At 58.5% G+C, this 56,479-nt stretch carries 54 protein-coding genes, 2 tRNA genes and 1 other RNA gene (2 of these 57 only partly in view); 42 read left to right on the forward strand and 15 right to left on the reverse strand.

The genetic code is table 11. The features are described 5' to 3' along the window. Positions 1–20 carry the final stretch of a DUF3325 domain-containing protein gene (locus GRI91_RS00840; RefSeq protein WP_160734751.1) on the forward strand. It extends 256 nt beyond the left edge of the window, so 20 of the gene's 276 nt are visible here — the last part of the coding sequence; the start codon falls outside the window, past its left edge; it ends in the stop codon at positions 18–20. Between the two features lie 190 nt (positions 21–210). On the opposite strand, the gene GRI91_RS00845 is transcribed toward GRI91_RS00840, so the two are convergent. Beyond that, the gene (locus GRI91_RS00845) at positions 211–360 is read right to left on the reverse strand and encodes a hypothetical protein (RefSeq protein WP_160734752.1); all 150 of its coding nucleotides are present in this window, start codon (positions 358–360) and stop codon (positions 211–213) included. Here GRI91_RS00845 and GRI91_RS00850 point away from each other — a divergent pair. From GRI91_RS00850 to GRI91_RS00875, 6 genes are all read left to right on the forward strand, one after another. Then, the gene (locus GRI91_RS00850; RefSeq protein WP_160734753.1) at positions 359–1,240 is read left to right on the forward strand and encodes a glycerophosphodiester phosphodiesterase family protein; all 882 of its coding nucleotides are present in this window, start codon (positions 359–361) and stop codon (positions 1,238–1,240) included. The two genes, GRI91_RS00845 and GRI91_RS00850, sit on opposite strands and share 2 nt — an antisense overlap. A 76-nt stretch (positions 1,241–1,316) precedes the next feature. Further along, on the forward strand, positions 1,317–4,046 hold the full coding sequence (locus GRI91_RS00855) for a TonB-dependent receptor (protein ID WP_160734754.1): 2,730 nt from the start codon (positions 1,317–1,319) through the stop codon (positions 4,044–4,046). Between the two features lie 90 nt (positions 4,047–4,136). Beyond that, positions 4,137–5,021 (forward strand): glycerophosphodiester phosphodiesterase family protein, encoded by an 885-nt coding sequence (locus GRI91_RS00860; protein ID WP_160734755.1) that lies wholly within the window; start codon positions 4,137–4,139, stop codon positions 5,019–5,021. Between the two features lie 102 nt (positions 5,022–5,123). Next, on the forward strand, positions 5,124–5,633 hold the full coding sequence (locus GRI91_RS00865; RefSeq protein WP_160734756.1) for an RNA polymerase sigma factor: 510 nt from the start codon (positions 5,124–5,126) through the stop codon (positions 5,631–5,633). Then, positions 5,630–6,604 carry a FecR family protein gene (locus GRI91_RS00870; RefSeq protein ID WP_160734757.1) on the forward strand — a complete coding sequence of 325 codons (975 nt, stop codon included), beginning with the start codon at positions 5,630–5,632 and terminating at the stop codon, positions 6,602–6,604. The genes GRI91_RS00865 and GRI91_RS00870 overlap by 4 nt, the downstream gene beginning before the upstream one ends. Positions 6,605–6,619: 15 nt before the next feature. After that, positions 6,620–9,682, forward strand: a complete 3,063-nt coding sequence (locus GRI91_RS00875; RefSeq protein ID WP_160734758.1) for a TonB-dependent receptor — start codon at positions 6,620–6,622, stop codon at positions 9,680–9,682. Positions 9,683–9,835: 153 nt separating this feature from the next. Here the strand turns inward: GRI91_RS00875 and GRI91_RS00880 are convergent. After that, a tRNA-Pro gene (locus tag GRI91_RS00880) sits at positions 9,836–9,912 on the reverse strand. A gap of 174 nt (positions 9,913–10,086) precedes the next feature. On the opposite strand from GRI91_RS00880, the gene yajC reads away from it, so the two are divergent. Genes yajC through secF form a run of 3 tightly spaced genes read left to right on the forward strand, consistent with a single transcriptional unit; the run spans position 10,087 to position 13,026 of the window. Further along, positions 10,087–10,407: a preprotein translocase subunit YajC gene (gene yajC, locus GRI91_RS00885; protein WP_160734759.1), complete on the forward strand. Its 321-nt coding sequence runs from the start codon at positions 10,087–10,089 to the stop codon at positions 10,405–10,407. A gap of 28 nt (positions 10,408–10,435) precedes the next feature. Then, positions 10,436–12,037 carry a protein translocase subunit SecD gene (secD, locus tag GRI91_RS00890; RefSeq protein WP_160734760.1) on the forward strand — a complete coding sequence of 534 codons (1,602 nt, stop codon included), beginning with the start codon at positions 10,436–10,438 and terminating at the stop codon, positions 12,035–12,037. Positions 12,038–12,048: 11 nt separating this feature from the next. Further along, positions 12,049–13,026 carry a protein translocase subunit SecF gene (secF, locus tag GRI91_RS00895; RefSeq protein WP_160734761.1) on the forward strand — a complete coding sequence of 326 codons (978 nt, stop codon included), beginning with the start codon at positions 12,049–12,051 and terminating at the stop codon, positions 13,024–13,026. A 33-nt stretch (positions 13,027–13,059) separates the two neighbouring features. Here secF and GRI91_RS00900 read toward each other — a convergent pair whose 3' ends face one another. Continuing rightward, positions 13,060–14,247 carry a glycosyltransferase gene (locus tag GRI91_RS00900; protein ID WP_160734762.1) on the reverse strand — a complete coding sequence of 396 codons (1,188 nt, stop codon included), beginning with the start codon at positions 14,245–14,247 and terminating at the stop codon, positions 13,060–13,062. Beyond that, complete coding sequence (locus GRI91_RS00905) at positions 14,244–14,816, reverse strand: helix-turn-helix domain-containing protein (protein ID WP_160734763.1); 573 nt, start codon at positions 14,814–14,816, stop codon at positions 14,244–14,246. The genes GRI91_RS00900 and GRI91_RS00905 overlap by 4 nt, the downstream gene beginning before the upstream one ends. An 85-nt stretch (positions 14,817–14,901) precedes the next feature. On the opposite strand from GRI91_RS00905, the gene GRI91_RS00910 reads away from it, so the two are divergent. Beyond that, positions 14,902–15,384 (forward strand): DUF6456 domain-containing protein, encoded by a 483-nt coding sequence (locus GRI91_RS00910; protein ID WP_160734764.1) that lies wholly within the window; start codon positions 14,902–14,904, stop codon positions 15,382–15,384. Positions 15,385–15,405: 21 nt separating this feature from the next. Here GRI91_RS00910 and GRI91_RS00915 read toward each other — a convergent pair whose 3' ends face one another. Beyond that, entirely contained in the window at positions 15,406–17,202 is a 1,797-nt protein-coding gene (locus tag GRI91_RS00915) for an ABC-F family ATP-binding cassette domain-containing protein (protein WP_160734765.1), read from the reverse strand. Positions 17,203–17,307: 105 nt separating this feature from the next. On the opposite strand from GRI91_RS00915, the gene GRI91_RS00920 reads away from it, so the two are divergent. The 4 genes from GRI91_RS00920 to GRI91_RS00935 all read left to right on the forward strand — a co-directional run bounded on the left by GRI91_RS00920 (position 17,308) and on the right by GRI91_RS00935 (position 20,603). Beyond that, on the forward strand, positions 17,308–18,033 hold the full coding sequence (locus GRI91_RS00920; RefSeq protein WP_160734766.1) for an SIMPL domain-containing protein: 726 nt from the start codon (positions 17,308–17,310) through the stop codon (positions 18,031–18,033). Between the two features lie 68 nt (positions 18,034–18,101). Continuing rightward, positions 18,102–18,413 (forward strand): PepSY domain-containing protein, encoded by a 312-nt coding sequence (locus GRI91_RS00925; RefSeq protein ID WP_160734767.1) that lies wholly within the window; start codon positions 18,102–18,104, stop codon positions 18,411–18,413. Positions 18,414–18,499: 86 nt separating this feature from the next. Next, the gene (locus tag GRI91_RS00930; protein WP_160734768.1) at positions 18,500–19,177 is read left to right on the forward strand and encodes a response regulator transcription factor; all 678 of its coding nucleotides are present in this window, start codon (positions 18,500–18,502) and stop codon (positions 19,175–19,177) included. Next, the gene (locus tag GRI91_RS00935; RefSeq protein WP_419866819.1) at positions 19,128–20,603 is read left to right on the forward strand and encodes a sensor histidine kinase; all 1,476 of its coding nucleotides are present in this window, start codon (positions 19,128–19,130) and stop codon (positions 20,601–20,603) included. Before GRI91_RS00930 ends, GRI91_RS00935 begins: the two co-directional genes overlap by 50 nt. A gap of 43 nt (positions 20,604–20,646) precedes the next feature. Here the strand turns inward: GRI91_RS00935 and GRI91_RS00940 are convergent, their stop codons facing one another. After that, positions 20,647–20,949: a chorismate mutase gene (locus GRI91_RS00940; RefSeq protein WP_160734769.1), complete on the reverse strand. Its 303-nt coding sequence runs from the start codon at positions 20,947–20,949 to the stop codon at positions 20,647–20,649. A 107-nt stretch (positions 20,950–21,056) separates the two neighbouring features. Here GRI91_RS00940 and GRI91_RS00945 point away from each other — a divergent pair, with 107 nt between their 5' ends. From GRI91_RS00945 to GRI91_RS00985, 9 genes are all read left to right on the forward strand, one after another. Continuing rightward, positions 21,057–22,079, forward strand: coding sequence for a polyprenyl synthetase family protein (locus tag GRI91_RS00945; protein WP_160734770.1), 1,023 nt, complete (start codon positions 21,057–21,059; stop codon positions 22,077–22,079). A 50-nt stretch (positions 22,080–22,129) separates the two neighbouring features. Beyond that, complete coding sequence (gene hrpB / locus GRI91_RS00950; protein WP_160734771.1) at positions 22,130–24,556, forward strand: ATP-dependent helicase HrpB; 2,427 nt, start codon at positions 22,130–22,132, stop codon at positions 24,554–24,556. A gap of 32 nt (positions 24,557–24,588) precedes the next feature. Then, on the forward strand, positions 24,589–24,867 hold the full coding sequence (locus GRI91_RS00955) for an ETC complex I subunit (RefSeq protein ID WP_160734772.1): 279 nt from the start codon (positions 24,589–24,591) through the stop codon (positions 24,865–24,867). A gap of 19 nt (positions 24,868–24,886) precedes the next feature. After that, the gene (gene bla, locus GRI91_RS00960; protein WP_160734773.1) at positions 24,887–25,774 is read left to right on the forward strand and encodes a class A beta-lactamase; all 888 of its coding nucleotides are present in this window, start codon (positions 24,887–24,889) and stop codon (positions 25,772–25,774) included. A gap of 36 nt (positions 25,775–25,810) precedes the next feature. Further along, positions 25,811–25,905, forward strand: an RNA gene (gene ffs, locus GRI91_RS00965) — signal recognition particle sRNA small type. 58 nt (positions 25,906–25,963) lie between these two features. After that, positions 25,964–27,877, forward strand: coding sequence for a DNA polymerase III subunit gamma/tau (locus GRI91_RS00970; protein WP_160734774.1), 1,914 nt, complete (start codon positions 25,964–25,966; stop codon positions 27,875–27,877). Continuing rightward, positions 27,874–28,215, forward strand: coding sequence for a YbaB/EbfC family nucleoid-associated protein (locus tag GRI91_RS00975; protein ID WP_160734775.1), 342 nt, complete (start codon positions 27,874–27,876; stop codon positions 28,213–28,215). Before GRI91_RS00970 ends, GRI91_RS00975 begins: the two co-directional genes overlap by 4 nt. 160 nt (positions 28,216–28,375) lie before the next feature. Then, a complete protein-coding gene (lon, locus tag GRI91_RS00980; protein WP_160734776.1) occupies positions 28,376–30,766 on the forward strand; it encodes an endopeptidase La in 2,391 nt (796 codons plus the stop codon). Positions 30,767–30,985: 219 nt separating this feature from the next. Further along, entirely contained in the window at positions 30,986–31,258 is a 273-nt protein-coding gene (locus GRI91_RS00985; protein WP_160734777.1) for an HU family DNA-binding protein, read from the forward strand. 120 nt (positions 31,259–31,378) lie between these two features. Here the strand turns inward: GRI91_RS00985 and GRI91_RS00990 are convergent, their stop codons facing one another. Further along, entirely contained in the window at positions 31,379–32,257 is an 879-nt protein-coding gene (locus GRI91_RS00990) for a hypothetical protein (protein WP_237437582.1), read from the reverse strand. 28 nt (positions 32,258–32,285) lie between these two features. Beyond that, positions 32,286–33,077 (reverse strand): 23S rRNA (guanosine(2251)-2'-O)-methyltransferase RlmB, encoded by a 792-nt coding sequence (rlmB, locus tag GRI91_RS00995; protein ID WP_160734778.1) that lies wholly within the window; start codon positions 33,075–33,077, stop codon positions 32,286–32,288. Between the two features lie 146 nt (positions 33,078–33,223). On the opposite strand from rlmB, the gene GRI91_RS01000 reads away from it, so the two are divergent. The 15 genes from GRI91_RS01000 (at position 33,224) to rpmE (ending at position 47,402) form a co-directional block, all read left to right on the forward strand. Further along, a tRNA-Tyr gene (locus tag GRI91_RS01000) sits at positions 33,224–33,309 on the forward strand. 211 nt (positions 33,310–33,520) lie between these two features. After that, positions 33,521–34,273: a phosphatidylserine decarboxylase gene (locus GRI91_RS01005; RefSeq protein ID WP_160734779.1), complete on the forward strand. Its 753-nt coding sequence runs from the start codon at positions 33,521–33,523 to the stop codon at positions 34,271–34,273. Further along, complete coding sequence (locus tag GRI91_RS01010) at positions 34,270–35,103, forward strand: CDP-alcohol phosphatidyltransferase family protein (protein ID WP_160734780.1); 834 nt, start codon at positions 34,270–34,272, stop codon at positions 35,101–35,103. The genes GRI91_RS01005 and GRI91_RS01010 overlap by 4 nt, the downstream gene beginning before the upstream one ends. 617 nt (positions 35,104–35,720) lie before the next feature. Continuing rightward, positions 35,721–36,494: a 30S ribosomal protein S2 gene (gene rpsB / locus GRI91_RS01015; protein ID WP_160734781.1), complete on the forward strand. Its 774-nt coding sequence runs from the start codon at positions 35,721–35,723 to the stop codon at positions 36,492–36,494. A 103-nt stretch (positions 36,495–36,597) separates the two neighbouring features. After that, positions 36,598–37,524: a translation elongation factor Ts gene (tsf, locus tag GRI91_RS01020; protein ID WP_160734782.1), complete on the forward strand. Its 927-nt coding sequence runs from the start codon at positions 36,598–36,600 to the stop codon at positions 37,522–37,524. Between the two features lie 524 nt (positions 37,525–38,048). After that, positions 38,049–38,771 carry a UMP kinase gene (pyrH, locus tag GRI91_RS01025; protein WP_160734783.1) on the forward strand — a complete coding sequence of 241 codons (723 nt, stop codon included), beginning with the start codon at positions 38,049–38,051 and terminating at the stop codon, positions 38,769–38,771. Between the two features lie 3 nt (positions 38,772–38,774). After that, the gene (frr, locus tag GRI91_RS01030; RefSeq protein ID WP_160734784.1) at positions 38,775–39,332 is read left to right on the forward strand and encodes a ribosome recycling factor; all 558 of its coding nucleotides are present in this window, start codon (positions 38,775–38,777) and stop codon (positions 39,330–39,332) included. Positions 39,333–39,388: 56 nt separating this feature from the next. Then, the gene (gene uppS / locus GRI91_RS01035) at positions 39,389–40,075 is read left to right on the forward strand and encodes a polyprenyl diphosphate synthase (RefSeq protein ID WP_160735315.1); all 687 of its coding nucleotides are present in this window, start codon (positions 39,389–39,391) and stop codon (positions 40,073–40,075) included. Further along, entirely contained in the window at positions 40,065–40,820 is a 756-nt protein-coding gene (locus tag GRI91_RS01040) for a phosphatidate cytidylyltransferase (protein WP_337190293.1), read from the forward strand. Before uppS ends, GRI91_RS01040 begins: the two co-directional genes overlap by 11 nt. Then, the gene (locus GRI91_RS01045; protein WP_160734786.1) at positions 40,820–41,977 is read left to right on the forward strand and encodes a 1-deoxy-D-xylulose-5-phosphate reductoisomerase; all 1,158 of its coding nucleotides are present in this window, start codon (positions 40,820–40,822) and stop codon (positions 41,975–41,977) included. The genes GRI91_RS01040 and GRI91_RS01045 overlap by 1 nt, the downstream gene beginning before the upstream one ends. A gap of 2 nt (positions 41,978–41,979) precedes the next feature. Continuing rightward, complete coding sequence (gene rseP / locus GRI91_RS01050; RefSeq protein ID WP_202385387.1) at positions 41,980–43,095, forward strand: RIP metalloprotease RseP; 1,116 nt, start codon at positions 41,980–41,982, stop codon at positions 43,093–43,095. A 172-nt stretch (positions 43,096–43,267) separates the two neighbouring features. Further along, positions 43,268–45,913 carry an outer membrane protein assembly factor BamA gene (gene bamA / locus GRI91_RS01055; RefSeq protein WP_160734787.1) on the forward strand — a complete coding sequence of 882 codons (2,646 nt, stop codon included), beginning with the start codon at positions 43,268–43,270 and terminating at the stop codon, positions 45,911–45,913. Beyond that, a complete protein-coding gene (locus GRI91_RS01060) occupies positions 45,913–46,578 on the forward strand; it encodes an OmpH family outer membrane protein (RefSeq protein WP_160734788.1) in 666 nt (221 codons plus the stop codon). The genes bamA and GRI91_RS01060 overlap by 1 nt, the downstream gene beginning before the upstream one ends. A gap of 30 nt (positions 46,579–46,608) precedes the next feature. After that, entirely contained in the window at positions 46,609–47,079 is a 471-nt protein-coding gene (fabZ, locus tag GRI91_RS01065) for a 3-hydroxyacyl-ACP dehydratase FabZ (protein WP_160734789.1), read from the forward strand. A 95-nt stretch (positions 47,080–47,174) separates the two neighbouring features. Further along, positions 47,175–47,402, forward strand: a complete 228-nt coding sequence (rpmE, locus tag GRI91_RS01070; protein WP_160734790.1) for a 50S ribosomal protein L31 — start codon at positions 47,175–47,177, stop codon at positions 47,400–47,402. Between the two features lie 92 nt (positions 47,403–47,494). On the opposite strand, the gene GRI91_RS01075 is transcribed toward rpmE, so the two are convergent. Next, a complete protein-coding gene (locus GRI91_RS01075) occupies positions 47,495–48,697 on the reverse strand; it encodes an amidohydrolase family protein (RefSeq protein WP_337190294.1) in 1,203 nt (400 codons plus the stop codon). Between the two features lie 135 nt (positions 48,698–48,832). Continuing rightward, the gene (locus GRI91_RS01080) at positions 48,833–49,429 is read right to left on the reverse strand and encodes an FMN-dependent NADH-azoreductase (RefSeq protein ID WP_160734791.1); all 597 of its coding nucleotides are present in this window, start codon (positions 49,427–49,429) and stop codon (positions 48,833–48,835) included. Positions 49,430–49,466: 37 nt separating this feature from the next. Between GRI91_RS01080 and GRI91_RS01085 the strand changes: the two genes are divergently transcribed. Then, the gene (locus tag GRI91_RS01085; RefSeq protein WP_237437583.1) at positions 49,467–49,892 is read left to right on the forward strand and encodes a winged helix-turn-helix transcriptional regulator; all 426 of its coding nucleotides are present in this window, start codon (positions 49,467–49,469) and stop codon (positions 49,890–49,892) included. A 4-nt stretch (positions 49,893–49,896) separates the two neighbouring features. Here GRI91_RS01085 and GRI91_RS01090 read toward each other — a convergent pair whose 3' ends face one another. Further along, positions 49,897–50,625, reverse strand: a complete 729-nt coding sequence (locus GRI91_RS01090) for a DUF4136 domain-containing protein (RefSeq protein ID WP_160734792.1) — start codon at positions 50,623–50,625, stop codon at positions 49,897–49,899. A gap of 98 nt (positions 50,626–50,723) precedes the next feature. After that, complete coding sequence (rlmN, locus tag GRI91_RS01095; protein ID WP_160734793.1) at positions 50,724–51,968, reverse strand: dual-specificity RNA methyltransferase RlmN; 1,245 nt, start codon at positions 51,966–51,968, stop codon at positions 50,724–50,726. 245 nt (positions 51,969–52,213) lie between these two features. Between rlmN and GRI91_RS01100 the strand changes: the two genes are divergently transcribed. Further along, entirely contained in the window at positions 52,214–52,870 is a 657-nt protein-coding gene (locus GRI91_RS01100) for an outer membrane protein (protein WP_160734794.1), read from the forward strand. A 74-nt stretch (positions 52,871–52,944) separates the two neighbouring features. Here the strand turns inward: GRI91_RS01100 and GRI91_RS01105 are convergent, their stop codons facing one another. The 3 genes from GRI91_RS01105 to GRI91_RS01115 all read right to left on the reverse strand — a co-directional run bounded on the left by GRI91_RS01105 (position 52,945) and on the right by GRI91_RS01115 (position 55,992). Further along, complete coding sequence (locus GRI91_RS01105) at positions 52,945–53,454, reverse strand: invasion associated locus B family protein (RefSeq protein WP_160734795.1); 510 nt, start codon at positions 53,452–53,454, stop codon at positions 52,945–52,947. Beyond that, positions 53,454–53,960: a transcription elongation factor GreB gene (gene greB, locus GRI91_RS01110; RefSeq protein WP_160734796.1), complete on the reverse strand. Its 507-nt coding sequence runs from the start codon at positions 53,958–53,960 to the stop codon at positions 53,454–53,456. The genes GRI91_RS01105 and greB overlap by 1 nt, the downstream gene beginning before the upstream one ends. A gap of 82 nt (positions 53,961–54,042) precedes the next feature. After that, positions 54,043–55,992, reverse strand: a complete 1,950-nt coding sequence (locus GRI91_RS01115) for a lytic transglycosylase domain-containing protein (RefSeq protein WP_160734797.1) — start codon at positions 55,990–55,992, stop codon at positions 54,043–54,045. Positions 55,993–56,094: 102 nt separating this feature from the next. Here GRI91_RS01115 and dapA point away from each other — a divergent pair, with 102 nt between their 5' ends. After that, on the forward strand, positions 56,095–56,479 hold the 5' portion of the coding sequence (gene dapA / locus GRI91_RS01120) for a 4-hydroxy-tetrahydrodipicolinate synthase (RefSeq protein WP_160734798.1). 497 nt of this gene lie beyond the right edge of the window; 385 of the gene's 882 nt are visible here — the first part of the coding sequence; it begins with the start codon at positions 56,095–56,097; the stop codon falls past the right edge of the window.

Here is a 56,479-nt window from a genome sequence, read left to right on the forward strand (position 1 = left end):
TCAAGGCACATGCGCAATAGACTTTTGAATAAATCGTATTGAAGCTGCGGGCAGGCGCTTGGGTGCGCCTCCTGCCAGATGTTGAAGCCGGCACGGCTGGATTGCTCGATCTCGGCATTCTGATTGAAAATAATATCGCATAATTTCAATCATATATCTTGTTTCTCCAAAATAACTGGCCGTTCTTGTCAGATTTGCCCGCGGGTGTCGTCAAGGGGGTGAGGCCGAAGGGATCACGGTCTTCACCACGGGGATCAAGATGAACCAGTTCCAGCATTTTTGCGCGCGCATCTTGCGCGTCTGCAGCCGCACGCCTGCGCTTTTCGCACTGATAATGTGCATGGCGCTTTCCGCCTGCATGCAGCCTGCTTCCGGTTTTTCGGCGGTTTCCGCTCGCCCGGCGGAGCTCGAGCGCCGTCTTGCCGGGCCGGATGGCTCGGTGATGGTTGTCGCGCACCGCGGTTGCTGGCGGGGCACCTCCGAGAACAGTGTCGACGCGATTGAGGCGTGCATTGCGGCAGGGGTCGACATGGTCGAACTCGATGTGCGCGCGACGCGCGACGGGCAGCTTGTCTTGCTGCACGATACCACCCTTGATCGCACCACCAATGGTTCCGGCCCGCTCGACCAGATGGACTGGGCCGAGGTGAGGCAGCTTCATTTGCGCGAAGGAAAGGGAGGAGACGCGGCGATCACGCAGCGGCGCGTGCCCACTTTGGCGCAGGCGCTGGCGGTCGCCAGGGACCGTATCCTGATCAATCTCGATGCCAAGGTCGAGCTGACCGACGCGGTGCTCGCGCTGATCGCGGAACATGGTGATATGGATCAGATCCTGTTCAAGGCCGAGGCACCGCTGGCCGAGGTGCTCAACAAAGCGCCGTGGGTTGGCGAGGTGAACTTCCAGCCGATCCTGCGTGAGCCTTATCTTGCGGATGATCCCGACGGTTATATCGCGTCATACGATCCGATCCGGCCGGTCAGCTTCGAAATCGATGTAAAGACACGCGCTTTCACGCCGGTTGTCACGCCGCTGATCCGCCAGCGCTGTGCCCGTTACTGGGTGAACAGTCTGGCGGGCCGCATCTACGATGACGAAGAGGCTGTGACAGATCCCGATCGGGTGTGGGGTGCGCTCGTCGCCCAGGGCGTCGATGCCATCCAGACCGACTATCCGCTGCGGCTGCGCGCCTATCTCGATGGTGTGGAGCCACCTGGTTTCCGCTGCTCTCAGGGCGGCTGACCTGCGGTCCGTCGTGGCCGCCAACAATCCAAAATTGCCGAATTTGAATGACCTCAAGCAACAGGACTTGTTACCGATGAAACGCATCTCCCGTCTTTCTTGCGCTATCGCCACTTCGGCGCTCGCGCTTACCCTCGGCCATACGTCTGCAATGGCTCAGAGCACCCAGAATGATGCCGACGAACGTGCCAGTGACAACAGTGATGACAAGGATGCGATCCTTGTGCAGGGCTATCGTCTCTCCAACGTCGCGGCTGTTGAAGCGAAGCGCAACGCCACCGGCATTACGGATTCGATTGCGCAGGACCAGGCCGGCCTGCTCCCCGATCTCACCATCGCGCAGGTTGCCCAGCGCATTCCCGGCCTCGCGCTGGTGCCCGATTTCGGTACTGCAAATGATCGTTCGCCCGACCTTGCCGAAAGCGTGATGATCCGCGGTATTGGCTCCGCCTATAATCAGGTGACGATTGACGGCATGCCGCTGGCCACCACCTCCAATTCCAGCCGCGGCGCGCGCATCGAATTGCTGCCGCCGTCCTTCGTCAGCCGGATCGACGCGATCAAGACGATCACCGCCAATCTCGATCCGCACGCACTGAGCGGCCAGCTCGACCTTATCACCGCCAGCGCCTTCGACACCGACCGCACCTCGCTTGCGGCCCGCGCCTCGATCGGTGACAATTCCACGGCGGGCGCCGCCGACATGGATCAGGGGCAGAATGTGCGCGCCGACGCTACCTTCTCGACCCCCTTCGGCGCCAATCATGATTGGGGTATTGTGGTATCGGGGTCATTCTCCCGTTATTATTCAAGCAATTACGACCAGAAGCCCGGCGCGGTCGACAGCAGTTACCGCATCTATCGCACCGGTTCGAACGAGCAGGTCGACTATGCGGACATCACCGATACCAATGGCTACTCGGCTGCCTCACGCAACCAGATCTTCGTCTATGATGACAAAGTCACGCGCGCCTCGGGTGTGATGAAGCTGGAATATGATCCTTCCGACAACACCTATGCCTCGATCTATACCGGTTATTTCTATCAGAAAGAGGACGAGATCCGGAACGAATATCTCGCCACGGCAAATGCTGACATTGCCCCTGCCAATCAGACAGAGACCTCTGGCGAATGGGCAGAGGGCCGCACCGCGCTGGGCTATTCGCACCAGCCGCAAAAGCGTGAGACCTTTGTGGTTTCGGGCCTCGTTGACCAGACGCTGAGCGATGAATTCAGCCTGCAGCTTCGCGGCACCCACTCGCGTGCGCGCCTCAATACCATCCGCGACCGCTCGAAGTTCAGCACCGCCAAGAACCTCCCTGAAAGTGCCTTTTCCTATGATCTGGGGGCCGGTTTCCCCACGCTCGATATGTATGACCCCGCATTCGTGAACGATGCCGCGAATTACGAGGAAGGTTATATCCAGCACATCACCCAGCGTGCGGCGCAGAACCTCACCTTCGGCTCGGCTGATCTGTCGTATAATTTCGACACTGACGATCGCGGCCTCGGCTTCAACGCCGGTGTGAGCTACTCAAACACCGATCAGTCCTTCGACCAGGGGCGTCAATCCGGCCTCCTCAACGCGGATAATCCGGTGGATATGGCGAATTTCGTCCGCGACGTGCGTTTGCCCACGACCGATAGTGATGTCGATTTCCTGTTCATCGACGACGCTGGCTATCGCGCCGCATGGCACGCGGCAGGCACGCCAATCACTTCGGACGACAGCGATTACGAAATCTCCAGCGATTACGATATTAACGAGCAGATCTTCGCTGGTTACGTCGAAGCCAATTTCCGTACTGACGACTTCAATATTCGCGCGGGTGTGCGCTATGACAATACGGTCAACAATGTGGATCTGTGGTTGCAGAACAAAAATCTGCCCAAAGAGCCCAACGATGCCGCACAATATGAACCCAGCCATCGCCGTGCGAGCTACGACTATTTTCTGCCTTCGGTCATTACCAGCTACCAGTTTGGTGACGGTTTCGTCCTGCGCGCCGGCTATTCCAAGACTATCGGTCGGCCCGACTTCAACTATTACGCCATCGGTGAGAGCATCAGCCTGCCGGAGGATAGCGAAGACAATTACATTTCGATCAAGCGCGGCAATGCTGACCTCAAGCCACGCACGTCGAACAATTTCGACCTGTCGCTGGAATGGTATGCGGGGCGCGGCAGCCTGCTTTCGGTCGCTGCCTTCTACAAGGATATCAAGGACCTGATTTTCACCCAGAACATCACGCTTGATGGCTTTGAGTATGAAGGCGAGATCTACACCGCACGTGTGACCACACCGATGAACTCGCAGGCCGCCAAGCTGAAGGGCCTCGAACTTTCGGCCCGACAGGACTTTCAGGATTATACGGACAGTTTCCTGGGCAATTTCGTGCTCTCGGCCAATGCCACCTTCATCGACGGCGAACAGACCGTGGTTCAGGCCGATGAATCTTTGCGTGACGTGGACGGGCTGGAAGGTCAGCCAGAGTTTCTCGCCAATGCGACATTGTCCTACGAAACGGACCGTTTCGGTGCTTCGATCGCCTACAATTATGTTGGCGACTATCTGAAGTCGATTAATGAGGATGCCGAGGTGTTCGACATTTTCTCCCGCAGTCGCGGCGAGTTCTCGGCACAGGTCCGCTATAGTGTGAGCGACAATTTCACGCTGATCCTGGAAGGTCAGAACCTCACCAAATCGGAAATCGAATATTACCGCGAAATGCCGACCGGCCAGCTGGTGGCCGAACGCAGTCAGAAGGGCCGCGTGCTCTGGGTGGGTGTGTCCGGCCAGTTCTGATCACGATGGCGAAGGGGAGGCGGGCGCAGTGCGCGTTCGCCTCCTTGCTTGTTTACGACAGGGCCGCTGACGGCCTGCAAGGATTCCGACATGATGAAAACCACGATGACCATTACCGGGGCGATGCTGCTGGCACTCGCGGCCACACCTGCACTGGCAAGCCCAGTCTGCGGAGACACTGCGCGGATGGCGCAGTTGCAGGCCGAGTGGCACGACCCCACTGGCCCGCTGCTGATTGCCTCACATCGCGGGGGACATCTCAACGCGCCGGAAAACTCGCTCGCAGCGGTGGATGAGGCGGTGGCGAATGGCGCCGATGTGCTCGAAATCGATGTGCGCGTTTCGCGCGACGGGGTCCCCTTCATCATGCATGACAGCACGGTGGACCGGACCACCAACGGTGAAGGTGTGGCCGAGGACATGACCTATGCCGAATTGCGCGGCTTGCGGCTGGCTGGCGGCACAACTCCGCCGCCGAGTCTCATCGAAATGCTGCGCCACAGTTGCGGGCGAATCCTCGTCGATCTCGACATGAAGACCGACCGGGTTGGCCCGGTTATAGCCGTGGTCGAAGGGCTGGGGATGGTCGATCAGGTGATGGTGTTCGATAGTGACAGCGACACTTTGCGCCGGGCCCGCTCCCTGCTGCCAACAGTTTCGGTGATGACACGGCTGCGCCCTGACAGCACGCTTGCGGAAAAGAACCGCGGGCTGTTTCCCATTGCAATCGTGCATGGTGATACGGAGACGCTGGACCCGGCGACCAGTGAGGCTATCGCGGCGATTCCGGCGCGCATCTGGGCCAATGCACTGGGCGATATCGACCGTCTCTTGCCCGATGGAGCGGCGGCGTGTCCGGCGCTCGCCGATCTTGAGCAGCGCGGGGTTTCGGTGATCCAGACCGATTTTCCGCGCCTGCTTCGCGCGCGGCTTGCGACCTGCCGGGCAGAGGCTGGGGAGGGTGTGAAGGACTGACAGGAGAAGCCGCTGTGACCTGCCGTTTTGTGGGTATATTGCAATGATGCTGTCACTAACGAACCCTAGGCGCGCCCTGCAGGTAAGAAAAAGGGGCGCAGCATGGCAATCGACGAATCGGCATATCGCTTGTTTCGCGGTGACGTCTATCGGCTGGCTTACCGCAAGCTGGGCGATCATTCGGCGAGCGAAGATATCGTGCACGACAGCTTCCTGCGCTTCGCCCAATATCGCAAGGAAGCGGTCGGCAATGTCGGGGGGATGCTGCACCGCATTGCCAGCAACCTCATCATTGACCGCGTGCGCAACGCCAAACGCCGGGCCGAAGATGCCTTGCCGCAAGATGGCATGGAGATCGCGGGCGACGAACCGTCTCAGGAACAGGCGCTCATCGACAGGGAACGCATGGACCAGGCCTCTCGGATACTTGACCAGATGCCGCCGATGCGGCGCGAAGTCTTTATCATGCGCCGCCTGCATGGTATGTCGGCGAAGGAAGTGGGGGCCGCCATGGCGATCAGTCCCGCAGCTGTAGATGCCCATGTCGCGCGGGCAGTGCTGGCCCTCCACCGGGGCTTTAGCGCATCCGAAGAGCATTCGATTTCTCAATGAACGCGCACATTACCGAACAGGATGAAGAGGATGCTGCCCTCTGGGTTGCCCGGCATATGGGTGGCCCGGTCGATGCGACGGCGTTCTCCCAATGGCTCGACGGCAAGGCCGGACGGCGCGAGCTGTTCGATGCGATGTGGGCTAGCTGCATGGATGAGAGCGTGACGGCATCGTTGCAAGAACACGCGACGATTCAGGATAATGCGCCAGTGGCGGCGAACGACACCGCAGTTGTGGCGCGCCCGGCGCGGGCACTGATGGCGCTGGCGGCCGTGGCGGCGGTGCTGGTGGTTATCGGCGGCTTCGCCTGGCAGCCTATGAGCCATATGCTGGCCCCTGGCGAAAGCTACCAGACGGCCATCGGCGAAGTGCGTGAAATTGCGCTGGCAGATGGCAGCACGGTGGTTCTCAACGGAGCCAGCGCGATTGAGGTTCAGCTTGCCGATGACGGCCGCCATGTGACGCTGAATACCGGCGAAGCGCTGTTCGATGTGGCCCATGATGAAAAGCGCCCCTTCACCGTGGAGGCTGGGGCAGGCGAAGTCACTGTGCTCGGAACCCGGTTTGACCTTGCTTTGAATGATCAGCAGATCGAACTGGAGGTCTTGCGCGGCGTGGTACGTTTTGAGGCTGCAGGTGCCGATAATACGGCTGTGCTGGTGCGGCGTGCGCAGCGTTCCGTACTGCAAGGCGGTGCTCCCACGGCGCCCGTCTCGGCTGTTGTGCGCAGCGAACCCGATTGGCGCACTGGCTGGCTGGAAATGACCGATATGCCGCTCGGTCAATTGATCCCCCGGCTTGAGCGATGGACTGCCAAGACAATTGAGCTGGAAGACCCCGCTCTTCTCGAACGACGCGTGGCGGGACGTTTCAAGCTGTCTGACCCCGGTGAAGTGCTGACCGGTCTTGGCGCAATTCACGGCTTCCAGGTCCGTGAGACCGATACCTCATTTGTGATTCAAGGGCCCTGATCCAGGATTGATCTGATGTCTTTGCGAACGCGCCTAAGCCGTAAGACGTTGCGGAGACTGAGCCGGGCACTTGGGAACCTAGCCCCCCTCGACATCTATCCGGGCCGCTCCGCCTTGCTGCTGGGCGCTATGGCGGCGACCCTGGCGGCGGCATCTCCTCTGCAGGCGCGCGAAGCCTCCTTTACGGTGCCGGCTGGCCCCTTGTCAGCAGCAATCCCGGCCTTTTCGCGCGATAGCGGTGTTCAGATTATCGCCCGGCCCGAAGTTCTGCGCGGCAAGAGCACTCGCGGCCTTAATGGCCGCATGTCGGTGGAGGATGCGTTGTTGCTGCTGCTGCGTGGAACCGGACTGAAAAGCCGCCGGCGTGGCGGCGTGGTGCTGATCGTTCGGGCTCCCAGGCCACGCCGCCGAATACAGCAACGCGCGCCGGCACCCGCCACGCCCGTCGTGCAGATGGAGGAAACGCGGCCGCTGATCGTAAACGGCCGGCGAATTACCAACCAGCTCTCGCTTGAAAGTAAGGTCGCAGCCATCGGTATTATCGATGCGCTCGGCAGCGACGACATGCGGAGCCTCCCCGATAGTACCGTGGTTGATGCCTTGCGCCGTGTACCGGGCGTTTCAGTCGTTGCCATCGCTGATAACGAACATCCGCGCGACGTGCCGATAGCACCGGTGGTGCGAGGGCTCACTCAGGCTTACAACAATATCACGCTGAACGGCCTGCCGATCGCTTCGATCGGCGTACCCGACGCCGTCTCGAACAGCGCCAGTCGGGGAGGGCGCATGGATCTCCTGCCAGCTTCGGCAATTTCGCGTCTCATGGTCATCAAGACATTTACGCCTGATCTGGACGCCAATGCGATCGGCGGTGCGATCGACATGCAGACGCGCATGCCGCTTTCCAGCGGACAAGACAGTGTGTTGCTGGCCGAGACCGGCCTGTCCTCGGCCAGTCAGCGGAGTCCCATCCACGCGCAATCGCCGCTTGGCGGAGATGCTTCCCTGACTGCGAGCCATGTCTTTGGGCCGGACCGGAGGTTTGGCGTGCTGATCGCGGCAGATATTCAGGAACTCGACAATAGCAGCGACGTGCATGGAAATGGCGACAGCAATTTTTTCACCTATTACGATAGAGCTGGCGAACGCGTTAGCGATGCCGCGCTGTCCAACGGGATCCTTGTGCCCCGCCAGGACAAATATTGGTATAACGCGAGCGCGCGGAGGCGCAGGGGCCTCCGCGCAGCTGTCGAGGCGAAACCCTCTGACAACCTTACCCTTGCGGCAATGGCCGGGCTCTACCGTTATAATGATGGCTACACGCGCAACGAGATTATCATCAGTGCCGGCGACGCTGCGGTTGCTGATCAGACAGAGAATTCTGGCCGGTTCGAGAGCGGGGCCGTGCAGGTTGGCTATCGGGACGGTGTTTCCCATAATTCGGTTCGGCTGTTGCAGCTCAAGGCGCAGTGGGAGCCATCGCCGAGCGACCAGATAAGCCTTGCCAGCAGCTTTTCGCGCGCTGGTCTCGACGAAGCTTACGAGATGGTGAAGTTTACCGCTGGAACAGATGGGAAGGGCGATGTCATAGGCTCTGCCGCCCTTGGTTTTACTTATGATACCAGCGGGTTTCATCACAGCTTCGGCATCTCATCAGCATCCTACCGCGATCTTGCCGCCTACGCGCCCACCTACTGGCGGCGGCGCTCGCGCAGGGCGCGCTCCAGCACTGATGCGCTACAGGCCGACTGGCGTCATGACATGGACGGGGACGAGGGCAATTTGGGGCTGGCTGCGGGCCTGTCTTGGAAGGGCACGCGCTACAGCTATTCCTATGCCAACAATGAATATCGCCTCTACGATACCGCTCTGTCTCTTAGCGATGCCGGTTCGGTGCTCGACGTGCCGCTGCGCTGGAACCAGAGCGACCTGTCGCTGATCGCTATTGATTCGGCCGCCGCCTGGCGCAATCTCGAAGAAAATCTCGACAGCGCGATCCGCAAGGATACCACTGACGACAAGCTCAGGGACAATTTCCGTCATCGTGAGCGCATTCTCGCGGCCTATGCCATGGCGCGTTTCGAGCAAGATGGGTTTGAGCTTCTTGCTGGCCTTCGGGCGGAGCAGACGTGGGCGCATACGGCGGCCAATCGTAAGGTGGTCGACCTGTGGGAACCAACCAATGCGCGCTCGCAATATCTGGAGCTGCTTCCCTCGCTGCTTGCCAATTACCGGATCGCCGAGCGATTCAAGCTGCGGGCCGCCTATAGCCGGACGATGGGGCGGCCGGGGTTTGAAGTCTATGCGCCGCGGCAGTCGGTCCGCTTTGCCGCTGACGATGACGAGGGTAATCCCGATGCGCTGGGCGTTACCGTCAATCTCGGCAATTCGGACATCAGGCCACGCATCTCCGACAATTTTGATCTCTCGCTGGAGTGGGAATTGCCCTCGACGCCGGGCGGGCTCGTTTCGCTCGCTCTGTTTCGCAAGCACATCGCTGACGAGATCTTCGACGCTGTGACCACAGGGTATTCTGTTGCCGGGGTCCATTACCGCAATGCCACGGTCACCCAGCCTGAAAATGCCAGCAAGACCCATATCTCCGGTTTTGAACTGGGCGCGGCCATCATGTCGCTCGATGGGATTGCCGCGCCGCTTGAGCCGTTCGGGCTGAGCGCCAACTGGACTGTTTTGCGCGGGGCGATGGAGGTTCCCCTCGCGGATAGACCAGCGCGCGTTCTAGACCGGCTTGTTGGTCAGCCTTCGCAGATCGGCAATGCCGCGCTCCACTATACGCACGGTGCGCTGGAGCTGCGCGCAGCATTCAACTGGACGGGGCTGGCCTTGCGCAGCCTGCGGGCAGACGATGCGGTGCAGGATGTCTATTGGGCTCCGCGTCAGCAGATCGATTTGCAGGCGCGCTATCGCATCGCCGAGGGCGTCAGTATCACCTTTGAAGTGTCAAACCTGACCGAAGAGCGACTGGTGAGTCTGACCGGCCCGAACCATGACTGGCTCAAAGACAGCTATTCGGTGCCCCGTACCCTGCGCCTCAGTGTGAGCGCCCGGATTGGCTGAGCGACAGGATCGCAGCGCTTGGGTGAAGGGAGGTGCACAGCGGCGAGTGCAGCTTGCAGCAGAATTTGCGAAGATGGATTCTGAGCGAGATTCCTCCGGCGCCGTTCAGGCGAGGAATTTTGCAGAATCGGTTTCGGAGGGGGTGATTACCACTGGTCGGGACGATAGGATTCGAACCTACGACCCCCACACCCCCAGTGTGATGCGCTACCAGGCTGCGCTACGTCCCGAGCCAGTGGAGTGGCGCCTATAGGGAAGGGTTTTCGACTTGGCAACCCGGTGCGTTGCTACTCTTTCGCTTTGGTGCTAGTCGCGCCCTCGATATGGACGATTTCTCCGCACTCAGCGCCTTTTTTCATAAGGTGCGTGTGCAAGTCGGCTCCGGATTTGTTTGAGGAACCTTGATGCTTGATTTTCTTTCTGCCGGCGCTGCCGGTTCCGCGCCTCCGGGCTGGGTCCAGTTTCTGCCGATCATCGGTATGGTGGCGATATTCTGGTTCCTGATCATTCGTCCGCAGATGAAGCGTCAGAAGGCGCATCAGGCAAAGATTTCCAGCGTTAAGAAGGGCGATCAGGTCGTTACCGCTGGCGGTCTGGTGGGCAAAGTCGTGCGTACAGATGATGATTACGCCGATATCGAAATTGCTCAGGGCGTCCGCGTAAAGGCTGTTAAAAGCACCATCGGCGATATCATCCCGCCCGGTGGCAGTGCAGCAAACGACTGATTTTCCTTAGCACCGGGTAAGCGCAAATATGCTCGATTTTCCACGCTGGAAGAAGATATGGCTTTCGATGATCACCGCTTTGGTGATTGCAGCCTCTCTTCCGTCTCTGTTTTCGAATTTCGGTGTCCAATGGCCCGATTCGCTGCCTGATCCTGAAATTAATCTCGGGCTCGATCTTGCCGGCGGTAGTCATATCTTGCTGGAGGCGAACCCAGATCAGGTCGCGCGGCAGCGGCTCGAAACCATGGAGGAGGCGGTCCGCAGCGCCTTGCGCGATGCCAAACCGCGCATTCGCGTAGGCGATGTCTCCAGCGCGGATAAGCGTCTGTCCTTTATGGTGGATGATGCCAGTCAGGTGGATGCCGCGCGCGAAGCTATTTTGCCGCTAACTACCGGAGCGGGTCTGACCGGTCAGCGCGACTGGACGATTCGTGTGGTGGACGGCAACCGCTTCATCATCACGCCTACGCAGGAAGGTCTGGAACAGGCCGTTACCCTGGCCATGGACAGCGCCACCGAAGTGGTGCGCAAGCGTATTGATGCTCTGGGCACACGCGAACCGACGATCATCCGGCAGGGCGACAATCGGATCGTGGTGCAGGTGCCGGGCCTCGAAGATCCTCAGGCGCTGAAGGATCTGCTGGGCCAGACGGCCAATCTCGAATTCAAACTGGTTGATACCACCGCGCTGCCTGCCGATGTGGAGCAGGGCATTGCCCCTCCGGGCAGTGAAATCGTTCCCTATGCTGAAGACAGCAATTTTGCGGGTAGCTCGATCGCGGTAAAGCGTCTGGGCGGCATTCGCGGTGATTCGCTGACCGATGCGCGCCAGTCTTTCGATCAGAACAATCAGCCGGTCGTCTCGATCACTTTCGATCAGCAGGGCGGTCAGAAATTCGCCCGTTTGACGAGTGAGAATGTCGATCGGCCTTTTGCCATCATTCTCGATGGCAAGGTGCTCTCTGCTCCCAATATCAACGAACCAATTCTGGGTGGCAGCGCACAGATTTCGGGTAACTTCTCGGTCGATTCGGCCAATCAGCTGGCGATTTCACTGCGCTCGGGTGCTTTGCCGGTCGATCTGACCGTGATCGAGGAACGGACGGTTGGCCCAGACCTTGGCGCTGATTCGATCCGCAAGGGCATTCTGGCCATGGGGGTCGGTTCGCTCTTCGTCGTTGGTTTGATGATCGCCTGTTATGGGCGCTTCGGGGTTTATGCCACCGTCGCTCTGGTCATTAACGTGCTCATGATCCTGGGGATCATGGCTGCGCTTAACACCACGCTCACCTTGCCGGGGCTTGCCGGTTTCGTGCTGACGATTGGTGCTGCGGTTGATGCCAATGTGCTGATTAATGAGCGCATACGTGAAGAGAGAAAACGCGGGCGCCGGGTGATCGCTGCAGTGGAGAATGGCTATAAAGAGGCCAGCCGCGCGATTTATGACGCCAATATCACCAACTTCATCGCTGGTGTGCTGCTCTTCCTGTTCGGCTCTGGTCCGGTTCGCGGTTTTGCCGTGGTTCTGATCATCGGCCTGTTCACATCTGTTTTCACTGCCGTGACGCTCACGCGTATGTGGGTCGCCGGCTGGGTGCGCAAAGCGCGGCCCCAAGATCTCAATCTGTAAGGGGATAGATCATGCGATTGCTTAAACTTGTCCCCGAAGACACCAACATTCATTTCCTGAAATGGCGGCTGCCGTTTTACATCGTTTCCTGTTTGCTGATTGCAGCAAGCTGGGGATTGGTGATGACCAAAGGGCTGAATTACGGCGTTGATTTCGCCGGTGGCCAGGAAATCCGGGCGACCTTCACCGAAAGTCCAGAGGCACCGATTTCCGACCTGCGCGATCAGGTGGGTGAGCTCGGCTACGGCGACCCGATCATTCAGCGTTTCGGCAATCCGAATGAAGTGTCGATCCGGGTAAAGCTGCCCGAAAGTGCAGAGGGTAACGCCGGTGCTGCTGAAGCGATTTCGCAGCGCATCATCACGACGATAGAGGCCGCCCATCCAGATATCCGGATTGACGGTGTGGATACGGTTTCGGGCAAGGTCTCGGGCGAATTCCGCGAAAAGGCGATTTACGCTCTGCTGGCCGCCATGCTGGCCATCGCCCTGTATATCTGGGTGCGGTTTGAATGGCAGTTCGGCATTGGCGGCTTGTTCGCCCTGTTCCACGACGTTTCGCTGACGCTGGGCATGTTCGCATTGTTCCAGATGGAATTCAGCCTGCAAATCATTGCGGCCATTCTGGCGATCATCGGCTATTCGCTGAACGATACGATCGTGGTCTATGACCGCATCCGTGAAAATCTGAAGAAGTATCGCAAGATGCCGATGCCGGAATTGCTGGATCTGTCGGTGAATGAAACTCTGGCCCGGACGGTGATGACGTCGCTCACTCTGCTGGTGGCGCTTATCCCGCTATTGATCTTTGGCCCGGCCAGTCTGTTTGGCCTGACTGCAGCGATCACCGTCGGTATTTTTGTCGGGACATACAGTTCCGTCTATATGGCGGCGCCGATCCTGATCTGGCTGAAGGTTTCTTCCAACAGCTTCGTGCCGGAAGAAAGCAGCGCGGAGAAGCAGGAACGCAAGGCGCGCGGCCAGGTCTGATCAGACTTCCGGCTACTGCAACAAAATCGCCGCTCAGCCAGGCTGGGCGGCGATTTTTGTATAATGGGCGGCGAGCTGTGCCGCATTGTTTTCCCAGGTAAGATGCGCCGCGCTCCGCGCAACGATGTTCCGCGCCGGAGGATTTGCCAATAAATCCAGCACTGCCTTACGGATGGCCTCGCTGCTTTGGTCCACTATGCGGCCTGCATCGTCAGACTGCACCACTTCACGAGCGCCGCCGACATCGCTGAGAATGACGGGAATACCGCAGGCCAGCGATTCCACCCATGCATTGGCCAGCCCCTCACGCTGAGAGGCGAGCACGCTAGCATCGGCAGCGCCCAGAATGATGGGCAGGTTTTCGTGGTCGATCAGCCCGGCAAAATGAACCCGGTCCGCCACGCCCAGAGCGCGGGCCTGCTGCTCCAGTTTTTCCCGCTCAGGCCCGATACCGACGAGGATAAAGTGCGTGCCGGGCAGGCGGGGCAGGGCCGCGATCGTCAAGGCCTGATTTTTGAGCGGAATCAGGGCTGCGGTCGTGACCAGCAAAATGGCATCATCATCGAGCGCAATCCCGAAGTCCTTGCCCAGCTTCGCACGGCAGGTGGCTTTGTCCAATGGGTGAAAAGCGCCATGATCTAGCCCTGTATAATGGACCGAGATCTTTTCCTGACTGAGGCCGATATCCGCCATTTCCCCGCGTAATGCGGCGGAGACGGCAAGCATACAATCCGATGCCCGACCTGCCTCTTTCATTTGCTTGCGCGCGATTGTCTTCTGCCCCCAAAAAGCAATGTCGCTACCGCGCGCTGTCATGGCGAATGGAAGTCCCAAAGCTTTCGCGATATGCTGTGCCGCCGGTCCATCGGGATAGAAGAATTGCGCATCCACCACGTCGAAGGGGTGCTCTGAATGGAGCCGCCGGGCAAGCGGGAGCACAGCATGCGCAATCAGGTGCGGGTTGAGCGGCCAGCCGATTTTGGGGATCAGCTGAAAACGGATGCGGTGCACATCAATGCCATTTTCCGGCCCCGACGTGATCGCACCGGTCAGGCTTTTGTAATGGCCAAAGGCAATGGGCGGGATGCCGATGGGATTAATCAGGGTCACGTCCCAGTCATCCCGCGCGGCCAGTGCTTCGAGCTGCCGCGCCACGAATGTGCCGAAGCGTGGATTGACCGCATTGGGAAACAGCGTGGACAGGGACAGAAGGCGCTTCACAATTTCCGCACCAGCATGGTGGCGACCGCAACCCATGCCGGGCGGTCGATGACGATTTGCCGCTGGCCTGCTCCGGGGGGGAGCAAGCCGATCAGCGTTCCCTGACGGTCAATCATCCGGCCAAATGCGAAACGCCCGCCGCTGCGTGGGAGGAGGACGTCACGGTTGATCGCGGTTTTGGCCTCTTTGGGAGTGAGTTGCCGCATCCAGATCTGGTCACCGGTGCGATATTCTCCCTGCGCGGTTTCTACCGTCAGGCATAGCAGCGGTGCGGAGCTATCAAGTTCAGTCGGCAGCACGGCCTCTTCGGGTTTGCTCAGCGCTTCGGCCCCCCTTTCGGTCAGCCGGGCCACCATCTTTGGGGCCTCTGCGGCTTCCTCCTTCACCAGCAAGCCGGATTCAACCTCCAGCGCGGCGGCAATTCGGTTCATCCAGTCCAGCGACAGATTGCGCATGCCGGTTTCCAGCCTGCCAATTGTCTGTGCGGTGGTTGGCGGGCTGCAGCGTTCCGCCACTTCGGCCAGCGTCAGCCCCTTCTGCTTGCGAATGCTGCGTATGCGATTGATCATTCTTACTTCCCCGCGAACCTATCAGGTTATTTTTCTTTCCTACAATAACCGCAATTTGGCAAGGGCCGCCGCAAAGGAGAGCGGAATGAAACAGCAGAAACAGGTTTTGGCAGAACGGGAAATCGGCAGTGAAGGGCCGCGTAAGGGCACGGGCGTACACCGCCGTCAGCGCAGCGTGACTGTCAATCTCGCGGAATCTCCGGCCAGTTGGCTGCATGCCAGGGGGCATCTGGATGATCGGCTGTTTCAGGCCGCGGAATTGCTCCGCATGGATTACGAAAAGGCCCAGCTTTCCCCATCGCTGACCATGCGGTGGGATCCGGTTCGTGTGCGGGAGGGGCAGGCTCCCCTCAATTCGACCGAACGCCAGATCGCCGCCAAGGATCGTTTCCACGGCGCGATGGAGCAAGCGGGCAAAGGTCTGGCCGATATTCTCTGGCGGGTCGTCTGCGCGGGCGAAGCGTTGCCGGGGGTGGAAAAGCAATTCAGCTGGCCCGCGCGGAGCGGCAAACTGATCCTGAAATTCGCGCTGGAACGGGTGGCAGATTTCTACCGCGTGCCGGGTTAGGGCGCGCTGCGCCCCAACCGCTCAGCTATCGGCCGTTTCGACTTGTTCGGCCAAGGCCAGCCAGCGCTCCTCAGCCGCGTCCTTCTCCTCACGGACCTTGGTGATGGCGTCGGTCAGGTGAGCGAACTTTTTCGGGTCGCGGCTGTAGAGATCGGGATCGGAAAGCGCTTCCTCTCCGCGGGCGATCTGCGCTTCCATTTCCTCGATTTTTTGCGGCAGCAACTCGTAATCGCGCTGATCCTTATAGGTCAGCTTCGATTTTTGCGGCGGCTGAGGCGGCGGGGTTTCCCGTCCCTTGCTACCTGATTTGCTTTTGCTGGCGGAGGTCGAACGCTGTTTGCGCTTGGCTTCCCAATCCGCATAGCCGCCCGCCACAATGTCTACTTCGCCGCTGCCATCAAGGCCGAGCGTGACATTCACGGTGCGGTCGAGAAAGTCGCGATCATGGCTGACAATCAAGACCGTGCCGTCATAATCCGCGATCACTTCCTGCAACAGGTCGAGCGTTTCGAGATCGAGATCGTTGGTCGGTTCGTCCAGCACCAGAAGGTTGGATGTGCGCGAAAATTCGCGTGCGAGTAGCAGGCGAGAGCGTTCCCCACCCGACAGGGTGCCGACGCGGGCATCCACCAGGGAAGGATCGAAGAGAAAATCCTTCATGTAGGACTGAATGTGTTTGCGCTGGCCGCGCACATCGATCCAGTCCCCGCCTTCAGCAAGAATATCCCGGACCCGCTTTTCAGGCAGCAGCAGGCTGCGCTGTTGATCGATCATCACACCGTTCAATGTCTTGGCGAGTGTGATCTTGCCTGTGTCAGGCTGGATCTCTCCGGTAAGCAGGTTGAGCAGGGTGGTTTTGCCGGCGCCGTTGGAGCCGACAAGGCCGATCCGGTCGCCGCGCTGAATACGCAGCGAGAAATCACGCAAGATGACGCGGTCGCCATAGGATTTGCTGACCTTCTCAGCGACGATTACCGATTTGGTTTTTACATCGTCGCTTTCCAGCTTCATCTTGGCGACACCGCCGGGGGAAATCATCGCCGCACGCTGCGCCCGCATATCATACAGCTTTTCCAGCCGTCCCTGATTGCGCTTGCGCCGCGCGGTCACGCCGCGCTCCAGCCAATGCGCTTCCAGCTTCAGTTTTGCGTCCAGCTTGTCTGCAGCGCGCGCCTCTTCGGCGTAAACCTGTTCTTCCCAGGCTTCATAGCCGCCAAAACCGACTTCCTTACGGCGCAGACTGCCGCGGTCGAGCCAGAAGGTCGCGCGGGTCAATCGTTTCAGGAAAGTCCGGTCATGGCTGATCGTGACAAAGGCGCCCTTATAGCGATTGAGCCAGCTTTCGAGCCAGTCGATCGCCGCAAGATCGAGATGGTTGGTCGGTTCGTCCAGCAGGAGCAGGTTTGGCTCCATCGCCAATGCGCGGGCGAGCGCGGCACGGCGCCGCTCTCCGCCGCTGGCGCTGTGTGCTTCACGCTCCATATCAATACCGATCTGATCGGCAATAGCCTCGACCGCGAAACGCTCTGGGGCGTCTTTCCCGGACAGGGCATAATCCATCAGCGTCTTGCACTTGCTGAAATCTGGTTCCTGTTCCAGCATGACGACACGCGTGCCGGGCTGGATCGACCGGTTTCCGCGATCAGCCTCCACCTCATCTGCGATCAATTTGAGCAGTGTGGTCTTGCCCGCGCCGTTGCGGCCGATCAGGGCCAGCCGGTCGCGCGGGGCGATGTGAATGTCGATATCCTGGAAGAGCCAGCCTGAACCTTGGTGCAGGCCCAGACCCTCCCAGCTGAGAATGGGTGCTTCAGCCATGGCGGGCAGTTAGTCGCTCTGATGCTGACTGGCAAGGAACGGACGGTTCATGAACGCGTAATCGATCCACAGGCATCACCGGCCGCAACAGTTTAGGAGAGTTTGATGACCCGTTTCGCAATTCCCGTTCTATCACTTGCTGCTATGACAGCCGCAATCGGCACCCCCGCCATGGCTGCGGAGGTGCAAGTTCAGGCTGCTGGTCCAGTTATTGAGCTGAGCGTACAGGAAAGTGTGAAGGCCGAGCCCGACATCGTGACCATGGGCGCTGGCGTAACGAGCGAGGCAATGACCGCGGTCGAGGCGATGAGAAAGAATTCGCGGGCGATGAGTTCCGTCGTCGAGCGGATCAAGTCCCTCGGCATTGCCGAGCGTGATATTCAGACCACCGGCATCAACCTCAATGCCCGCTATGATTACGATCAGGCGGAGGGCAAGCAGGTATTCCGCGGATATCAGGCCTCAAATCGAGTGCAGATCACCCTGCGCGATATCGATGAAACCGGTCCGGTTCTTGACGCGCTGGTAGCGGCCGGGGCCAATAATCTCGACGGGCCGAACTGGTCGCTTGAAGATGATGAGGCTGCCAAGGCGCAGGCCCGCAAGGCTGCGCTTGATACAGCCAAGTCTCAGGCGATGGAATATGCCCGCTGGGCTGGCTATACCGGCGTGCGCCTGCTGGAGATCAGCGAGAATATTCAGCGCAATTCGCCCCAGCCAATGGCCATACGCCAGGCTGGCGCCGTGATGATGGATAAAGCGACCCCGGTTCAGCCCGGAATGGTCGAAAGCCGCGTGTCCGTGCAGGTCAAATTCGAGATGACGCGTTAAGCACGCAAGTGCCCCTATTCAGCCATTCACACCTTGTTCAAAGGGATGGAGCTAGACATAGTCGTATTATGCGAGATATGGTTCTATCCCTTTTTAGCGCGTTGGCTCTGGCTGGTATTTCCATAGCGATGCCAGCTTCCGCAGCGGCGCAGTCTCATGATGATCAGGGGCAGGCCCGCCGCGATATGCGGGAGGGCAATGTTAAATCCCTGCGTGAAATAGAACGCAATGTTCTGCCCAAGATGCAGGGAATGGAATATCTAGGGCCAGAATATGATGCCGCTGCAATGGCTTACAGGCTGAAGTTCATTCGTGATGGCAGGGTGGTTTTTGTCGATGTCGATGCCCGTTCAGGACGTATTTTGCGCCGTTCGCGCTGATTTTGCGAAACAGGCGCGGCATTGACGCGTTACCTCCTAAACGCCACCTAAGGCGTGATATGCCTGAATCTTGAGGAATTGACGCAATGCGCATCCTGATCGTCGAGGACGAACCAACCCTCGGCCAACAATTGAAAAATACGCTGGAGCAGAATGGCTATGCCGTCGACTTGTCGGAAGATGGGGAAGACGGTCATTTTCTGGGTAGCACCGAAGATTATGACGCCGTTGTGCTCGATCTTGGTCTGCCGGCCATAGATGGCCTGACCGTGCTGGGCATGTGGCGCAAGGCGGGGCATAATTTCCCCGTGCTGGTGCTGACCGCGCGCGACAGCTGGTCGGACAAGGTCGCCGGGCTTGATGCTGGCGCCGATGATTATCTGGCCAAACCGTTTCAGACCGAAGAGCTTATCGCCCGTCTGCGGGCGCTCATTCGCCGGGCATCGGGCAATGCATCATCTGAATTGATTGCTGGCGATATCCGCTTGGACACACGCTCTGGCCGCGTCACGCGTGACGGAGAGCCGGTGAAGCTGACCGCACAGGAATATAAGCTGCTCAGCTATCTGATGCATCACAAGGGCAAGGTGGTGAGCCGCACCGAATTGATCGAACATATTTACGATCAGGATTTTGACCGCGATTCAAACACGATCGAGGTTTTCGTTACCCGCATCCGCAAGAAACTGGGTGCCAATGTCATAACGACCATCCGTGGCCTCGGTTATAGCCTCGACGACCCAGCCTCCCAGCCGCGCGAGTGATCCCTTGCATGCGATAGATGCGGATGGGCCGGACAAGGCGGATCCGCATTTCCCGCAGGAGGCCATCGCGGCGGGGGCTGCTCCGCCCCATACGGGCAGCCTTGCCCGGCGCATGATGCTGATCGCGGCAGGATGGATTTCGATCCTGCTGCTGGTCGGCGGTGTTGCGCTGGATAGAACGCTGACCAGTCTGGTCACGCAGCAGTTCGACGAACAACTCAATTACATGCTGACGGCCATGATCGGTTCGGCAGAAATCGGGCCGGAAGGCGAAGTCTATTTCAATCGACCGCTGGGCGATCAGCGCTTTCTGGAGCCCAATAGCGGGCTTTACTGGCAAATCAGCGGGAAAGGGCACGAGGATTTCCCTTCCTATTCGCTGTGGGACCGCAGCCTGTCCGTAAAAATGGACAAGTTCGATTCTCAGGCACGTTTTTTCGATTCCTCGCAGTTTGTGGGCGAACCGCTCCGGGTCGCTCAGCGTGCCGTTGTCCTGCCCGGAAGCGACACCGAATGGTGGTTTACCGTCGCAGCGGCACGTGATGAGCTCGATTCCCAAATCGCTAATTTTCGGTCGATTCTGGTCTGGAGCTTCGCCATTCTGGGCATCGGCCTGTTCGTTATGGCCATGTTGCAGACGTGGTACGGGCTCAGCCCGCTGCGGCGTATCCGTCTGGCGATTGCGCGTATTCGAACCACCGGTACGAATCGGGTCACGGACCCACTGCCACAAGAGGTTCAGCCGATGGTGGAGGAGCTTAACGCTTTGCTCGCCCATTCCGACCGACAGGCAGAAGAAGCGCGAACGCATGCGGGCAATCTTGCCCATGCGTTGAAAACACCGCTCACGGTGCTGACCAACGCCGCCACCGCCCGTTCGCAGGATCTCGATGAGGCCGTGCTGCGCGAATCGGCCATCATGCGGCGGCAGGTCGATCACCATCTGGCGCGGGCCCGCGCGGCAGGGCGCCGTGCTGGCGGTTTGGCTCGTTCAAATGCCATGGAAAGCGCCCAGGCAGTGCAGCGGGCGGTTGCCCGGCTCTATCCCAATGTGCGCTTTGATATTGATGGTGCGGAAGATCCCCAAGTCGCTCTGGAGCGTCAGGATCTGGATGAATTGCTCGGTAATCTGATTGAAAATGCAGCCAAATATGGCGGCGGAAGCGTGTTTGTGACCGTCGATCCTGAGCCGGAATCAAGGATGTGTACTGTCTGGGTCGAGGATGACGGTACCGGCATTCCGGAAAGTGAGCGCGTCAATATCTTCGCTCGCGGCACCCGTCTGGATACGGAGAAGCCGGGCACGGGGTTGGGGCTGGCGATCGTGCGCGATGTGGTGGAAAGTTATGGCGGCACGATAACACTGGCGGAGAGTGAAGATCTCGGCGGACTGCTGGTGAAAATGTGCCTACCGCGCGCAGAATAGTTCTGCACGCGGTGTTACGTAGCTGTGGCTGATCGCGGGCCGGTTACTGGCTTTGCATCTGAGCGCGGTGGTGGTGCCGGATGACTTCATCAATCACGAAGCGGATGAATTTCTCGCTGAACTCAGGATCGAGGTCGGCTTCCTCCGCCAATGCGCGCAGACGTTTGATCTGGCGTTCTTCACGGCCAGGATCTGCGGGCGGCAAATCGGTCTTCGCCTTATATTCGCCAACAGCTTGGGTGATCCGAAAACGTTCGGCCAGCATGTGAATCAGCGCAGCATCGATATTGTCGATACTCTTGCGGAACGCGGCAAGGGTGGGATCTGAGCGTGTTTCTTGGTTCATCCGTGGGCCATTACGATTTTCAACTGTGGCTGCAAAGCAGCGCTGCCCTGCCTAACAGGTAATCCGCGCTTGCCAAGCGCTGCATTTCCCCCCATTTGGCCTTTCCTATGAGTGCTGAGGTCGTATCGCTTTCACCCAAGGGGCACGGAGATTCTCCGTCTCTGGACCCAATCCTGTCTTTGACGGCACAATCGATGAATGCGGTGAATGCCGTTATTCTCGAAAGGATGGAGAGTGAGATCCCGCTGATCCCTGCGCTGGCAGGGCATCTGATTTCGGGCGGCGGTAAGCGTATGCGCCCGATGCTCACCCTCGCCGGTGCGGAACTGGTCGGATATCAGGGCGATCACCATCACAAATTGGCGGCCGCGGTGGAGTTTCTCCACACGGCGACCTTGCTGCATGATGACGTTGTTGATGGCTCCGAAACCCGCCGCGGGAAGGAAGCTGCCAATATTATTTACGGCAACCCGGCCACCGTTCTGGTGGGCGATTTCCTGTTTAGTCGTGCTTTTGAACTGATGGTCGATTCGGGCAGCCTGCGGGCGCTGAAAGTCCTGTCCGATGCCAGTGTGATTATTGCGCAGGGGGAAGTCGATCAGCTGACCGCGCAGCGCAAGATCGAAACCAGTGAAGAACGCTATCTCAATATCATTGGTGCGAAGACCGCTGCCTTGTTCGCCGCAGCTAGTCGGATTTCCGCAGTTATTGCGGGATGTGATGCGGAGCAGGAAAAGGCGCTGGACGATTATGGCCGCAATCTGGGCATAGCTTTCCAGCTGGTCGATGACGCGATCGATTATGATTCCGAGCGCGCTGAAATGGGCAAGGATCAGGGCGATGATTTCCGCGAGGGCAAGATGACCCTGCCGGTGATCCTGGCCTATGCGCGCGGTGACGCGGACGAACGGCGTTTCTGGCAGGATGCGATTGCCGGTTTCAGCAATAATGATGATGATCTGGTTCACGCGGTGAAGCTGATCGGCAAACATAACACTGTCGAAGCCACCCGTGAGCGCGCCCGTCACTTTGCCGAACGTGCCTGCGATTCGCTGTCCATTTTTCCGGACAGCAGCGCGCGCCGCGCGATGGTGGAAGCAGCGCGCTTTGCAGTTGCGCGTTTTTACTGATCCCACCGTGCCTCTCGCCATAGGCGTGCAAATCAGCCAATAGGCAGCGCGTGAGCGAATTGCCGATCCATTCCGTTTTGCCCGACCTGCTGGGCCTGTTGCGCAGCCGCAATTCGGCCGTGCTGATTGCACCGCCCGGTGCGGGCAAGACGACCTGCGTCGCCCCGGCTTTGCTGGACGAACCTTGGTGTCAGGGCATGATAATCCTTCTCAGCCCGCGCCGGGTTGCCGCGCGCGCCGCGGCAGAGCGTATTGCCGGGCTGCTGAAGGAAGAAGTGGGGCATCGGGTTGGCTATCTGACACGGCTTGATACCAAACGCTCCGCCGCGACGCGCATTCTGGTCATGACCGAGGCGATCTTCGTTGCACAATTGATGGAAGATCAGGAGCTTACAGGCGTTTCTGCCGTGCTGTTCGATGAAGCACATGAACGGCATCTGGCGTCTGATCTCGGGCTGGCACTGGCGCTGGAAAGCCAGCAAGTGCTGCGCGAGGATCTGCGCGTGCTGGTCATGTCCGCGACCATTGATGGCGCGCGCTTCGCGGATCTGCTGGGCGAGAATGCGCCGATCGTGGAAAGCGAAGGCAAGGCCTGGCCGCTGCGCATTGAATGGCTGGGCAGTCGGCCCGAAACGCGGATCGAAGATGCCATGGCCTCAGCCATTCTGCAGGCATGGCGGGACGAGCAAGGCGATATTCTGGCTTTTCTGCCCGGTATGCGCGAAATCGCCCGCACGCAGGAGAGGATAGAGGCCAGATTGCCGACAGCGCTCGTCCTGCCATTACATGGGCAGGTGGACCCTGCTGCCCAGCGCGCCGCCATCCGCGCCGACCGTGATGGCCGCCGCCGGATCGTGCTGGCCACCAGTATCGCCGAAACCTCCATCACGCTTGAGGGTGTGTCGGTGGTGGTTGATAGCGGGCTGTCGCGCCGGGCGGAATTTGATCTCGCTGCAGGTCTTACCCATCTGATCACCACCAGGGCGAGCCAGGCCTCCGCCGCGCAAAGGGCAGGGCGCGCCGCGCGAACCGGCCCGGGTGTTGCCTATCGTCTGTGGGAACAGGCTGCCCATGCCGGGCGCCCGCGCTTTGACCCACCTGAAATGCTGACCAGCGATCTGGCTCCCTTGACCCTTAATCTGGCGCAATGGGGAGTGGGTGATCCGGCATCATTGAAATGGATTGATGCACCGCCGGAAAACGCTTTGTCGGCTGCTCGCCAGCGGCTTGAAGCGCTGGACGCTATTGAGCCGTATGGCCGGATAACCGGTTGGGGGCGCAAGATTGCTGCCGTGCCGCTGGAACCGTGGCAGGCGGCGATGCTGCTATATGGCGCCCGGCACGGCGCAGCGCGGCCTGCCGCGCGGCTGGCCTTGCTGGCACAGGAGCGCGGGTTGGGGGGCGGCGGAGAAGATCTGGCGCAGCGGCTCACGCGGTGGAATGCGGATCGCTCCAAGCGTGCCGAATCATCGCGCAAACTGGCTGAAGGCTGGGCTTCACGGGCCATAAAGATGGTGAACCGGGCGCAGCAGGCCGCCGATAACGATCCTCCGCTGGCGATCCTGCTGGCGCATGCACTGCCCGATAATGTTGCGCGGCGCCGCGATGCTTCGGGCGAATATTGGCTTTCTGCCGGAGGGCGGGGCTATTTCTGCGATCCGGCGTCACCACTCGCGGCGAGTGAATGGGCCGTGATTGGCGATGCTCAGGGGCAGGCAAAGGGCAGCCGCATTACCGCCGGGCTCACTCTCACTACGCAGGATGTTGAAAACTGGCTGAGTGACAGGATCGAAAGCCGAACGGTGCTGCGCTGGGCCAATGGACGGGTGGAGGCACGGCTGGAACGGCGTCTCGGGGCAATCACATTGGCCAGCGGGCCGGCACCCGATCCTGATTCGGAGGCTGTCGAGGCATTGCTGCTGGAAAAAGCGCGCGAGAGGCTCGGTTCCCTGCTGCCTGCAACATTGCTGGCGCGGGCAGGATTCATCGGGATTGATGCGCTGGATATGGACCTGCTTGCCGGGGAGGCCGAGGAATGGCTCGCGCCCGTTTTGCTTGGCCGCCGCGATCTCAACATCCCCAAAGCAGCGTTGGTGGATGCGCTGCTGGCGCGGCTCGACTGGAGCACGCGGCAACGGCTGGACCGCGAGGCGCCGCGCGATTTTGTCACGCCTGCGGGCACGCATCATGCGATTGATTACGCCGGGGAAGGCGCGCCGTCGGTGGAAGTGCGGGTGCAGGCACTGTTCGGGCTGGATCGCCATCCGATGATCGGGCGAACGCCTCTGCTGCTCAAGCTCACCAGTCCCGCGGGACGACCGATCCAGACCACGCGCGATCTCCCAGGTTTCTGGCGCGGCAGCTGGCGTGATGTGGTCAAGGATATGAAAGGGCGCTATCCCAAACATCGCTGGCCGGAAGAGCCCTGGACCGAGAAGCCCAGCCTAAAGACGAAGAAAGCGTTCGATCGCTCTTGATTTCAGAACGGATTCGCAGGAAAGCGGCAAATATGCAGGCACGTATTTACAAACGACCGAAAAACGCGATGCAATCGGGCAAGGCGCTCGTGGATCAGTGGATCCTCGAATTTGTGCCGGCCGAAGCCAAGAAGGCCGATCCCTTGATGGGGTGGGCCGGCAGCGGCGATACGCAGCAGCAAGTGCAGCTGAAATTCCCGACTGAGGAAGCCGCGCAGGCCTATGCCGACAACTACGGTATTTCTGCCAAGGTGCATTCAGTTCCGCCAAAACGTCTGAAGATCCAGGCTTACGCTGACAATTTCCGCTGATCTGGCCTGAAGGGCGCCTGTGAAACGGTTTGTTTTTTTTCTGACCGGCTTGGCGCTCGCTGGCTGTAGCACGGTCAGAGCGGAAGCCGACGTATCGAAAGATGAGGCACTCGCGGCGATTGCGCGTGTCGAGCAGGAAAGCGGCGGCCGGCTGGGCGTCGCACTGCGCGCCAATGGCGGTGATCTGAAGCTGTCCTATCGCGGTGATGAACGCTTCGCCCTATGCTCCACTTTCAAGGTATTGCTTGCCGCACGGGTGCTGCAATTGCGGGAGAGCCATGCGCTGGAAAACCGCAACCTGACTTATGATGAAAGCGATATTGCAGGCTGGGCGCCTTACGCCAAGGAGCATCTTGCCGAAGGTGCCATGAGCGTCGAGGCGGCAGCCGAATATGCCGTGAAGCAGAGTGACAACACAGCTGCCAATCTGTTGCTGGATGCGACTGGCGGTCCGTCTTCGCTCACGCGCTGGTTCGGTCGCAATGGCGACTCGGAAACCCGGCTCGACCGCAATGAACCGGAACTCAACAGCAATGATGCGGGTGATCCGCGTGACACGACGACGCCCGAAGCCATTTCAGAAAGCTTCCGCCGCGCGCTGTTCGGGAATATCCTCGATGCCGAATATAGGGGCACTTTGCTGGGCTGGATGGCGGAAAGCCCCTTTGGCACGGCGCGACTGCGTGCCGGTATGCCGCAGGCCTGGCCGAAAGGCTCAAAAACGGGAACCTGCGCGAAGCCGGGGCAGGGGGAAGTTAACGATGTCGCCTGGTTTCAGACGCCCGATGGCGAGGAATATATTCTTGCGGCTTACCTTGATCGGCCGGCGGGCGATAAGGCCGATGCGGAGCGGGCACTGGCCAAAGTGGGCCGAATTGCCGCCGACTGGGTTTCACAGCAGGACTGATATTGCGTTTTCGTAATTTCGTCGCCATATGCGGCTCCGGGAGTCGGGCGGACGTATGTGTCCGTTAACCTGGTCAGGTCCGGAAGGAAGCAGCCACACCGGACGGCAGCGGGTCGCTCGGCTCCTTTTCCCCCCGATAAGTCAGTCTTTCACGCTGACAAGCGTGAGCCAAGTCCCTAACTAGGGGGCATGGATGATTCCGGAAACACACCCGGCGATCAGCCTCCCTGGGAAATCGATAGGGATGGCGAGACGCCAGAACAGCGCCCAAGCGCAACCGAACTGGAAGAGGCCGGGCAATCGGCTTTGTTTGGCGGTGGCGACATGCCTGCAGCGCCCGATGCCGGAAATTCGGTATCGGAACCAGCGCCTGCGCCAGCACCAACCATGCAGGCAGCGGCGTCAGACGCACCTGTAGCGGCTCAACCGCAAATGGATGGCGCCGCCCAAAATGTGGCTCCGGCGCAGCCTTATCGCGTCCTGGCGCGCAAATATCGCCCGCAAACCTTTTCCGAACTGATCGGTCAGGAACCGATGGTGCGCACGCTCGCCAACGCGATAGAGCGCGACCGGCTGGCGCATGCCTTTTTGATGACCGGTGTTCGCGGGGTGGGCAAAACCTCCACCGCGCGTCTGATTGCCAAAGCGTTGAACTGCGTGGGGCCGGATGGGCAGGGCGGCCCGACCATCGACCCTTGCGGTGTATGCGAACCCTGTCGCGCGATTGCCGAGGGGCGCCATATCGATGTTATCGAAATGGATGCCGCCAGCCATACCGGCGTCGACGATGTGCGCGAAATCATTGAGGCGGTGCGATATTCGGCGGTCTCTGCCCGCTACAAAATCTATATTATCGACGAAGTTCACATGCTGTCGCGCAACGCTTTCAACGCCTTGCTGAAGACACTGGAAGAGCCGCCGGCTCATGTGAAATTCCTGTTTGCCACGACTGAGGTGGACAAGCTGCCCGTCACGGTGCTCAGCCGGACGCAGCGTTTTGACCTGCGGCGCATTCCCACGCCCATGCTGCGTGATCATTTTGCCAGCATTTGCCGCCGCGAAGAGGTGGAGGCTGAGGAAGAAGCGCTGAATATGGTCGCCGTCGCTGCTGAGGGATCGGTGCGCGATGGGCTGTCGATCCTGGATCAGGCCATTGCGCATGCTGATCTGGATGCGGAGCAGGGCGAACATGGCATGGTCACGGCGGACCGTGTCCGCGATATGCTGGGCCTGGCGGATAAGGGCGCGCAGCGCAGACTGTTCGCCGCTTTGCTGGAGGCGCAGCCAAAGCCGCTGCTGGAGGATATTGCGCGGCAATATTCGCTAGGCGTTGAGCCGCTCGCGCTTATGCGCGGGATCATGGATCTGACGCATAAGATCACCGTCGCGCAAATTGCCGGATCGGCCGAAAACGCTCCGACATTGGAAGAACGCGAAGCGGTTGAGCAATGGGCGGAAAAACTCTCCGCCGGGCAACTGCATCGCTTATGGCAATTGCTGCTCAAGGGGCATGAGGAAGTGCGCGCTGCGCCTGATCCACTGGTATCGCTGCAAATGGCGTTGCTGCGCGTGCTGCATGCTTCTGACATGCCCGACCCCGGCCAGTTGGTGAAAAAGCTGGAAGAAATGGCTGCGCAGGGGATTTCTGCTGCTGCCGCCACGCCGGGTGACGGTGCAAATGGCAATTCGGCCGTGCAGATGACACCGCCTGCGCCGCGTATGGATTGGCAGACCTTGCTCGATCAGGTCGAACAATCCGGCGAATTGCGGGCCTGGCAAACCATGCGGGACTGGGTCCGGGTGATCGAACTGACGCCTGAACGGTTGATCTATAGCCTGACACCGGGCTTTCCGGATGATCCAACCACGCTGATCCGCGATGCGCTGACCCGCGCCACAGGTGAGCGCTGGCATGTTGAAAAGGGCGAGGTCGAAGGGCAGCCCAGCCTGCGCGAAGTGCAGGAAACCGCCAAGGCGGAAGAGCAGCACCGCATTCGCCATTCCCCCTTAGTGGAAGCGGCTTTCAAAGCCTTCCCCGATGCTGAAATGATAGACAATGACGAGGCCGTAACCGGCCCGGGAAATTGGAGTAAACGCGCATGAAGAGCATGGAAGAAATGATGCAGGCGGCCCAGCAGGCTGCTGAAACCATCCAGAAGCAGATGAACGACGCCCAGACCAAGCTCGATTCGATTGAGGTTGAGGGCACATCGGGTGGTGGTTTGGTGAAAATCCGCTGCACCGCCAAGGGCCGTATGCTGGGTGTCGCCATTGATGACAGCCTGATGAAGCTGGAAGAAAAGCAGATGCTCGAAGACCTCGTCACGGCTGCTTTCAACGATGCACGGGCCAAGGCTGATCAGGTTGCCGGTGATGAAATGGGCAAGGCGCAGCAGGGTATGGGCCTGCCGCCGGGCTTCAATTTCCCCGGTTTTGGTTGAGCCGAATACACCTGTGATATCGCGCCGGGGTCTCTGCTGACCCCCAGCCTAGGTGGCGCACCGGCATTGCGGAGTGAAGGGGCTGTCCCCATATTCCCGTCAAAGCCCGGCGCCGCGCCTGATTGTGCGGTGCCTGAGAATGAACGGATCTGGAATTTTTATGAAGTTACTGCCTCTCCTTCCCCTGCGCGATATCGTCGTGTTCCCAGGCATGGTTGTGCCGCTTTTCGTGGGACGCGAAAAATCTGTGGCTGCGCTGGAAGCGGCAATGGAAGGCTCCAAGGAAATCTTCCTCGTCGCTCAGCGCGATCCCGGCTGCGATGACCCGAAGCGTGAAGACCTGTTCGATAACGGCGTTTCGGCGCAGGTTCTGCAGATGCTGAAACTGCCTGACGGCACGGTGCGCGTGCTGGTCGAAGGGCAGCAGCGCGCATCGATCTCCTCGCTTGGCGAGGAAGGCGGCCTGGTGGTTGCTCAGGTTGATATGCAGGAACCGGAAACTGCCTCCGGTAATGAAGTCGCCGCGATGATGCGCAGTGCGCTGGATCAGTTTGCCGATTATGCCAAGCTCAACAAGAAGCTGCCCGAAGAGCTGGAAGGCGAACTGGCGTCGATCGACGATGCCGGCAAGCTGGCCGATACGATTGCCGCCAATCTGGGCGCCAAAGTCTCTGACAAGCAGGAATTGCTGAATGAACCTTCCCCGCTGAAGCGGTTGGAAATGGTCTTTTCCTTCATGGAAGGGGAGCTTTCCGTACTTCAGGTGGAGCGTAAGATCCGCGGCCGTGTCAAACGGCAGATGGAAAAGACGCAGCGCGAATATTACCTCAACGAACAATTGAAGGCGATTCAGTCGGAACTGGGCGGCGATGAAGAAGCTGGCGATGAAATTGCCGAACTTCAGGAAAAGATCGAGACACTCAAGCTTTCCAAGGAAGCCAAGGAAAAGGCTCAGACCGAGCTTAAAAAGCTCAAAAGCATGCAGCCGATGAGCGCCGAAGCGACCGTGATCCGGAATTATCTGGATGTGTTGCTGGGGCTTCCCTGGGGCAAAAAGTCGCGCTTGAAGAAAGATCTGCCCAAGGCTCAGGCGATCCTTGATGAAGATCACTACGCGCTCGACAAGGTGAAGGACCGGATCGTCGAATATCTGGCGGTGCAGGCCCGTACCAACAAGATCAAAGGCCCGATCCTGTGTCTGGTTGGCCCTCCGGGTGTCGGCAAGACCAGCCTCGGTAAATCGATTGCCAATGCGACGGGGCGCGAATTCATTCGTCAGTCGCTGGGCGGTGTGCGCGATGAAGCTGAAATTCGCGGCCATCGCCGGACCTATATCGGTTCGCTGCCGGGCAAGATCGTTACCAATTTGAAGAAGGCCGGTACCAGCAATCCGCTGTTCCTGCTGGATGAAATCGATAAGCTTGGACAGGATTTCCGCGGTGATCCAGCATCGGCATTGCTTGAAGTGCTGGACCCCGAACAGAACTCCAAATTCCAGGACCATTATCTGGAACTGGATATCGATCTGTCTGAAATCATGTTCGTCTGCACGGCAAACAGCCTCGACCTTCCGCAGCCGCTCCTCGACCGGATGGAGATCATCCGGCTGGAAGGCTATACGGAAGATGAAAAGGTCGAGATTGCCGAACGGCATCTGATCGCCAAGCAGATTGAGCAGCACGGCCTGAAGGAAGGCGAGTTCGAGCTCACCACTGATGGCCTGCGCGATCTCATCCAGTTTTACACGCGGGAAGCCGGTGTTCGTACGCTGGAACGTGAAATCGCGGGTCTGGCGCGGAAAAGCCTGCGCAAGATCCTCGAGAAGTCTGTCACTTCCGTCACTATCACACCGGAAAACCTCGGCGAATTCGCTGGTGTGCGCAAATTCCGGCACGATATGTCTGAAGAAGAGGCGCAGGTTGGTGCCGTCACGGGCCTGGCCTGGACCGAAGTGGGCGGCCAGCTTCTCACCATCGAAAGTGTCACCACCCCGGGCAAGGGAGAGGTGAAAACCACTGGTAAGCTGGGCGAAGTGATGAATGAATCCATCGCGGCCGCCTTCAGTTTCGTGAAAGCGCGGGCCCCTGCCTATGGTATCAAGCCCTCGATTTTCCAGCGTAAGAATATCCATATCCACTTGCCTGAGGGCGCTGTGCCCAAGGATGGACCCAGCGCGGGGATCGGGATGGTGACATCGATCGTGTCCACGCTGACTGGCATTGCTGTACGGCCTGATGTGGCCATGACGGGTGAGGTCACGCTGCGAGGCCGGGTGCTGCCGATTGGCGGATTGAAGGAAAAACTGCTCGCGGCGTTGCGCGGGGGCATTTCTACGGTTCTGATCCCGCAGGAGAATGAGAAAGACCTGGCTGAAATTCCGGCCAATGCGAAAGAAGGTCTGGAGATCATTCCGGTGTCGCATGTTGACCAGGTTCTGGAGCATGCCTTGACCGCTCAGCCTCAGCCTATCGAATGGACTGAGGCGGATGATCTGGCCAGTCAGCCTGCTCCAACGACCGTCGCAAGCGCCTCCGGCACGACCGCACACTGATTCTATGGAGTGGTGCATGAGGGTTAATTTACGTTAACTTTCGGCCCCACTCCGTCGATCAAATCGCTCATTTCATCGTTTGGAGGGGAAAAACACCAGAAAAGCCCGGTCTTGCGTCCCTTTGTCTTTGACAGGAGCGGTAAAACTCGCTCAATTCCTTCGCATCGCGAGGCGATTCAAAACACAGACTCAGATATTGATTGAGGGGGTTTTCCGGTAATGAACAAGAACGAACTGATCGGTGCCGTTGCTGATGCAAGCGGCCTTTCACGGAACGACGCAACCAAGGCTGTAGAAGGCGTGTTCGACACGATTTCCGGCGTACTCGCCAAGGGTGATGAAGTACGTCTCGTCGGCTTTGGCACATTCTCTGTCGCCAAACGTAAGGCTTCGACCGGCCGCAATCCGCGCACCGGTGAACCGATGACGATCAAGGCATCCACCCAGCCGAAATTCAAGGCGGGTAAGGGTCTTAAAGACGCCGTCAACTAAGGTTGATTCCTAATACCGGCTACTTGCCTCGTGGCTGGTATTAAAAAGGGCCGCTTCCCCTGGGGAAGCGGCCCTTTTTTATGTCTCGTTTGGACAGGCGCTGAACGTCGTATCAGCCCGTCATTTTGCCAGTTGGATCAGCGCCATCGGGGCGGACTTTGTACGCCGATTGATTTCCCACTCCAGCGACTGATTTTGTCCGTCAGGCTGCGGCCCCGCATCCGTATTGTTGGCTAGTATTTGCGCGTTGGTGGTGATGCGCAACGTCCCTTCCATTTGCGGGAGGTTCGGCGTGTCTAATTCTGCGTCGTCACCCATCGCATCGAACATGCCGGCCATTCCGGTCAGCAGGCCTGCCATGGGATTGCCGCCACCCTGACTGGCGAAGCCGGGCGCATCGATGCGGACTATGTTCCCTTTTCGAAGATTGGCGCTGACAAAGACGTTCCCCATCGGAAAGCCTTCAAAGGTGGGGAACACAAAATCATGGGTCAGCTCGCTTTCAATATGAAAGCTGACATTGAACAATCCATCGCCGACATAATCGACCTTGTCCCAGCCTTTCTGACGCTCCAACCGCTCTGCCAGATCTTCGGCGGCTTCCGGGTCGGCCGGATCGACACCGCCCAGCATGGCGCTCACCGCTTCGCTTTCCTTTTTCTTCTCGGCACGAGCGGCGGAGCGATCTTCTTCCCATTGGCGTTTTTGTTCAGCGAGTTCTTCTTCGCTGCAAGGCCGTTCGGTGAAATCATCGTCATAACAAAGCTGGGCGATGAATTCTCCGCGCGATGAATCTGCCTCATCGGCAAGGTCGGCGAGTTTGCTCAGAGCGAGGAGATAGATTTCGCCGTCATAGGAATAGCTGAAAGCGCCTGATTTTTGCAGGTCCAGCTCCGACTGAAACTGTCCCGGGGACAAGAAGCAGGAGGACAGCAGGCAAGTGCTGGCCAGAAGCGCTGTCGGCGCTGCAAAACGGCGCGCCAGGCTCGATATCATCATTTTGTGTCCTTGGAGTGCGCGAGAGTGGTTAGCGGCGTGTCGCGACTGCATAGAGCGCGATAGCCGCTGCATTGGAGACATTGAGACTTTCCATCGCCTGACTGATCGGCAAGCGGGCGAGAACGTCACAATGGCCCGCGATATTGGCTCGCATACCTTCGCCTTCCGCGCCCAGCACGATAGCGATGGGGCCAGCAGCGAGAGCGTCTTCAAATGTTGCCTCTGCCTCGCCGGCAAGGCCGACTCGCCAATATCCAGCCTCGGCCATTTGTTCGAGGGCGCGGGACAGATTGACCACGCGAATCCACGGCACGCTTTCCAGCGCCCCGGAAGCGGATTTGCCGATTACGCCACCTTCGGGCGGGGCATGCCTGTCCTGCGTGACCAGCGCGGCTGCATTGAAAGCCGCCGCCGAGCGGAGAATCGCCCCCACATTATGTGGATCGGTCACCTGATCGAGGACGATGATCGGGCGATCGGCATCGCCTTCAAGCACGTCATCGAGATGCAATTCTTCCAATGGCTGACATTCCAGCACCAGTCCCTGATGCGGCGCATCGCGTGAAACGAGTCGCGCCAGATCCGCGACATCCGCATATTCCACCGGGAAATCTTCCGGCAATTCACCATCCAGCGAATCAATCGCTTCGCGCGTCGCCCATAATTTGTGGTGCTGACGATTCGGATTTTTAAGCGCTGCTTCCACAGCATGACGGCCCCACAACCGCACATGGCCGTGGTTTGCGCGACCAGAACCGCGCCCACCCTGCATGCGCCCTGCGCGACCGCGCAATGCTCGCTTCTGACTACCTTTTGCCATGAAATCTCCTTATTTGTCCCGCTCCTGCCAGTACCCCCATTGACAGGCAAGCGCCGCTTCGCCATTGAGCGCCGCACTCGGCCGGACGGCTTCTTCTTTCGGAAGCGTTCTGACGACGGGATCATTCCCGTTTCCGGCGACTGTGTGGACAGGTGGCCGAGTGGTTAAAGGCAGCAGACTGTAAATCTGCCCGCGCAAGCGTACGCTGGTTCGAATCCAGCCCTGTCCACCACCGTCGCCCCTCTGAAATTTCGAATCATGGGCTTGGCTGATTGCCCGTCCATGGACCCTTCTGTTTCGGGTTGCAGGCTGAAACGCCGACGCTGGTTGAGCGCCAATCGGTCTATAGGCCGAGCGGCGTCATCCGACAGATCAGGCATATAGGCGGTGATGATCCGCGCTTTCGGCTTGTCGCCTTGGCTGTGACTGCGTAAATGTCGGTGATGGCCGGAGAACTTATGGATAACCGGGGACGCGGAGAGGCAGCCTGGACTTGGCCCTCGATTCACCCCGAAGGACGCAAATTTGGTCTGATCGCCGTGGCGGTCAGCCTTGTTTTTTTATTGTTGCTCGATTGGGAAATCGTCGGCTGGCCGTTGCTGATGTTGTCAGCGGGCGTGTTCGCTTTCTTTCGCGATCCAGAGCGTGTCGTGCCGCAGGGCGATTCCCTGATTGTGGCGCCTGCGGACGGGCTGGTAACGCTGATCAGCGAAGTTCTGCCCCCCGTGGAATTGCAGCATGATGATGTGCTTAGCGGCCGCGGTCTTGGAACGGAACCTGTAACGAGGGTTTCCATATTCATGTCGGTTTTCGATGTGCATATTAATCGCGCGCCAATGGGCGGTACGATCAAGCGGCTGATTTATATTCCCGGCAAGTTTCTGAATGCCGATCTCGACAAAGCGAGCGAGGAAAATGAGCGGCAGCACATTCTGATCGAAACCGGCAATGGCAGCCCGATCGGCTTTACGCAGATCGCCGGACTGGTGGCGCGCAGAATCGTGCCCTGTGTCAAAACCGGCGATATGGTTGCGGCGGGTCAGCGGGTCGGTCTGATCCGTTTTGGCAGCCGGGTTGATGTGTATTTGCCGAAAGGTACGGAGTCGAAAGTTCTGCTCGGCCAAAAAGTGATCGCAGGAGAAACCGTGATCGCCGAAACTGGTAAGCAGGCGTTGCTGGAGGGTGTAACCCAATGAGTGAGCCGTCCAATAGCGAGCAATATGGTCCCATAGGTCCCAAGGCGAGCGAGGATGAGATTCCCGCGACCCGCCGGCTCGGCGGAGGGCTTAAATTGCGCTCTGTCCTTCCCAACGCGATTACGGCTGCTGCGCTGTGTTCCGGGCTGACCGGAATTCGCTTTGCCATCGTCGGTGATTGGGAAAAGGCGGTCTTCGCGATCATCCTGGCGGGCTTGCTCGACGGTATTGATGGGCGCATCGCGCGCTTGCTGAAGGCGCAGTCACGTTTTGGCGCCGAGCTGGACAGTCTGGCGGATTCGCTCAGTTTCGGAATGGCGCCAGCACTCGTCCTGTTCTTGTGGTCGCTGCAGGATCTGCCCCGCTTTGGCTGGCTGGCTTCGCTTGCCTTTGCCATTTGCTGTGCCTTGCGGCTGGCGCGTTTCAACGCGCAGATCGATGTCGATCACCAGCCGCATAAGTCGGCCGGGTTCCTGACGGGTGTTCCCGCTCCTTTGGGAGCAGGGCTCGCCTTTTTGCCGATGTATCTGTGGATCGCCAGCGGCGAGCCGATCTTCCGTGAACCGCTCATCATCGCGGCCTGGGTCGCGCTGATGGCATTCCTGATGATTTCGAACCTGGCGACGCTTAGCTGGACCTCAATTCGGCCGCGGCGTGATCTCCGACTGGGGGCGATAGCGATAACGGGTATTCTCTTCGCTGCCTTGCTTACCGAACCGTGGTGGACGCTCGCGGCATTATGTGTCGGTTATCTGTTGCTGATGCCGTACGGCTGGTGGAGCTATTCGAAAGTCAGGCGGCAGCGTAAAGCCGAGGGCGCGGTTTCCTGACGCAGGCTGGTTTTGCGGGCAGGGTGGGGCGATTGACGGCTTTATGCACGGGGCGCTCCTTTGCCATCGGCACAAGCGCGCTCTGCTCCATTTCATCCAGCTGCTGCAATTGCTTTCGCAAGCTGGATGCCTGGGCAATTGCGCCATTGAGTGATGCCCAGCACACAGTCAGGCTTAGTCCGGCGGCAACGCAAAATAGGCAAGCAATCAGAAAATCGATCATCTCATTCCCCCCAATTTGGTTCGGCGGCCAAAAATGCTAGAGTAGCTGTGGAAAACATGTTTAAAGTTTTCGCAGCACTTCAATCGGCCTCGCTCTGGAACATATGTTCTCCCTATGTTCCAATGTCAAGCGGTCCTCACCACAACTGCATCCAGATTGGGTCCGTTTCGGATTTACTCCGCATTATCGCCTGCGTTGACGGGTGAATAGAAATTGCGCTGGATCTTTGGGTGAATACCCATTAAGGGCGCGCCAGTCGCAACATCTGTCGATCAATCCCGATCGCAGGTTTCGCGGCAAATCCACATGGAAGGCGCACATGCCGGTGCCCACGCGGGAGATACCGCTACGGGTTCCAAGTCTTCCAGAGGTCTAACCGGAAAGGAATTTACTTATGGCGGCACCTACCGTCACGATGCAGCAATTGATTGAGGCCGGTGCGCATTTTGGCCACCAGACCCATCGCTGGAACCCGCGGATGAAGCCGTATATCTTCGGCGCCCGCAACGGTGTTCACATTATCGACCTGTCACAGACGGTGCCGCTCATGGCCCGCGCGCTTGACTTCGTTTCCGCAACCGTCCGCGCTGGTGGCAAGGTTCTGTTCGTCGGCACCAAGCGTCAGGCGCAAGAGCCGATCGCTGAAGCTGCTCGCGCTTCGGGTCAGCACTTCGTCAACCATCGCTGGCTCGGCGGCATGCTGACCAACTGGAAGACCATTTCCCAGTCGATCAAGCGCCTCAAGACCCTCGAAGAGCGCCTGTCGGGCGACACTGCTGGTCTGACCAAGAAAGAAATTCTTCAGCTGACGCGTGAGCGTGACAAGCTGGAACTTTCACTTGGCGGTATCCGCGACATGGGCGGCATTCCGGACGTGATGTTCGTGATCGACGCGAACAAGGAAGAACTCGCCATCAAGGAAGCCAACGTTCTTGGTATTCCCGTGATTGGCGTGCTCGACACCAATGTCGATCCTTCGGGCATCTCCTTCCCGGTTCCAGGAAATGACGATGCCAGCCGCGCTGTGCGCCTGTATTGCGATGCGATCGCACAGGCCGCCACCAAGGGTGCGAATGACGGCACCGTCGATTCGGGTGCCGATATCGGTGCCATGGACACGCCGCCGGAAGAAACCGCGGCTGCTGCGGGTGAAGCCGCTTCGGCCTGAGCGTAACCGAACGGGCATATTTACCCCCTATCGCACCGAGCCGACCGAAGCCCACGGGCTACGGAAAGCTCGGTGCAATGACTAAATTAAAGAGGTATTCCAGATGGCTGCTTATACCGCCGCTGACGTGAAGGCCCTGCGCGAAAAAACCGGCGCGGGCATGATGGATTGTAAAAAAGCGCTGGCTGATGCCGACGGCAACGTCGAAGCCGCAGTTGATGCGCTGCGTGCCAAGGGTCTTGCTGCTGCACAGAAGAAATCCAGCCGCACGGCTGCTGAAGGCCTGGTTGGCGTGGCTGTATCCGGCACCAAGGGTGTTGCCGTTGAAGTCAATTCCGAAACCGATTTCGTTGCCAAGAACGAACAGTTCCAGAACTTCGTCACCAATGTGACCAAGCAGGCACTGACCGTATCCAGCGACGATGTGGAAGCGCTCAAGGCGGCTGACTATCCCACTGGTGGCACTGTTGCCGAAGCACTGACCAACAATGTCGCGACGATTGGTGAAAACCAGCAGATCCGCCGCATGAAGACGGTTGAAGTGTCCAAGGGCGTCATCGTTCCTTACATGCATAACGCCGTAACCCCGGAACTGGGCAAGATCGGCGTGCTGGTCGCGCTTGAAAGCGAAGCGCCGGCTGATGTTCTCGAAGGTCTGGGCAAGCAGCTCGCCATGCACATCGCGGCAGCATTCCCGCAGGCTCTCAATGCAGAAGGCCTCGACGCCGATCTGATCGAGCGCGAGCGCGCGATTGCTTCGGAAAAGGCTGCTGAAAGCGGCAAGCCCGAAAATGTGCAGGAAAAGATGGTTGAAGGCGCGGTGAACAAGTTCGCCAAGGAAAACGCTCTGCTCAGCCAAATTTTCGTGATGGACAACAAGACCCCGATCGCTCAGGTCGTCGAAAAGGCTGGCAAGGAAGCCGGTTCTTCGATCGTGCTGAAGGATTATGTCCGCTTCCAGCTCGGTGAAGGCATCGAGAAGGAAGAAAGCGATTTCGCAGCAGAAGTCGCTGCCGCCGTCAAAGGCTGATCGCCAGATCTGTTTGTCGGCCTGTCCGACAGCAAGAGCCGCTGCTCCCATCGGGAGTGGCGGCTTTTTGTTTGCTTGCAGACTTTTTGGATTGGAGTCGGTTTTCTGACAGGTCGCAAGAGCTGGCTAATCGGACCATTTGCGTTGCCGCTGCTGAAGATTGCGGTGATGAGCGTGCTTATATCGCCGGTAACGGTCCAGCACAGCGGTTCGCCGCTGCTCTGTTGGTTCTGTTCGGCATGATCTGATTCGTGAAGGCCCTGATATTTGCTGGCGTGCTCGTGGTTGTCCTGGCGGCAGATGAGAGCGCTTGCCGGATCAAGACACTGCGGCTGTCAATTGTGTTCGCGGCGCTGTGTTTTTCCATGTTCCTGACCCTTGGCGCCTGCGTTGACGCTCTTCGTATCACTTTGTCCGCGATGTATTATCGGGTCATGAATTGGAAATTTTGCCTTTCCCTTTGCGTGTCCGCGTGAAGGCGCTAAGGACGCGAATACCCCATCATCGCTGCAATAAGGTCTTTCATGCCGCACACTCCTTCAAAGCGCATCCTCCTAAAATTATCGGGTGAAGTGCTCATGGGAGAGCAGCAATTCGGCATTGATCCCGAATATGTTGCGCGGCTGGCTGAAGAAGTGAAGGCGGCGAAGGATACCGGACTGGAAATCTGTCTGGTTATCGGCGGGGGAAATATTTTTCGCGGGATTTCCGGTGCGGCCAAGGGGCTGGATCGGACGACTGGGGACTATATGGGCATGCTGGCGACTGTGATGAACGCGCTGGCAATGCAGAACGCGCTGGAGAAGCTGGGTGTGCAGACCCGCGTGCAATCGGCCATCCCGATGGCCACAGTATGCGAACCATACATTCGCCGCCGTGCAGAACGACATTTGGAAAAGGGCCGGGTGGTGATTTTTGCCGCGGGCACCGGAAACCCATTTTTCACAACGGATACGGGCGCGGCCTTGCGGGCTGCGGAAATGGGCTGTGATGCCTTGTTGAAGGGCACCAGCGTCGACGGTGTTTACGACAGTGACCCCAAGAAAGTACCCGGTGCGAAACGTTTCGAAACAATATCCTATGGCAAAGTGCTATCGGATAATCTTAAAGTGATGGACGCTGCCGCCGTGGCGCTTTGCCGTGAGAATGCTATCCCGATCGTGGTCTTCTCGATCCGCGAAAAGGGCAATCTCGCGCGCATCTTGGCGGGCGAAGGCGTGCAGACGACAGTACAAGAGGAAGCCTGACACATGGCGAAATACGACAAAAGCGATATCGAACGCCGCATGAAGGGCGCAGTGGACAGCCTGAAGAGCGATCTCGCAGGTCTGCGCACCGGCCGCGCAAACACGACGCTGCTCGATCCTGTTCAGGTTGAAGTCTATGGCGCGATGATGCCACTGAGCCAGGTAGCCACGGTTTCCGCACCTGATCCGCGGATGCTTTCCGTGCAGGTATGGGACAAGAGCAATATCAATCCGGTGGAAAAGGGCATCGCTCATGCCGGGCTCGGTCTCAACCCGATGATTGATGGTCAGACCATTCGTCTGCCGATTCCCGATCTGACCGAAGAGCGCCGCAAGGAGCTGGCCAAGCTAGCCGGGCAATATTCCGAAAAGGCCAAGATCGCGATCCGCAATGTGCGCCGTGACGGTATGGAAGCGCTCAAGGACGACGAAAAGAAAAAGCAGATCGGCGAAGATGACCGGAAGCGTTTGGAAGAAGAAGTTCAGAAACTGACCGACAAGTTTGTCGCTGAAGCGGATTCCGCTTCCGAGGCGAAGGAAAAGGAAATCCTCAGCCAGTGATTGAGGGCATGCCTCAATTCGGAGGTGGTGTCGTTGGTATGGCGACGGGTGAGGATATGGGCGAGAAACTGGATTTTGGCGCCCGCCATGTCGCCATCATCATGGATGGCAACGGGCGGTGGGCGAAACACCACCATCTGCCTCGCGCGATGGGTCATCGCCGCGGTGTAGAGGCTGTGCGCCGTCTGATCCGCTCGCTTGGTCCAATGGGGCTTGATTGCGTCACGCTCTATGCCTTTTCTTCGGAAAACTGGAAAAGGCCGCAGGATGAAGTGAAAGATTTGATGTCGCTGATGCGGCATTTTATCAAAAGCGATCTGCCTGAATTCATCGCTAATGATGTAAGGCTGAAGATTGTCGGCGATTATCAGGCGCTGGAACCTGACATTGTCGCCATGCTGGATGATGCACTAGAGCGTACGGCTGATGGCAGCCGGACCGTCGCTGTGGCTCTGAATTACGGCTCTCAGCACGAAATCGCACGCGCGGCGGCCAAGGCAGCAGCAGAAGGTGCGGTCACTACCGAAACCATTTCTGCCCATCTCGACACGGCTGATTTGCCCCCTCTCGATTTGGTGATTCGGACTTCCGGCGAAATCCGTCTGTCCAATTTTCTGCTGTGGCAATCAGCCTATGCCGAACTGTATTTTACCGATGTGTTGTGGCCGGATTTTACGCCCGAGCATCTGGAACAGGCTTTGGCAGAATATGCCGGGCGGGAGCGTCGCTTTGGTGGACGCTGATTTTACGCCCGAGCGCAAGCGTGACCGTTTGAGGCGTTATGCGAATGTGCCGCTGCAGGTGCGCACATCCGATCTGCCAAAACGTGTTGCTTCGGCTGTTGTCATGCTGGCGCTGGCTGGCGGCGCATTGGCAGCTGGCGGGGTGTGGCTGCAGGGATTTATCGCAGCGGTCGCATTTGTGGGCATTGCCGAATTTGTGGTTTTGATCGTCAAGGCGACTGACAATGTTCCCTATCGGCTGGCCGGCGTTCTGGCGGCTATTGTCTATGTCGGACTCGCCGCAGCGCTCTTGATCCAGATGCCCCGCTTCATGTTGGTGGTCACCGTTGTGGCCGTGATTGCGACCGATACGGGGGCATATTTTTCAGGCCGTACCATTGGCGGGCCGAAGATCGCCCCATCGATCAGCCCATCGAAGACATGGGCAGGCCTGGGCGGCGGAATGATTGCATCCGGACTCTGGCTGGTCGCAGTTGTTAGTGTGATCCGCTCAGCATTTGCCTCGCTGTCCCAATCGCCCGCTCAGGGTTTCGACTACAATTTTCTGATTTACGCTTTTGCTGGCGGCGCCTTGTTGGCCATCGCGGCGCAGGCGGGCGATTTTCTCGAAAGCTGGTTGAAACGCAAGGCAGGCGTCAAGGATAGCTCTCGGCTGATTCCCGGCCATGGCGGTGTGCTTGACCGCATTGACGGTCTGCTCCCCGTGGCGTTGATCGTCGGGCTTATCTTCAGCGAGGGGTGGTGATGACTCAGCGCTCCATTTCGATACTCGGGGCTACCGGATCAATCGGCAGCTCGACGCTGGACCTCATCCGGCGCAATCGCGACAAATGGCGCGTTGTTGCCCTTACGGCGCATAGCCGGGTGGATGAGCTTGCCTCATTGGCGCGTGAATTTGATGCCGAACTGGCGGTCATATCCGATGAAAAGCGCTTGCCGGATCTGCGCGATGCGCTTTCGGGCAGCAATGTGGAGATTGCCTGTGGCGCGGCGGCATTATGCGATGCTGCGGCCAGACCTGCGGATATGGTGGTTGCGGCCATAGTCGGCTGCGCGGGCCTTGCACCCACCATGGCTGCCATCGAACAGGGCACGACGATTGCTTTGGCCAATAAGGAAGCGCTGGTCTCAGCTGGCGATATCCTGATGTCCTCCGTCGCTGAAAACGGCGCGACTCTCCTTCCGACTGATTCAGAGCATAACGCTATTTTTCAGTGCCTTGCTGGCAATAGTTCGCGTGAAGTCCGCTCTATTACACTCACTGCAAGTGGCGGACCATTTCGCAGCTGGAGCAGCGAGCAATTAAACGCTGCCACACGAGAGCAGGCGCTGAAACACCCCAATTGGGACATGGGTGCCAAGATCACGGTGGATTCGGCCACGATGATGAATAAGGGCCTCGAATTTATCGAGGCGCATCATCTCTTTCCGGTCGGGCTCGACCGCCTGAGGATCATCGTCCATCCGCAATCTGTGGTTCATTCCATGGTTGAATATCGCGACGGATCGACTCTGGCTCAGCTTGGGCCGTCCGACATGCGCGTGCCGATCGCCTCCTGTCTGGCATGGCCGCAGCGGATGGATACGCCGTGTGACCGGCTTGATCTGGCCCAGATCGGTTCGCTTACTTTTGAGGCGCCTGACGAAGTCCGCTTTCCCGCAACGCGTCTCGCACGGGAAGCGGTAGAAGCGGGCGGGGCGGCTCCGGCGATTCTTAATGCGGCGAATGAAGTCGCGGTGGAGGCATTTCTGGCAGATCGCATTCGCTTCACCGAAATCGCCGCACTCGTGGCACAGGCGCTGAGCGCTGCCATGCCGCCACCACCGACGACGCTGGCAGAGGTGCTGGCAATAGATCGCGATGCGCGGCGGCGCGCATCGGATATTCTGGAGCGCGTCTGATCATGTTCGAATCGCCTCCTTTCTGGATGTGGATCCTGGGATTCCTGCTTGTGCTGGGGCCTCTGGTCACGCTGCATGAGCTGGGACATTACCTCGTCGGACGCTGGTGCGGCGTGCGTGCAGACGCCTTTTCGATTGGCTTTGGCAAGGAGCTGTTCGGCATAACCGACAAACGGGGCACGCGCTGGAAGATTTCAGCGCTGCCACTGGGCGGATATGTACAATTCGCCGGGGATATGAACCCGGCCAGCCAACCCAGTGAAGAATGGCTCGCTTTGCCGGAACAGGAGCGTGCGAAGACCTTTCAGGCGCAGCCATTGTGGCAACGCGCCCTGATCGTGGCGGCGGGCCCGGTCACCAACCTACTGATCGCCATCGGTATTCTGGCGGCCTTCAACTTCGCTTATGGCAAGCTGAACATACCTCCGGTGATTGCGCTGGTTCAGGAAGACAGCGCGGCAGCGAAGGCGGGGCTCGACATTGGCGACCGTGTCATTGCGGTGAATGGCGATCCGATCGAGAGCTTTGATGAACTGCGCGATATAGTGGTTCCCAATCCGGGCACGGATGTCGATCTGACGGTTGAGCGCGAAGGAGCGCAGAAGGAATACAGCTTCACCATCCCGACTTTGGTGGAGCAGGACCGATTCGGTAATGAGTTTCAGGTGGGCCGGCTCGGCGTTGGGTCGAGTCCCGGCGAAATAATTGCTGTCGGTCCGGTCGAAGCGATCACGCTGGCGTTCAAACAAACGGGCGACATCATGGTGATGATGGTGCAGGGGGTTTGGCAGATTATCACCGGGCGGCGTCCGGTGGATGAATTGGGCGGTCCGATAAAGATCGCGAAATATTCTGGCGAGCAGCTGAGTCTCGGCTGGCGTCAATTCGTCTCCTTCGCAGCGTTAATTTCAATTAACTTGGCATTCATTAACCTGCTGCCAATCCCTGCGCTCGACGGTGGGCACCTGGCTTTCTATGCGGCCGAAGCACTTCGCCGTAAGCCAGCCAGCGCCCGCAGTCAGGAATGGGCGTTCCGATTGGGCATAGCCTTTGTGCTGTCGCTGATGGTGTTCGTCACGGTTAATGATGTTATCTCGCTGCCGATATTCGGTAGTTGAGTCAGTAAATTTGGAGTGGCCGGCCCATGCAAAGGGGATGTTTGCTTGATCGGTTTGGCTGCTTGAGGCAGAGGGCGCCTTTCATGCGTCAGACGATGGAGTTATCCATCGTCTCGGTAAATGCAGCGGGTGCCGCGACCCGGGGCGGGAAGTGTCAAGGATTGGACGGGAAATGAGCCGTAAGGCGGATACCATCAAAGCATCTCACTATGCGGCTGCATTGCTCGGCTGCTCCATGCTTGCCGGGGTGCCTATGGGCGCTTTGGCACAGGATGCAGACTCGGCAACCACGACCGAGGCAGATGCGCAATCGGAGGCTGCGCCGCAAGGCGACACCATCCGTTCCCTCACCGTAGTAGGATCGCAGCGTCTCGAACCACAGACGATCCTGAGCTATATTCAGCTGAGGGTTGGCGAGACTTACACTGCGGCCAAGGCCGATCAGGCCCTGAAGGATCTGGCCGCCACCGAATTGTTTGCCGATTTCAGCATCCGCAACAATGATGGTGACGTGGTCATTCAGATTCAGGAAAATCCGGTGATCAACCGGATCGTCCTGGAAGGAAACAAGAAGCTCAAGGACGACAAGATCCTGCCGGAGATCAAGCTTTCTCCACGGCAGATCTTTACGCGTTCAAAGGTTCGTGCCGACGTGGCCCGGATCATCGAATTGTATAAGCGTCAGGGCCGCTTTGCTGCGTCGGTTGAACCGCAGATGGTTCAGCTTGAACAGAACCGCGTGGATATCGTCTTCGAAATTACCGAAGGCCCCAAATCCAAGGTTCGCCAGATCAATATCCTCGGGAATGAGGCATTTGGTGACGGCGAATTGCGCAGCGAGATGGTCACCAAGCAAGCACGCTGGTTCCGTCCCTTCAGCTCCAGCACCAGCTATGATCCCGATCGTCTCGCTTTCGACCAGCAAAAGCTGCGTCAGTTCTATCTGACTGAAGGCTACGCCGATTTCCGTGTGGTTTCGGCCGTTGCCGAGCTGACACCGGACAAGGAAGACTTCATCATCACTTATGTGGTGGAAGAAGGTAATCGCTACAAATTCGGCGATGTCGGCGTGGAAAGCCGCATCCGTGATTTCGACAGTGACCGCCTGACCAATGCCCTGCCGATGAAGGAAGGCGATTGGTACAATGCCAAGCTGGTCGAAGACACGGTTGAGCAGCTCAGCGAAACGGCCGGCACCTATGGCTATGCCTTTGCCGATGTGCGCCCGCAATTCTCGCGCGATGCCGAAGACGAGACGATGGACGTCAGCTTCGTCATTAACGAAGCACCGCGGGTGTATGTCGAGCAGGTGGACGTTAACGGCAACACGCTGACACAGGATAAGGTCGTGCGCCGCGAATTCCGTATTGCGGAAGGCGATGCGTTCAATTCTCTGGCGGTTCGGCGTTCCACTGCGCGCATCAATTCGCTCGGCTATTTCCAGGAAAACTTTGAAATAGATCAGCGTGAGGGCAGTGCCCCGGACCGGATTATCCTGGAGGCGAATGTTCAGGAACGGCCGACAGGTGAATTGTCGCTTTCTGCTGGTTTCTCAAGCCTTGAAAGCTTCATCATTTCGGGTTCCATCCGGCAGCGCAACTTCCGTGGCCGGGGACAGACAGTTGGCGCCAGCGTCAACTTCTCGCGTTATTCGCGCAGTGCGTCGGTCAGCTTCACCGAACCCTATGTGTTCGACAAGAACATCTCGGCCGGGCTCGACATCTATCGCCGTGATTACAACAACGGCTATTACGATCGTAATAGTGCCACCTATGAAAAATCGACCACCGGTGCGCAGTTGCGCGCGGGTGTGCCGCTGACCGAATATCTCACCGCGATTGGTCGCTACACGCTCAATTACGATGAGATCACTCTCGATAAGTCGACTTATTTCACGACGGATGACAACGGTGTTGAAACGTGTGAGCCGCTGCTCGCCGGGCGCTATTTGTGTGATGCTTTGGGCAATCGACTGAGCTCAATACTCGGCGCATCGCTCGCCTATAGCAATCTGGATAGCCGGGTAAGGCCAACACGCGGTGAGAGTGCCACGTTGAATCTGGACTTTGCAGGTCTTGGCGGGGACGTGAAATACCTCAAGGCGCGCGCTCAGGCTGCCAAATATTTCAATCTTGGTAGCGGCTTCATCTTCTCGACATCAGTCGAAGGCGGCTATGTCTACGGACTCGATGGCGACGTGCTGCTGACGGACCGTTTCTTCCTTGGCGAAGGGCAGATGCGCGGCTTTGATATTCGCGGAGTAGGTCCACGTATTGCTCGTTTGCCGTATCGCACAGATGCCGATGATAATCTGGTCCCAGTTGATATTGATGACCGGTCTGTCACCGATGACGCTCTGGGCGGTAACGCCTACTATCTGGGCCATCTGGAGCTGGAAATTCCACTCGGTTCCGGCGCTCGCGAAATGGGTCTCAGGCCGTCGATATTCGTCGATGTGGGCTCTGTATTTGATATCGCAACACCGGAGACTAAACCCTATCCGGATGGCGTTTTCATCGCCTCGCGCAATAGAGAAGGTCAGGACCTGTGCCGTCAGACTGTAGATGACACATCCGAAGTGATCGTATGCCCGGACGTTGATACGCTGCCGGATAATATCACTGCTCTGGGACGCACTATATCGCCGTTCGAGGAACGGTTTGTCGGGAATACCGCCATGCCGCGTGTTTCGGTCGGCTTCGGCGTAAACTGGAATTCACCCTTCGGCCCGTTCCGGATCGATGTCGCCTATCCGCTGCTCAAGGAATATGGCGATGAAACCAAACTCTTTTCATTCAATGTGGGAACGCAATTCTGATGAAACAGCTACTTAAACCCGTCCTTACCGCGGGCCTTATGCTTACCGCTTCGGCCGCTCCCATGGTGATGGCGCCCGCCGCCGCCCAGAGCGTCAACGGTATCGGTGTCGTCAATGTCGATGCGGTTGTGGCTAATTCCACAGCCTATCGCACTGCCGCGCAGCAGCGCCAGACGACATATAAGGCACAGATCGATCAGGCCAATGCGCGCCGTCAGCAGATTCAGCAGCAGATCCAGCCGATGGTGGAAAAGCTCCAGGCTGACAGCCAGGCCCCAAATGCCGATCGCGCCGCTTTGCAGCAGCAGGCTCAGCAGATTCAGCAATTGCAGCAGAGCGCACAAGCCGAATTGCAGCAGATCCTCGCACCGGTGTCGCTGTCTCAGGCCTATGGCGAAGAGCAGATCAACGATCAGCTTGCGACCGCTATCGAAAATGCCGCGAAGAAGCAGAATGTTACGATGGTGATTACGCCCGATAACATTCTCTATGCGGACAATTCCTACAATCTCAATCAGGGCGTCCTTGACGAACTGAATGCGCTGGTTCCCAGCGTGCAGGTTGTTCCGCCCGAAGGCTGGGTGCCGCGTTCGGTGCGTCAGCAGCAACAACAACAGCAGCAGCAGACTGAGCAGCAGCCGGCAACTCCGGTTCAGGGCCGCTAAGGACTAAAAGAACAGGGGAAGGTCAGGGCAATGAGTGAGCAGAACGGCGTAAACGCCTATGATATTGGCAAGATTCTCAGTGCCCTGCCGCACCGCTATCCCTTGCTGCTCGTTGACAAGGTGCGTAGCCTCGAGATTGGGGAACGTATCCACGCGCTCAAAGCCGTGAGTTTCAACGAGCAGTTCTTTCAGGGGCATTTCCCCGGTCGTCCGATTATGCCCGGCGTGCTTCAGATCGAAGCATTGGCGCAGTCTGCCGCCATTCTGGCCATTGAAACGCTCGAGCTCGCCGGCAGCGGCAAGCTGGTTTATTTCATGGCGATTGAAGAGGCCAAGTTCCGCAATCCTGTGGAACCTGGCTGTTTGCTGGATCTCGAAGTCGGCTTTGTTCAGAAGCGCGCACGGGTTTGCAAATTCTGGGGTAAGGCCAGCGTCGAGGGCAAATCGACCTGCGAAGTGAAGTTCACGGCAATGATCGCCGATCCGCCTGCCGATAGCTGAGGGCTTGCCATCAGCGCCTGCGCGCTTTAAGGGCGCGCTTTCTTTAAGTCCGAAGTCCCGGTCGGAACCGGGCTGACAAAACGGAGCATTACGCCATGAAGGCCGATACCCATCCCGATTACCACATGATCACGGTTAAGATGACCGATGGTACTGAATTCCAGACGCGCTCCACCTGGGGCAAAGAAGGCGATACGCTGACACTGGAAATCGACCCCACGAGTCACCCGGCCTGGACTGGTGGACAGCAGCGCCTTCAGGAAGGAGGCCGCGTTGCCAAGTTCAACAAGCGTTTTGGCGGTCTGTCGCTCAAAAAGGGCTGATCTGAAGAACCGAGTTGAAAAAAGGGCGGCCTCGCGAGGCCGCCCTTTTTGTTTGTACCGAGCAGATTTTCTCTGCCCTCCCGATGTCCGGGTCAGGCAGCTCTCGCCTGATCCCCGATCGCAAGCCGGCCCTTTACCGTCGCCTTGCTGAGATCCAGTCCATACAGCTTCGCCGCGTTGCCGCCGACAATCTGGCGCACCATGTCGGGGTTCATATGGGCCATCGTTTCACTGATGGTTTTTTCACTGTTGGGCCAGATCGAATCGGGATGCGGATAATCGCTGGCCCAGAGGAGGTTTTCCGGCCCCCAGAATTCGGTAAGCCGCATGGCTGTCGGGCTTTGTTGGAATGTTCCGTAAACCTGATTGCGAAACACCTCGGACGGTTTTTTCTTGTGGGGAATGCCGCCCTTGTCGTCCCAGAAGTCGGCGCATTCCCAGAGACGCCAGTGGCGATAATCGAGTTCCTCGACCACCCAGGGGACCCAGCCCACACCGCTTTCGGCGATGACAATTTTGAGACCGGGGTGGCGTTCCAGAATGCCCCAGGCAAACAGATCCACGAAGGGATCGAGAAATTGTTCGATGAACATTTTGGCATGCAGGAATGTTGCCCCGGCTGAGCCTTTATATTTATCGAAGGCCTTGGTGGCGGAAGGGAAAACGGTGACATGAAAGCTGAGCACGATGCCGCTTTCTTCGAGTAAGTCGAACAAAGGTTCCCAGCGTTTATCTTCCAGCCGTGGTTCGCAAACCGCAATTTGCAGATTGGCCTGTTTTACGCCGCCCCGTTTGGCAAGGCGTTTGAGTTCGGCAATTGCGGGCTCGGGGTGGGGCGGTAGCATGGCGACGCCGATCAGGCGATCGGGCGCATGCGTGCAGAAATCTTCATGCAGCCAGTCATTATAGGCAGCATAGCAATCCCGCATAAGCTGCTCATCATCCGTCTTGATCGAGGTGACAGGGCCGAAGACAAGATGCCCCCACACATGATCACGGTCCATATCCTGCAGGCGCAAAGCGGCATTGCCAGCGCGCAATTCGGTCACATCTTCAATGCCGCCGCGATCATAAGCGGTGTGGATCGGCTTGGGGCCTGAAAATCCGGAGGGCTTACCGGCCCATCCGCCCCAGCGCTGCGAACCGCAGACCCATTGCGCCGTGCCATTTTCCAGCTCTTCCACATGCGGCACCTGATCGCCCCATTTTGATGACAGGCGGTCCGACCAGACATTGGCGGGCAACATGTTGAGATCGAGGTGATCATCACAGGAAATAAGGGGCGTCTCTATCACGGTTTGTGTCTCCCAATGGTGTATTTTGAATAATACGTACAATGATACGTATATTGTCTCAAGGGGAGTGACGTCAAAAAAAGGCCCGGGGTTTTCACCCCAGGCCCTTTACGCAGTGGCTGTGATCAGTCGATGTTACAGCTTGGCGATTTCAGCCTTCGCATCGGCAATCGCCGCATCGCGGACTTCCGGACCATAGCCGATCTTGTTTGCGCGGATGATGGAGAGGTCATCAACGCCAATAAAGCCGAAGAACACTTTGAGCAGTTGTTCCTGATGTTCAGCTGCGCCGCCTTGTTCATACTCCCCGCCTTGGGAGGACAGGATGACGACTTTGCGCCCCCCGGCAAGACCTTCCGGGCCGGCTTCGGAATAGCTGAACGTCACGCCCGGCACGCCCAGACGGTCCATCCATGCCTTGAGCTGGCTGGGAACGGTGAAATTATACATCGGTGCGCCGATAATCACGATATCTGCCGACATGAATTCATCAAGTACGGCACGTTCTGACGGGAAGGCGGCCTTCATATCGGCATCCTGCGCATCTTCCGGCAAGCGGATGGCGCCGGTGGTGATGGGGTTCAGATGGGCGAGCGGTTCGGTACCAAGATCGCGATAGATGACTTCGGCATCGCTGTTCTTTTCTTTGAAATGTGCGGTCGCGGCAGCAGTCAGCTCACGCGTGACAGAATTGGCTCCGGTCGTGGCGCTATCAATATGCAGGATTTTCAAGTGACTTCTCCAGTATCTATAGGTAACTGAGGCGCATATGGATACTGCTACCCCTTTTCCGCAAGAAGGCACACCGATGTGCGATAGGAACACCGATGTTCCTACCCCGCTGGAAAGTTTCGGAGCCTGTCCGGCCGTGACCGACGTTCTGTCCCGGGTTGGCGACAAGTGGTCGATGCAGGTCGTTATTCGTCTGGGCGAGGGCTCCCGGCGGTTTAATGAATTGCGGCGGATCATTAACGGGATCTCGCAGCGGATGCTGACGCGCACCTTGCGCGGGCTGGAACGTGATGGGCTGGTGCGCCGCACCGTGACGCCCAGCGTTCCCCCGCGGGTGGATTATGAGCTGACCGACATCGGACGGTCGCTATGGAAACCGGTCAGTGAGCTTGGCGCATGGGCGGTGGAGCATCGGCAGGTCATCGCACAAGCACGCGATGATTATGATGCAGCGGCGCAATAGCGCCTTATTCTACGACGCTGTCATCCGGGCCAACGGGAAATTCTGAAAACAAGGCATCGGCAAGGCGCGATGCGATGGCATTTTCGGTGTATTGTTCCGATCCTTCGCGGCTGAGCATGCTGGCGCGGCCTTCCCACAGCACATCATTGCTTTTGGCATCGCGAACACGCACTTCGATCCGGGTCGAAAGCATCGCCTTTTCCGGCTTGGTAAGGTCAACATTAACCGCCAGCCCGTAGCCGGTTCCCCGATTGGAAACAGAAACTGCCGCCTCGCCTGAAATCGGATCGCGCTTTCCTTCAGCCGGAATCGCAATGTCACGAAAAACAGTGATTTCGGCAATCTGGGTGTCTGTCCGGCTTTCAAATGCTTGAGGAACCGCGGTGTCATAACCCAGACGCGCCAGCTGATCGATCAGTGCAGCTTCATATACCGCTTTGTCATTCATTGGGCCTGTGTCGGCAGTGAGGCTGGTGACGACAATCTTGCCGTGTCCCAGCATGTCCTGCTTGTCTGCGGCGACAAAGCGTTCCACCGACACTTTACCCTCACGCACAGAGGGGGAAGGTGACCGGCGCCGTTCTGGCCAAGCAGAGCGATATCGGCCAGCAGTGGGGCCCATTTGCGAAGAGCCCCAGCCGATCGGCTGGGCATTCGCAGGCAAGGGGAGGGATATGAGCATGGCAAAGGCTGCCAGAGCCGTCGGTGCGCCAAAGCGATTGAGCGGCTTCATATCGTTCCATCCTTATTGAGCATTTTACAGCCCAAGGCTTATCGCAGCCGAGTTTGCGGCAAGCTGAACTGCTGAAATTGCGGTTCGGCTTTAAAAGATCAGTCCAGCGCTGCCTGTTTTTCCGCAGCAAGCCGGTCCAGTTCAGCTCGGCTTTTCTTTTCGGCGGTGGTTTTCAGCTGTCCGCAGGCGGCATCGATGTCGCGCCCGCGCGGGGTGCGGACGGGAGCGCTGATGCCGGCGCCAAACACGATGTTGGAGAAGCTGCGGATGCGTTCCGGTGTGGAACATTCATAGGGTGCACCTGCCCAGGGATTGAAGGGGATGAGGTTTACCTTGGCGGGCAAGTCATATTTCTTGATCAATCGCACCAGCTCATGCGCATCTGCATCACTGTCGTTCTTGTCTTTCAGCATGACATATTCAAAGGTGATGCGGCGGGCATTGGAGGCACCGGGATAGGCCGCGCAGGCTTCCAGTAATTCCTCGATCCCGAATTTGCGATTGATCGGAACGATTTCGTCGCGCACTTCCTTGCGTACGGCGTGAAGGCTGACGGCCAGATTGACACCTATTTCTTCACCGCAACGAGCAATAGCGGGAACGACGCCGCTGGTGGACAAGGTAATCCGGCGCCGCGACAGGCCAAGGCCTTCATTATCCATCACCAGTTTCAGCGCATCGCGAACATTGTCGAAATTATAAAGCGGTTCGCCCATGCCCATCATCACGATGTTGGTGAGCAGGCGCCCATCGGCGCGATATTCCGCTTCGCTTTCCTCGGCGGCAATATCCATCCGGCCCTTGGGCCATTCGCCCAATTCGTCGCGCGCCAGCATCACCTGGCCAACGATTTCGCCCGGTGTGAGATTGCGCACCAGCCGCATGGTTCCCGTGTGGCAGAAGCGGCAATTGAGCGTGCAGCCTACCTGGCTGGATACACAAAGGGTTCCGCGATCGGCATCGGGAATGAAAACCATTTCGTAATCATGACCATCGGGCGTGCGCAGCAACCATTTGCGGGTTCCGTCGGAACTGTGCTGAGCCTCCACAACATCTGGCCGGGCCACGATAAATCGTTCTTCCAGCCAGGGGCGCATGGTTTTGCCGATATCGGTCATGGCGGAAAATTCGGTTTCCCCGCGCAGATAGATCCAGTGAAAAACCTGCTTCGCGCGCAGCTTGGCCTGTTTGGCGTCTAGCCCGGCAGCGGCAAAAAGCTCGGTAATCCTGAACTTGGGCAGACCAAGCAGGTCGATGCGGCCATCCTCACGTGGAGTGATGTCGCGCGCGACGGGAACCGGGTCCGTGTGGCCCGGGATCGGCATAAGGGCAGTGTCTGACATGATGCAGCTTATATAGGGGAAAGCTGGGGCAAAGGGAAGTCTGTGCACCGCCGGGGAAGGCAGGAACAACATCCGGCCCGGAAAATTCTATCGAGTGAGACGCTCAGCTCGTCGCAACATATGTTGCATAAATGCATCACATATTTCGTTGTGTTATGTTAATGAAACTCTTCAGCGTAACATCCATTCCCTCTCTGCGCGGCACAGACCGCGAATGACAATAAGACTATGCATGGAGTTACATAATGAAAAAGGGTCTCGCACTTATCGCACTGGGTTCCACAGTGGCTTTCTCGGCAGTTCCGGCCATGGCGCAGGACGCTCAGGACAATTTCTCTGGTCCCCGCATTGAAGGTCTCGTCGGCTGGGATCGTTCGCAGCCCGGCAGCTCGGTTGACGGCGATAGCGACGTTGGCATCGACGGTTTCGGCTATGGTGTCGGCATTGGTTATGATTACGCGACGCCCAGCGGCTTTGTCGTTGGTGTGGAAGGTGAAGTAACCGGTTCCACCGCAAGCACGGAAAATGACACGTCTGCTTACGATGCCTTTGGCCTCGGCGAAGTGGAAACGGGTCGTGACTTCTATGCCGGTGCCCGCGTTGGTTATGCCGTAACGCCCAACACGCTGGTTTATGCCAAGGGTGGTTACACCAATGCGCGCTACAACCTCGTGGCAAGCGACGGCACGAACGAATTCGACGATCACCTCGATCTCGACGGCTGGCGCGTAGGTGCCGGTGTTGAACAGGCACTGTCGACCAACACCTTCGCCAAGCTGGAATACCGTTATTCCAACTATGAAAAGGGCGAATTCGACGCCGCTGACTTGGGTGAAACTGATCGCTTTGACGTCGATTCCGATCGTCATCAGATCATGGCCGGTTTCGGTCTGCGTTTCTGATAGTCGCTATCTGACTAAAGCAATTGAAAAGGCCGGGGTGCATCCCCGGCCTTTTTTTTATTCCGTCCCGGCACTCAGTCGGCTGAGATACAGCCTAGGTGCGCAGCATCCATTGCGCTGGCAATACCGCTCAGATCATATCGATCATGGAAGCGTTTGCCGGATGTGTCCGTGGCGCTGATCGTCATGCGGGAGGCGGAGCGCATCGCCTTGGCAATATTGCGGTCGGTTGCAGCATTCTTGCTCCAGGCATCGCGAGAGCGGCCTATCAACGCAAAACGCGTCCCGTCGATGCGCAGGCGTATCGAGGAGCTCGCCGAACGCTTCCGGGAAAGGCGAAAATGGATCTGGTCGCGAATATTGCGGCCCGGCCAGACAGAGATGGAGACATAGGCTTGTTTGCTCGCATTACTGTTGCTGGCCTTGGCGATTGCATAGCAATTCAAGGGCTCGGATGATCGGAACGCGCCCCAATTTTCATATATTCCCAGACTTTCCGCATTTGTCGCACTGGCTGGCGCATTGGCCATCAGCGCCGTTAAAGTGGCACCAGCGACAAGCATTGCCTTTGACGTAAGGCGCATCACGCAGGGTAAGCCCCGTCCTGATTGACGGGATACTCTACGCGGATGACTTCCCATTCCTTTTCTCCGCCGGGGAGCCTGACCATGCGGCAATCCCCCACGGCAGCGGCACGCAGGGCCCGTGCTATGGGGGCGCTCCAGCCGACTTTGCCGCTGCTGGCATCCTGCTCATCATCCCCCACCAGCGTCAGTGTGCGCTCTTCATCATCCTCATCCGCGATCGTCACTGTTGCCCCGAACCAGACCTTTTCCCGGTCATCCTGCAGCGCAGGGTCAACCACGCGTGCGGACTTCATCCGGCGGGCGAGGTGGGCAAGCTCCCGGTCGATTTCGCGCATGCGTTTGCGGCCATAGAGGTAATCGCCATTTTCAGAACGATCGCCATTGCCAGCTGCCCAGCTGACGATTTCGACGATCTCAGGTCGTTCAGTACCCAGTAAATGGTCATAACGCCGCTTGAGAGCCAGAAAACCAGCGGGCGTGATAGGGTTTGATGCAGGCTTCATAGCCGCCTGATAAACGTGCCGAGGGATGAAGGCGAGGGGGGTGACGGCAATAGTCGGTTCCCGACTATTGCCGTCAGGATTTTTAACGAAGAAAATCGCTCAGATCACGGGGCCGGCCATAGGTCGCCTTTTCGGGATAGAGCCGTTCATACACCACTGCATTTTCCAGCACGCGCTGAACGTAATTCTTGGTCTCGAAAATCGGGATTTCTTCGATCCACTTTGTCCATTCCACAGCGCCGCGGCGCGGATCGCCATTGGCGCGCAGCCATTTGTTCACATTGCCAGGGCCCGCATTATAGGCAGCCACGGCCAGCGGATAGTATCCGTCATAATAAGCCAGCATGCGCTGGAAATAGCCATTGCCGAGGCGGATATTATATTGAGAATCGTCGATCAGTGAGGCGGACATATATTGTATGCCGGTTTTGCCCGCTTGCTCGCGCGCGGTTCCTGGCATCAATTGCATCAGTCCGCGCGCACCGGCCCAGCTGATGGCATTCTGCGCGAACTGGCTTTCCTGCCGGGTAATCGCGTGCACCATCGTCCAATCCGCGCCTGGGGGTACGTCAAGCGTGGGGAAGGCGAACCGTGTAAAACCGGGGACACCATCCGCGCCTGCCGCTTCGCCGACATTAACCGCCAGATCACGGCGCCCGATATTCTGCGCAAGTTCCGCCACCAATTGATGCTGAGCAGGCGTTTCTGCCTGTCCGGCAATCTCGCGGTAGAAACGGATGCCCGTGCTCCACGGAGCATCACGGGCGACTTCGGCCACGGCGGCCGTCAAAGGCTGCGCGTGAAATGCGGCGCGTTCCTGCGCGGTGGGGGTGGCAGCTTGGCCATCGGCAAAATCGGGTACATCACGGCCCAGCTCCTTCAGAGCGAGCAGGCCGTAAAAGCGATCAGGATATTGCGCCGCCATTTCATAGTAACGTTTTGCAGACGCACGGTCCTGCGCCTTGGCAGACGCAAGGCCAGCCCAATAGAAACCCTTGGAGCGGGTTTGCGGTGTTTGTGCCGCTGCACCATAGCGATAGAACAGGGGAGCGGCCTTTGCCGCGTCGCCCAGTTTCCACAGGCTTTCAGTGCCGCCCAGCCACATCAAGGATGTGTAGTCATCACGCAGTTTATAGGGCTTCGTGCTGATATCGGCTTCACCGCGAAAGGCATCATCCACGGATGCGGCAATCTTCTGGGCCGAACGCGCATCGGCGATCTTCGCGACGTTAAGCAATTCCTCAACCCATAAGGTCTGATCATAGGGGAGGGATGAGAGCAAAGGCCGATTGGCCAACATGGAAACGGCGGCTGTTGGCCGCCCCTCCAGCCGCAATTCGCGTGACCGGTTATAGAGGTAACCCGGATCGCTGAGCGCAGACGCCACATTGGTGGCGCCATCGCCGCCCTGTAAAATGGCGAGGCGCGCCTGAAACAGAGCCCGTTTGTCCGGCGAAACATAGGCCATTTGACGCGCGGCGGCATCGGGGTCGCGCTGCCAGAGCAGTGCATCCATGCGCGCGTCTTGATCGGCGCGGCTAAAATTCGCGCCGTACATGGCCAGAATCGTCGCCTCGGCGGTTTCGTTCATTCCGCCATTTCGCCAGGCCTCGCGTGCGATATTCATGGCTTCCTGTGGCCGGACAGCGCTGAGCGCGAGCGCATAATGCGCGCGCCCCTCATTGGTCTGGGGCGGGAAGCGGTCGAAAAACGCGATCAGCCGGTCAGCCGGTACATATTCATCCTGCAACCGGCTTTCCGCCGTCACGCGCAGACTCATCTCATCCGGAAAGCCCGGATTGGTGGCGAGGAAATTGGCATAGGTGCTGAAATCGAGGGACTTGTTCTTTTTCAGGCGTTCCCACTGCTGCACCGCGGCGGCCATGCGTCCGGGTTCTCTGGCGACGAGAGCTTCTCGCGCATTGTCCCAGTCACGAGTGTCAAAATTGCTCTGAGCCCCAGCCGGCGTCGATGCGCTGAAAGTGGTGGCGAGCAAAAGCGGAAGAATAGATGTACGGACCATGCTGGACATTATGCCCTAAGGCTCCTTATCAGGCGCTGAACGTAATTATACGAGGAGCCGCGATTGTGCGACTTTTCGCAGACACATGAATCAAACGCAGGAGTAGCGCAAATGTTCTCAGGCTCGATACCGGCCCTGGTGACGCCTTTTCGCGATGGATCGTTCGACGAGGACGCTTTCCGTCAATTGGTCGATTGGCAGATCGAAAGCGGCTCCAAAGCGTTGGTTCCGTGTGGCACCACTGGAGAAAACTCCACCCTGTCGAATGCAGAGCATCACCGTGTGATCGAAGTTTGCGTGGAGCAGGCTGCCGGCCGGGTGCCGATTATTGCCGGTTGTGGCAGCAACGACACGATGAACGCGCTGCTCCATATGACCTTTTCCAAGAAATGCGGCGCCAGTGCCGCTCTGGTGGTCGCGCCCTATTACAACAAGCCGAGCCAGGCCGGCATATTGGCGCATTTCTCCTATCTCGCCGAGCATAATGATCTGCCGA

Source organism: Altericroceibacterium endophyticum (genome assembly GCF_009827595.1).
Lineage (GTDB): Bacteria > Pseudomonadota > Alphaproteobacteria > Sphingomonadales > Sphingomonadaceae > Altericroceibacterium > Altericroceibacterium endophyticum.

What these genes read in the sequence shown, in the direction of transcription:
- GRI91_RS00865 (WP_160734756.1), top strand. Translation starts at nt 5,124, where the DNA reads ATGGCAATCGACGAATCGGCATATCGCTTGTTTCGCGGTGACGTCTAT.
- rpsB (WP_160734781.1), top strand. Translation starts at nt 35,721, where the DNA reads ATGGCGGCACCTACCGTCACGATGCAGCAATTGATTGAGGCCGGTGCG.
- GRI91_RS01085 (WP_237437583.1), top strand. Translation starts at nt 49,467, where the DNA reads ATGGATACTGCTACCCCTTTTCCGCAAGAAGGCACACCGATGTGCGAT.
- rlmB (WP_160734778.1), bottom strand. Translation starts at nt 33,077, where the DNA reads ATGGCAAAAGGTAGTCAGAAGCGAGCATTGCGCGGTCGCGCAGGGCGC.
- GRI91_RS00975 (WP_160734775.1), top strand. Translation starts at nt 27,874, where the DNA reads ATGAAGAGCATGGAAGAAATGATGCAGGCGGCCCAGCAGGCTGCTGAA.
- GRI91_RS00990 (WP_237437582.1), bottom strand. Translation starts at nt 32,257, where the DNA reads ATGATGATATCGAGCCTGGCGCGCCGTTTTGCAGCGCCGACAGCGCTT.
- GRI91_RS00875 (WP_160734758.1), top strand. Translation starts at nt 6,620, where the DNA reads ATGTCTTTGCGAACGCGCCTAAGCCGTAAGACGTTGCGGAGACTGAGC.
- yajC (WP_160734759.1), top strand. Translation starts at nt 10,087, where the DNA reads ATGCTTGATTTTCTTTCTGCCGGCGCTGCCGGTTCCGCGCCTCCGGGC.
- secF (WP_160734761.1), top strand. Translation starts at nt 12,049, where the DNA reads ATGCGATTGCTTAAACTTGTCCCCGAAGACACCAACATTCATTTCCTG.
- GRI91_RS00910 (WP_160734764.1), top strand. Translation starts at nt 14,902, where the DNA reads ATGAAACAGCAGAAACAGGTTTTGGCAGAACGGGAAATCGGCAGTGAA.
- rpmE (WP_160734790.1), top strand. Translation starts at nt 47,175, where the DNA reads ATGAAGGCCGATACCCATCCCGATTACCACATGATCACGGTTAAGATG.
- GRI91_RS00860 (WP_160734755.1), top strand. Translation starts at nt 4,137, where the DNA reads ATGATGAAAACCACGATGACCATTACCGGGGCGATGCTGCTGGCACTC.
- pyrH (WP_160734783.1), top strand. Translation starts at nt 38,049, where the DNA reads ATGCCGCACACTCCTTCAAAGCGCATCCTCCTAAAATTATCGGGTGAA.
- GRI91_RS00985 (WP_160734777.1), top strand. Translation starts at nt 30,986, where the DNA reads ATGAACAAGAACGAACTGATCGGTGCCGTTGCTGATGCAAGCGGCCTT.
- GRI91_RS00955 (WP_160734772.1), top strand. Translation starts at nt 24,589, where the DNA reads ATGCAGGCACGTATTTACAAACGACCGAAAAACGCGATGCAATCGGGC.
- GRI91_RS00850 (WP_160734753.1), top strand. Translation starts at nt 359, where the DNA reads ATGCAGCCTGCTTCCGGTTTTTCGGCGGTTTCCGCTCGCCCGGCGGAG.
- GRI91_RS00940 (WP_160734769.1), bottom strand. Translation starts at nt 20,949, where the DNA reads ATGAACCAAGAAACACGCTCAGATCCCACCCTTGCCGCGTTCCGCAAG.
- GRI91_RS00855 (WP_160734754.1), top strand. Translation starts at nt 1,317, where the DNA reads ATGAAACGCATCTCCCGTCTTTCTTGCGCTATCGCCACTTCGGCGCTC.
- GRI91_RS00870 (WP_160734757.1), top strand. Translation starts at nt 5,630, where the DNA reads ATGAACGCGCACATTACCGAACAGGATGAAGAGGATGCTGCCCTCTGG.
- bamA (WP_160734787.1), top strand. Translation starts at nt 43,268, where the DNA reads ATGAGCCGTAAGGCGGATACCATCAAAGCATCTCACTATGCGGCTGCA.
- GRI91_RS00925 (WP_160734767.1), top strand. Translation starts at nt 18,102, where the DNA reads ATGCGAGATATGGTTCTATCCCTTTTTAGCGCGTTGGCTCTGGCTGGT.
- GRI91_RS01100 (WP_160734794.1), top strand. Translation starts at nt 52,214, where the DNA reads ATGAAAAAGGGTCTCGCACTTATCGCACTGGGTTCCACAGTGGCTTTC.
- GRI91_RS00905 (WP_160734763.1), bottom strand. Translation starts at nt 14,816, where the DNA reads ATGATCAATCGCATACGCAGCATTCGCAAGCAGAAGGGGCTGACGCTG.
- GRI91_RS01010 (WP_160734780.1), top strand. Translation starts at nt 34,270, where the DNA reads ATGAGTGAGCCGTCCAATAGCGAGCAATATGGTCCCATAGGTCCCAAG.
- GRI91_RS00970 (WP_160734774.1), top strand. Translation starts at nt 25,964, where the DNA reads ATGGATGATTCCGGAAACACACCCGGCGATCAGCCTCCCTGGGAAATC.
- GRI91_RS00930 (WP_160734768.1), top strand. Translation starts at nt 18,500, where the DNA reads ATGCGCATCCTGATCGTCGAGGACGAACCAACCCTCGGCCAACAATTG.
- GRI91_RS01005 (WP_160734779.1), top strand. Translation starts at nt 33,521, where the DNA reads ATGGCCGGAGAACTTATGGATAACCGGGGACGCGGAGAGGCAGCCTGG.
- secD (WP_160734760.1), top strand. Translation starts at nt 10,436, where the DNA reads ATGCTCGATTTTCCACGCTGGAAGAAGATATGGCTTTCGATGATCACC.
- GRI91_RS00915 (WP_160734765.1), bottom strand. Translation starts at nt 17,202, where the DNA reads ATGGCTGAAGCACCCATTCTCAGCTGGGAGGGTCTGGGCCTGCACCAA.
- greB (WP_160734796.1), bottom strand. Translation starts at nt 53,960, where the DNA reads ATGAAGCCTGCATCAAACCCTATCACGCCCGCTGGTTTTCTGGCTCTC.
- fabZ (WP_160734789.1), top strand. Translation starts at nt 46,609, where the DNA reads ATGAGTGAGCAGAACGGCGTAAACGCCTATGATATTGGCAAGATTCTC.
- rlmN (WP_160734793.1), bottom strand. Translation starts at nt 51,968, where the DNA reads ATGTCAGACACTGCCCTTATGCCGATCCCGGGCCACACGGACCCGGTT.
- uppS (WP_160735315.1), top strand. Translation starts at nt 39,389, where the DNA reads ATGGGCGAGAAACTGGATTTTGGCGCCCGCCATGTCGCCATCATCATG.
- GRI91_RS01045 (WP_160734786.1), top strand. Translation starts at nt 40,820, where the DNA reads ATGACTCAGCGCTCCATTTCGATACTCGGGGCTACCGGATCAATCGGC.
- GRI91_RS00945 (WP_160734770.1), top strand. Translation starts at nt 21,057, where the DNA reads ATGAGTGCTGAGGTCGTATCGCTTTCACCCAAGGGGCACGGAGATTCT.
- tsf (WP_160734782.1), top strand. Translation starts at nt 36,598, where the DNA reads ATGGCTGCTTATACCGCCGCTGACGTGAAGGCCCTGCGCGAAAAAACC.
- lon (WP_160734776.1), top strand. Translation starts at nt 28,376, where the DNA reads ATGAAGTTACTGCCTCTCCTTCCCCTGCGCGATATCGTCGTGTTCCCA.
- GRI91_RS00920 (WP_160734766.1), top strand. Translation starts at nt 17,308, where the DNA reads ATGACCCGTTTCGCAATTCCCGTTCTATCACTTGCTGCTATGACAGCC.
- GRI91_RS00845 (WP_160734752.1), bottom strand. Translation starts at nt 360, where the DNA reads ATGCAGGCGGAAAGCGCCATGCACATTATCAGTGCGAAAAGCGCAGGC.
- rseP (WP_202385387.1), top strand. Translation starts at nt 41,980, where the DNA reads ATGTTCGAATCGCCTCCTTTCTGGATGTGGATCCTGGGATTCCTGCTT.
- frr (WP_160734784.1), top strand. Translation starts at nt 38,775, where the DNA reads ATGGCGAAATACGACAAAAGCGATATCGAACGCCGCATGAAGGGCGCA.
- GRI91_RS01060 (WP_160734788.1), top strand. Translation starts at nt 45,913, where the DNA reads ATGAAACAGCTACTTAAACCCGTCCTTACCGCGGGCCTTATGCTTACC.
- GRI91_RS01105 (WP_160734795.1), bottom strand. Translation starts at nt 53,454, where the DNA reads ATGCGCCTTACGTCAAAGGCAATGCTTGTCGCTGGTGCCACTTTAACG.
- GRI91_RS01090 (WP_160734792.1), bottom strand. Translation starts at nt 50,625, where the DNA reads ATGAAGCCGCTCAATCGCTTTGGCGCACCGACGGCTCTGGCAGCCTTT.
- GRI91_RS01115 (WP_160734797.1), bottom strand. Translation starts at nt 55,992, where the DNA reads ATGTCCAGCATGGTCCGTACATCTATTCTTCCGCTTTTGCTCGCCACC.